The 55,574-nt window shown below is 70.8% G+C and carries 53 protein-coding genes and 2 pseudogenes (1 of these 55 only partly in view); 27 read left to right on the top strand and 28 right to left on the bottom strand.

Features of this window, described 5'->3' with window-relative positions; all coding sequences use genetic code 11:
• Positions 1-67 carry the 3' end of a CU044_5270 family protein gene (locus tag ACFY01_RS21865; protein WP_390737375.1) on the top strand. Its footprint begins 1,010 nt before the window's first position, so only the last 67 of its 1,077 coding nucleotides appear in the window; its start codon lies beyond the left edge, outside the window; its stop codon occupies positions 65-67.
• Positions 68-151: 84 nt separating this feature from the next.
• Entirely contained in the window at positions 152-1,684 is a 1,533-nt protein-coding gene (locus tag ACFY01_RS21860) for a PH domain-containing protein (protein WP_390737374.1), read from the top strand.
• A 32-nt stretch (positions 1,685-1,716) separates the two neighbouring features.
• Here the strand turns inward: ACFY01_RS21860 and ACFY01_RS21855 are convergent, their stop codons facing one another.
• From ACFY01_RS21855 to ACFY01_RS21840, 4 genes are all read right to left on the bottom strand, one after another.
• Positions 1,717-2,238: a hypothetical protein gene (locus tag ACFY01_RS21855; protein ID WP_390737373.1), complete on the bottom strand. Its 522-nt coding sequence runs from the start codon at positions 2,236-2,238 to the stop codon at positions 1,717-1,719.
• Positions 2,239-2,392: 154 nt separating this feature from the next.
• Positions 2,393-4,348, bottom strand: a complete 1,956-nt coding sequence (locus ACFY01_RS21850; RefSeq protein ID WP_390737372.1) for an amino acid transporter — start codon at positions 4,346-4,348, stop codon at positions 2,393-2,395.
• A 105-nt stretch (positions 4,349-4,453) separates the two neighbouring features.
• Entirely contained in the window at positions 4,454-5,173 is a 720-nt protein-coding gene (locus ACFY01_RS21845) for a hypothetical protein (RefSeq protein WP_390737371.1), read from the bottom strand.
• A gap of 112 nt (positions 5,174-5,285) precedes the next feature.
• On the bottom strand, positions 5,286-5,918 hold the full coding sequence (locus ACFY01_RS21840) for an RNA polymerase sigma factor (protein WP_390737370.1): 633 nt from the start codon (positions 5,916-5,918) through the stop codon (positions 5,286-5,288).
• 433 nt (positions 5,919-6,351) lie between these two features.
• Here ACFY01_RS21840 and ACFY01_RS21835 point away from each other — a divergent pair, with 433 nt between their 5' ends.
• The 4 genes from ACFY01_RS21835 to ACFY01_RS21820 all read left to right on the top strand — a co-directional run bounded on the left by ACFY01_RS21835 (position 6,352) and on the right by ACFY01_RS21820 (position 8,792).
• Positions 6,352-6,807 carry a DUF1877 family protein gene (locus ACFY01_RS21835; RefSeq protein WP_390737369.1) on the top strand — a complete coding sequence of 152 codons (456 nt, stop codon included), beginning with the start codon at positions 6,352-6,354 and terminating at the stop codon, positions 6,805-6,807.
• A gap of 81 nt (positions 6,808-6,888) precedes the next feature.
• On the top strand, positions 6,889-7,362 hold the full coding sequence (locus tag ACFY01_RS21830) for a carboxymuconolactone decarboxylase family protein (protein WP_390737368.1): 474 nt from the start codon (positions 6,889-6,891) through the stop codon (positions 7,360-7,362).
• Between the two features lie 25 nt (positions 7,363-7,387).
• Positions 7,388-8,308, top strand: coding sequence for an RNA polymerase sigma-70 factor (locus ACFY01_RS21825; RefSeq protein WP_390737367.1), 921 nt, complete (start codon positions 7,388-7,390; stop codon positions 8,306-8,308).
• Between the two features lie 82 nt (positions 8,309-8,390).
• Complete coding sequence (locus tag ACFY01_RS21820) at positions 8,391-8,792, top strand: hypothetical protein (protein ID WP_390737366.1); 402 nt, start codon at positions 8,391-8,393, stop codon at positions 8,790-8,792.
• A gap of 176 nt (positions 8,793-8,968) precedes the next feature.
• On the opposite strand, the pseudogene ACFY01_RS21815 reads toward ACFY01_RS21820, so the two are convergent.
• Positions 8,969-9,168 (bottom strand): annotated as a pseudogene (locus ACFY01_RS21815) (hypothetical protein); the annotation flags it as partial.
• Between the two features lie 149 nt (positions 9,169-9,317).
• Here ACFY01_RS21815 and ACFY01_RS21810 point away from each other — a divergent pair.
• The 3 genes from ACFY01_RS21810 to ACFY01_RS21800 all read left to right on the top strand — a co-directional run bounded on the left by ACFY01_RS21810 (position 9,318) and on the right by ACFY01_RS21800 (position 12,318).
• Positions 9,318-10,001, top strand: a complete 684-nt coding sequence (locus tag ACFY01_RS21810) for a DUF899 family protein (RefSeq protein WP_390737365.1) — start codon at positions 9,318-9,320, stop codon at positions 9,999-10,001.
• A gap of 34 nt (positions 10,002-10,035) precedes the next feature.
• The gene (locus ACFY01_RS21805) at positions 10,036-10,980 is read left to right on the top strand and encodes an RNA polymerase sigma-70 factor (RefSeq protein ID WP_390737364.1); all 945 of its coding nucleotides are present in this window, start codon (positions 10,036-10,038) and stop codon (positions 10,978-10,980) included.
• A 111-nt stretch (positions 10,981-11,091) separates the two neighbouring features.
• Positions 11,092-12,318 carry an NAD(P)/FAD-dependent oxidoreductase gene (locus ACFY01_RS21800; RefSeq protein WP_390737363.1) on the top strand — a complete coding sequence of 409 codons (1,227 nt, stop codon included), beginning with the start codon at positions 11,092-11,094 and terminating at the stop codon, positions 12,316-12,318.
• Here the strand turns inward: ACFY01_RS21800 and ACFY01_RS21795 are convergent.
• Positions 12,307-12,960, bottom strand: coding sequence for a TetR/AcrR family transcriptional regulator (locus tag ACFY01_RS21795; RefSeq protein WP_390737362.1), 654 nt, complete (start codon positions 12,958-12,960; stop codon positions 12,307-12,309). The genes ACFY01_RS21800 and ACFY01_RS21795 overlap by 12 nt on opposite strands.
• A gap of 148 nt (positions 12,961-13,108) precedes the next feature.
• Here ACFY01_RS21795 and ACFY01_RS21790 point away from each other — a divergent pair, with 148 nt between their 5' ends.
• Both ACFY01_RS21790 and ACFY01_RS21785 read left to right on the top strand, forming a co-directional pair.
• Positions 13,109-14,140, top strand: a complete 1,032-nt coding sequence (locus ACFY01_RS21790; protein ID WP_390737361.1) for a medium chain dehydrogenase/reductase family protein — start codon at positions 13,109-13,111, stop codon at positions 14,138-14,140.
• A 99-nt stretch (positions 14,141-14,239) separates the two neighbouring features.
• Complete coding sequence (locus tag ACFY01_RS21785) at positions 14,240-15,409, top strand: M23 family metallopeptidase (RefSeq protein ID WP_390737360.1); 1,170 nt, start codon at positions 14,240-14,242, stop codon at positions 15,407-15,409.
• Between the two features lie 57 nt (positions 15,410-15,466).
• On the opposite strand, the gene ACFY01_RS21780 is transcribed toward ACFY01_RS21785, so the two are convergent.
• The gene (locus tag ACFY01_RS21780; RefSeq protein WP_390737359.1) at positions 15,467-16,057 is read right to left on the bottom strand and encodes a TetR/AcrR family transcriptional regulator; all 591 of its coding nucleotides are present in this window, start codon (positions 16,055-16,057) and stop codon (positions 15,467-15,469) included.
• 116 nt (positions 16,058-16,173) lie between these two features.
• Between ACFY01_RS21780 and ACFY01_RS21775 the strand changes: the two genes are divergently transcribed.
• Positions 16,174-16,827: a peroxiredoxin-like family protein gene (locus ACFY01_RS21775; RefSeq protein ID WP_390737358.1), complete on the top strand. Its 654-nt coding sequence runs from the start codon at positions 16,174-16,176 to the stop codon at positions 16,825-16,827.
• A 79-nt stretch (positions 16,828-16,906) separates the two neighbouring features.
• Positions 16,907-17,083, top strand: coding sequence for a hypothetical protein (locus tag ACFY01_RS21770; RefSeq protein ID WP_390737357.1), 177 nt, complete (start codon positions 16,907-16,909; stop codon positions 17,081-17,083).
• A gap of 79 nt (positions 17,084-17,162) precedes the next feature.
• Here the strand turns inward: ACFY01_RS21770 and ACFY01_RS21765 are convergent, their stop codons facing one another.
• Both ACFY01_RS21765 and ACFY01_RS21760 read right to left on the bottom strand, forming a co-directional pair.
• A complete protein-coding gene (locus ACFY01_RS21765) occupies positions 17,163-17,600 on the bottom strand; it encodes a nuclear transport factor 2 family protein (RefSeq protein WP_390737356.1) in 438 nt (145 codons plus the stop codon).
• A 53-nt stretch (positions 17,601-17,653) separates the two neighbouring features.
• Positions 17,654-18,583, bottom strand: a complete 930-nt coding sequence (locus tag ACFY01_RS21760) for a zinc-binding dehydrogenase (protein ID WP_390737355.1) — start codon at positions 18,581-18,583, stop codon at positions 17,654-17,656.
• A 127-nt stretch (positions 18,584-18,710) separates the two neighbouring features.
• On the opposite strand from ACFY01_RS21760, the gene ACFY01_RS21755 reads away from it, so the two are divergent.
• Positions 18,711-19,667: a LysR family transcriptional regulator gene (locus ACFY01_RS21755; protein ID WP_390737354.1), complete on the top strand. Its 957-nt coding sequence runs from the start codon at positions 18,711-18,713 to the stop codon at positions 19,665-19,667.
• On the opposite strand, the gene ACFY01_RS21750 is transcribed toward ACFY01_RS21755, so the two are convergent.
• From ACFY01_RS21750 to ACFY01_RS21740, 3 genes are all read right to left on the bottom strand, one after another.
• The gene (locus ACFY01_RS21750; RefSeq protein WP_390737353.1) at positions 19,648-20,331 is read right to left on the bottom strand and encodes a hypothetical protein; all 684 of its coding nucleotides are present in this window, start codon (positions 20,329-20,331) and stop codon (positions 19,648-19,650) included. The two genes, ACFY01_RS21755 and ACFY01_RS21750, sit on opposite strands and share 20 nt — an antisense overlap.
• Before the next feature lie 138 nt (positions 20,332-20,469).
• Positions 20,470-21,216: a hypothetical protein gene (locus tag ACFY01_RS21745; RefSeq protein WP_390737352.1), complete on the bottom strand. Its 747-nt coding sequence runs from the start codon at positions 21,214-21,216 to the stop codon at positions 20,470-20,472.
• Positions 21,217-21,242: 26 nt separating this feature from the next.
• Positions 21,243-21,788, bottom strand: coding sequence for an RNA polymerase sigma factor (locus ACFY01_RS21740; protein WP_390737351.1), 546 nt, complete (start codon positions 21,786-21,788; stop codon positions 21,243-21,245).
• A gap of 74 nt (positions 21,789-21,862) precedes the next feature.
• Between ACFY01_RS21740 and ACFY01_RS21735 the strand changes: the two genes are divergently transcribed.
• On the top strand, positions 21,863-22,789 hold the full coding sequence (locus ACFY01_RS21735) for a serine/threonine-protein kinase (protein WP_390737350.1): 927 nt from the start codon (positions 21,863-21,865) through the stop codon (positions 22,787-22,789).
• Between the two features lie 166 nt (positions 22,790-22,955).
• Entirely contained in the window at positions 22,956-23,672 is a 717-nt protein-coding gene (locus tag ACFY01_RS21730; protein WP_390737349.1) for a DUF4232 domain-containing protein, read from the top strand.
• 86 nt (positions 23,673-23,758) lie between these two features.
• Here ACFY01_RS21730 and ACFY01_RS21725 read toward each other — a convergent pair whose 3' ends face one another.
• On the bottom strand, positions 23,759-24,298 hold the full coding sequence (locus tag ACFY01_RS21725; RefSeq protein ID WP_390737348.1) for a DUF4232 domain-containing protein: 540 nt from the start codon (positions 24,296-24,298) through the stop codon (positions 23,759-23,761).
• 273 nt (positions 24,299-24,571) lie between these two features.
• Here ACFY01_RS21725 and ACFY01_RS21720 point away from each other — a divergent pair.
• The 3 genes and pseudogenes from ACFY01_RS21720 to ACFY01_RS21710 form a co-directional block, all read left to right on the top strand.
• Positions 24,572-24,727 (top strand): annotated as a pseudogene (locus ACFY01_RS21720) (helix-turn-helix domain-containing protein); the annotation flags it as partial.
• 477 nt (positions 24,728-25,204) lie between these two features.
• Positions 25,205-26,146 carry a hypothetical protein gene (locus ACFY01_RS21715; RefSeq protein WP_390737515.1) on the top strand — a complete coding sequence of 314 codons (942 nt, stop codon included), beginning with the start codon at positions 25,205-25,207 and terminating at the stop codon, positions 26,144-26,146.
• 70 nt (positions 26,147-26,216) lie between these two features.
• Positions 26,217-26,804 carry a hypothetical protein gene (locus ACFY01_RS21710; protein ID WP_390737347.1) on the top strand — a complete coding sequence of 196 codons (588 nt, stop codon included), beginning with the start codon at positions 26,217-26,219 and terminating at the stop codon, positions 26,802-26,804.
• A gap of 4 nt (positions 26,805-26,808) precedes the next feature.
• Here the strand turns inward: ACFY01_RS21710 and ACFY01_RS21705 are convergent, their stop codons facing one another.
• Positions 26,809-27,735, bottom strand: a complete 927-nt coding sequence (locus tag ACFY01_RS21705) for a TolB family protein (protein ID WP_390737346.1) — start codon at positions 27,733-27,735, stop codon at positions 26,809-26,811.
• A 205-nt stretch (positions 27,736-27,940) separates the two neighbouring features.
• Positions 27,941-30,160, bottom strand: coding sequence for a PQQ-binding-like beta-propeller repeat protein (locus ACFY01_RS21700; protein ID WP_390737345.1), 2,220 nt, complete (start codon positions 30,158-30,160; stop codon positions 27,941-27,943).
• A 133-nt stretch (positions 30,161-30,293) separates the two neighbouring features.
• On the opposite strand from ACFY01_RS21700, the gene ACFY01_RS21695 reads away from it, so the two are divergent.
• Entirely contained in the window at positions 30,294-30,896 is a 603-nt protein-coding gene (locus ACFY01_RS21695; RefSeq protein WP_390737344.1) for a hypothetical protein, read from the top strand.
• A gap of 318 nt (positions 30,897-31,214) precedes the next feature.
• Complete coding sequence (locus ACFY01_RS21690) at positions 31,215-31,886, top strand: hypothetical protein (RefSeq protein WP_390737343.1); 672 nt, start codon at positions 31,215-31,217, stop codon at positions 31,884-31,886.
• Between the two features lie 679 nt (positions 31,887-32,565).
• Here ACFY01_RS21690 and ACFY01_RS21685 read toward each other — a convergent pair.
• Positions 32,566-33,339, bottom strand: coding sequence for a calcium-binding protein (locus ACFY01_RS21685; protein ID WP_390737342.1), 774 nt, complete (start codon positions 33,337-33,339; stop codon positions 32,566-32,568).
• Positions 33,340-33,904: 565 nt separating this feature from the next.
• Here ACFY01_RS21685 and ACFY01_RS21680 point away from each other — a divergent pair.
• The 4 genes from ACFY01_RS21680 to ACFY01_RS21665 all read left to right on the top strand — a co-directional run bounded on the left by ACFY01_RS21680 (position 33,905) and on the right by ACFY01_RS21665 (position 38,081).
• Positions 33,905-34,582: an HNH endonuclease family protein gene (locus ACFY01_RS21680; RefSeq protein ID WP_390737341.1), complete on the top strand. Its 678-nt coding sequence runs from the start codon at positions 33,905-33,907 to the stop codon at positions 34,580-34,582.
• Positions 34,583-34,720: 138 nt separating this feature from the next.
• Positions 34,721-35,137: a hypothetical protein gene (locus ACFY01_RS21675; RefSeq protein ID WP_390737340.1), complete on the top strand. Its 417-nt coding sequence runs from the start codon at positions 34,721-34,723 to the stop codon at positions 35,135-35,137.
• Positions 35,138-35,568: 431 nt separating this feature from the next.
• Positions 35,569-37,497, top strand: coding sequence for an FG-GAP-like repeat-containing protein (locus ACFY01_RS21670; RefSeq protein WP_390737339.1), 1,929 nt, complete (start codon positions 35,569-35,571; stop codon positions 37,495-37,497).
• 29 nt (positions 37,498-37,526) lie between these two features.
• Positions 37,527-38,081, top strand: coding sequence for a hypothetical protein (locus tag ACFY01_RS21665; protein ID WP_390737338.1), 555 nt, complete (start codon positions 37,527-37,529; stop codon positions 38,079-38,081).
• 75 nt (positions 38,082-38,156) lie between these two features.
• Here the strand turns inward: ACFY01_RS21665 and ACFY01_RS21660 are convergent, their stop codons facing one another.
• The 8 genes from ACFY01_RS21660 to ACFY01_RS21625 form a co-directional block, all read right to left on the bottom strand.
• A complete protein-coding gene (locus ACFY01_RS21660) occupies positions 38,157-38,924 on the bottom strand; it encodes an SDR family NAD(P)-dependent oxidoreductase (protein WP_390737337.1) in 768 nt (255 codons plus the stop codon).
• Positions 38,925-39,012: 88 nt separating this feature from the next.
• Positions 39,013-40,284 carry an RNA polymerase subunit sigma-70 gene (locus tag ACFY01_RS21655; protein ID WP_390737336.1) on the bottom strand — a complete coding sequence of 424 codons (1,272 nt, stop codon included), beginning with the start codon at positions 40,282-40,284 and terminating at the stop codon, positions 39,013-39,015.
• Positions 40,281-42,395 (bottom strand): glycosyltransferase family 39 protein, encoded by a 2,115-nt coding sequence (locus tag ACFY01_RS21650; RefSeq protein WP_390737335.1) that lies wholly within the window; start codon positions 42,393-42,395, stop codon positions 40,281-40,283. Before ACFY01_RS21650 ends, ACFY01_RS21655 begins: the two co-directional genes overlap by 4 nt.
• 86 nt (positions 42,396-42,481) lie before the next feature.
• Complete coding sequence (locus ACFY01_RS21645; RefSeq protein WP_390737334.1) at positions 42,482-43,567, bottom strand: NlpC/P60 family protein; 1,086 nt, start codon at positions 43,565-43,567, stop codon at positions 42,482-42,484.
• A 44-nt stretch (positions 43,568-43,611) separates the two neighbouring features.
• Positions 43,612-44,094 carry a poly-gamma-glutamate biosynthesis protein PgsC/CapC gene (locus tag ACFY01_RS21640; RefSeq protein ID WP_189981874.1) on the bottom strand — a complete coding sequence of 161 codons (483 nt, stop codon included), beginning with the start codon at positions 44,092-44,094 and terminating at the stop codon, positions 43,612-43,614.
• A complete protein-coding gene (gene pgsB / locus ACFY01_RS21635) occupies positions 44,091-45,554 on the bottom strand; it encodes a poly-gamma-glutamate synthase PgsB (protein WP_390737333.1) in 1,464 nt (487 codons plus the stop codon). The genes ACFY01_RS21640 and pgsB overlap by 4 nt, the downstream gene beginning before the upstream one ends.
• Positions 45,555-45,569: 15 nt before the next feature.
• Positions 45,570-47,819, bottom strand: a complete 2,250-nt coding sequence (locus tag ACFY01_RS21630; protein ID WP_390737332.1) for a HAMP domain-containing protein — start codon at positions 47,817-47,819, stop codon at positions 45,570-45,572.
• A 290-nt stretch (positions 47,820-48,109) separates the two neighbouring features.
• Positions 48,110-49,453, bottom strand: a complete 1,344-nt coding sequence (locus ACFY01_RS21625) for an alpha/beta hydrolase family protein (RefSeq protein ID WP_390737331.1) — start codon at positions 49,451-49,453, stop codon at positions 48,110-48,112.
• A 351-nt stretch (positions 49,454-49,804) separates the two neighbouring features.
• On the opposite strand from ACFY01_RS21625, the gene ACFY01_RS21620 reads away from it, so the two are divergent.
• Together ACFY01_RS21620 and dacB are read left to right on the top strand one after the other, a co-directional pair.
• Entirely contained in the window at positions 49,805-50,593 is a 789-nt protein-coding gene (locus ACFY01_RS21620; RefSeq protein WP_390737330.1) for a calcium-binding protein, read from the top strand.
• A gap of 184 nt (positions 50,594-50,777) precedes the next feature.
• On the top strand, positions 50,778-52,106 hold the full coding sequence (gene dacB / locus ACFY01_RS21615) for a D-alanyl-D-alanine carboxypeptidase/D-alanyl-D-alanine-endopeptidase (protein WP_390737329.1): 1,329 nt from the start codon (positions 50,778-50,780) through the stop codon (positions 52,104-52,106).
• Between the two features lie 42 nt (positions 52,107-52,148).
• Here the strand turns inward: dacB and ACFY01_RS21610 are convergent, their stop codons facing one another.
• From ACFY01_RS21610 to ACFY01_RS21595, 4 genes are all read right to left on the bottom strand, one after another.
• On the bottom strand, positions 52,149-53,027 hold the full coding sequence (locus ACFY01_RS21610) for a LysR family transcriptional regulator (protein WP_390737328.1): 879 nt from the start codon (positions 53,025-53,027) through the stop codon (positions 52,149-52,151).
• A gap of 413 nt (positions 53,028-53,440) precedes the next feature.
• Positions 53,441-53,677 carry a cytochrome C oxidase subunit IV family protein gene (locus ACFY01_RS21605; protein ID WP_390737327.1) on the bottom strand — a complete coding sequence of 79 codons (237 nt, stop codon included), beginning with the start codon at positions 53,675-53,677 and terminating at the stop codon, positions 53,441-53,443.
• A 3-nt stretch (positions 53,678-53,680) separates the two neighbouring features.
• Positions 53,681-54,271, bottom strand: a complete 591-nt coding sequence (locus ACFY01_RS21600; protein ID WP_390737326.1) for a cytochrome c oxidase subunit 3 — start codon at positions 54,269-54,271, stop codon at positions 53,681-53,683.
• Complete coding sequence (locus ACFY01_RS21595; protein ID WP_390737325.1) at positions 54,268-54,984, bottom strand: hypothetical protein; 717 nt, start codon at positions 54,982-54,984, stop codon at positions 54,268-54,270. Before ACFY01_RS21595 ends, ACFY01_RS21600 begins: the two co-directional genes overlap by 4 nt.
• Positions 54,985-55,574 lie beyond the last annotated feature (590 nt).

Raw genomic sequence — 55,574 nt, 5'->3', positions numbered from 1 at the left:
CACCGCCGTCATGGAACGCGCGGTCGTCGACCACCGGGACGGCGAACCGGCCAAGAAGGCGAGCTAGCCTGCCGTCGGCAACGTCGAGGGCCGGGACATTGCCGGACACGGCACAAGCGGGCGCGGCCCCGCCGGTGTCAGGCTCCCGTCCATGACCGATGTCCGGGAAGTGACCTGTCTTCCCCCGCGCCAGCGCACGCTGTGGTTCCTCGTCGTCCTTGGAGCGGCCGGGACGGTGCTGGCCGGAGTGTGCCTGGCGTACGCGGGCGGGCTCGTCGGTGTGTGGGTCGTCGGTCTGCTGCCGGCGCTGATGGGCGTCATGGCGCTCCACTGGGTCACCGCCCGGGTGAGCGCCGACGCGTACGGCGTGCGGATCCGCACGCTGTGGGGGACCCGGAGCGTGCCCTGGGGGGATGTCGCCGGCCTGTGGGTGTGTCTGAAGTACGGGAGGAACCCGAGGGTCCCCGTCTCCCGGCGCGTCGGCCTGGCAATGCGCGACGGCCGCAAGCGGCTCCTGCCGCTGCCGTGGAGCGGGCCGTCCGATCCGGAGTTCGACGCGACGCTGGAAGCCCTCCGCACGCTGCACCGCCGCCACGGAACCCCGGAGTCCGGTCACGTCCCCGTCGTCTCGTACCGCACGGCCGGGCGCGGCTGGGCCGGCTCGCTGAGCCTGTGCGCGCTGCTGCTGGTGTGCGCCGGGGTGGCCGCGTGGTTCGTGCCGAACGCCGCGTCGACGGAACGCGCGTGGCGGTCGGCCCGCCCGTGCACGTCGGCGACGCCCGCCTCCGCGCGCGCCGACTGTCTGACCACCCTGCCGGCCGTGATCGCCCGCACCGACGCCAACAGGCCGAAGAAGAGCAGCTGGCTGTACTTCGCCGGCGGCAGTCCGATGGCGCGGGTCGAGGTCTCCCGGGAGGCCGCGGAGGGGTTCCGTCGCGGCGACCGTGTCGAACTGACCGTCTGGCGCGGTGAGGTGAGGGAGGTCAGCGGACCTCACTACGTGTGGCACGAGCACGTCACGGGCGCCGGGGACGTGGCCGCCGTGGCCGCCGCGCTCGCCCTCGCCGCCGGCTACCCCGCCGCCCAGGTGCTGCTGCGGCTGCGCGGGCGCAGGCTGCCCGACGACGAGGTCCTCCCGTCGGTGCTGCCCTTCGCGGGCGTGCTCGTCGGCACCGCCCTGTGGCTGCTGCCGCTCTGCTACCTCCACCCCACCACTCTGCTCACCTCTCCCGTCGCGCTCGCCTGGGCCGCCTCGGGCTCCCTCGCCACACTGGCCCTCCTCACCTGGGCCTGGCGGACCACACGTGTGCGTACGCCCCAACAGACCGCGGCCCGCGAGGAGTCCGGTGCCCGGGAGGCGCACGAGGTCTTCCTGGCCGCCCGTTTCCTGGAGCACACCGACTACAACCCGCACGGCTTCGGTACCCACATCGCCCTCGGAGACGGCGCTCCGGCGGTCGCTCCCGGCCCGGGCAGGTTCGCCGCGAAACGCATCCCGGTGGAGCGGCTCGCCCTGAGGAGCGTGCGCCGCGCCCGGGGCAGCGACGGCGACACCGTGCCCAGGAGCTGGCACATCGCCGAACTCGACGACGCGGGCCGGACGGTCCGCCTCGCCGCCGCCCCGGCCGACCTCGACCGCGTCCTTAGCGAGCTGAACCTGGTGAGGGCCACCGCGAACACCTGAGGCACGGCGCGGCACGCCTCAGGACGGCCGGCCTACGACAGCCCGGACGCGCGGAGGACCGCTCGCGCCGTCTCGGTGTCGATCCGCTCGCCCAGCCGCCGGAACGCGTCCTCTCCGTGCAGCAGGGTGCCCCGGTGCGCGGAGCGGCGCAGGCCGGTGTCGAGTTCGTGCCACAGGAAGGGGTTGGCGGCCAGCACCCGGGTGTCGAGTTCGAGGCGCCCGCCCTGGGCGTCCCGCAGGACGAGGCGGGCGGTGACGCCGTCGGACTGCCGTACGGACACCAGCGCGTACGTCCGTACCGCCCGCCGGCCGAGCGGGCCGCGCACCATCAGCCAGCCGGGGCCCGCGGTGACCCGCTGCGGCAGCAGGACGGCGAGGACGGCGGCGGACAGGGCGAGCCACAGTGCGGCGCGGGCGGCGGTGAGGGTGCCCGCGTCCCAGTCGACGAGGAAGGTCAGCGCGCAGAAGGTGAGGGCGCAGCTCGCCGCGAGCCGCGCGCCGCTCTGCCAATGGCGGTCGGTGACCGGACTGCCGCCCGTTCCGCTTCCTCGCATGCCGTCGACGCTAGGCCGCGTGGTGCCCCTGGGCGAAGGGCGCTGACGGTGTCCTGACGCGATGAGGTCGGCTTTTGACGGGGTCCTGACGCCGACGTTGATTTCCAGCCCGGATCTCAGTCGGGATTCCAGTCCGGTTTTCCGGCCGGGACTCTCAGCCGGTGTGCACGCGCGGCCGCCGCTCGCGGTTCGGTTCCGCTTCGCGCAGCACCTCGCGGGTGACGGGGGCGACCTCGCCCTGGCCGAAGAGGAAGAAGCGCAGGAAGTTGGCGAGGGGGGCGCCCTCGGTCCACTCGAAGTAGATGTGCGGGATGCAGCCCGTGGTGTCGCGGACGTGCAGGAGCAGGGCGGCGAGGGCGTTCGGGACGGAGGAGGACTCCAGGGTCAGGACGCGGTAGCGGCCGTGCAGCACCTCGCCGCGCACGCTCAGCTCGGCCTCGAACTCGGACGGGTCGGTGACGGTGACCTCGGCGAAGATGAAGTCCTCCTGCTCCGGCAGGTCGTTGTCGGCCCGGATCTGATTGATCTTGTCCCGGTACTCGGCCTTGTCCCGCTCGCCGGGCTCGTTGGCGAGGAAGCGGATGCGCCGGTGGGCCATGTCGCGGACGAACCGCTGCGCCATGTCGTCCAGCGTCACCTCGGTCACGCGCAGCTCGAAGGCGCGGGCCAGCCGGGACAGCAGCGAGACCAGGATGATGCCGACGATGAAGCAGGCGCCGATCTTCACACCGTCGGGGCGTTCGATGACGTTGGCGACGGTGACGTAGAGCAGGACCGCGGACACGACCGCGAAGCCGGTGGTCCAGCCGTGCTGCTGGGCCTTGCGCGCGGCGATGGTCACCGCGATCGCCGCGGAGGACATCAGGACCAGCACACCGGTGGCGTAGGCGCCGCCCTGCTTGTCCACGCTGGCGTCGAAGATCCAGGTGACGAGGAAGGCGATGAGGATGAAGACGATGACCATCGGGCGGACGGCGCGCGCCCAGTGCGGGGCCATGCCGTAGCGGGGCAGGTAGCGCGGCATCAGGTTGAGCAGGCCGGCCATCGCGGAGGCGCCCGCGAACCACAGGATGGCGATGGTGGAGATGTCGTAGACCGTGCCGAACGCGCTGCCGAGGTACTCGTGGGCGAGGTAGGCGAGCGCGCGGCCGTTGGCCTGGCCGCCCGGCTCGAACTCCTTCGCCGGGATCAGCACCGTGGTGATGAAACTGGTGGTGATCAGGAAGACGCTCATGATCAGCGCGGCGGTCGTGAGCAGCTTCTTCGTGTCCCGGATCCGGCCCTTCGGGTTCTCCTCCGTGTCGCCCGGGTCGCCCTCGACGTGCGGCATCACCGCGACGCCCGTCTCGAAGCCGGACAGGCCCAGCGCCAGCTTCGGGAAGACCAGCAGGGACAAGCCGATCATGACGAAGGCGCTGCCGTGCTCCGCGGTGAGGGCACTGGTCCAGTCGGTGATCACGTGTTCGGCGGTGAACACGTGCCAGAGGCCGGCGACCACGACCACGGCGTTCAGCCCGAGGTAGACGGCCACCAGCGCGTACGCGACGCCGATCGCCTCCAGGAAGCCCTTGAGGAACACCGCGCCGAGCAGAGCCACCAGCAGCAGGGTGAACAGCATCTGCTTGCCGTGCAGGGCGCTGGTCAGATGAGGGTTCTCGACGAGGTGCGTGGCGGCGTCGGCGGCCGACAGGGTGATGGTGATCAGGAAGTCGGTGGCCGCGAAGCCCAGCAGGGTGAGGACGAACAGCTTGCCCTGCCAGAAGGACAGCAGCCGCTCCAGCATGGCGATGGACCCCTGCCCGTGCGGGCTCTCCTCGGCCACCCGGCGGTACACCGGAAGCGCGCCCGCGAGGGTGACCACCACGAGCACGAGCGTGGCGATCGGCGACAGCAGGCCCGCGGCGAGGGCCGCGATGCCGGGCTGGTAGCCGAGGGTGGAGAAGTAGTCCACGCCGGTCAGGCACATCACCCGGTACCAGCGCTGACCCTTGTGCGGGGGCTCCGGCTTGGCGTACGGGCCGGTGTGGCCGCCGGGCTTGCCCATGTCGGACAGGCCCTCCAGCATCCACGCCCGCAGCCGGCTCTGCGGGGGGTGTTCGGTGGCGGCCATCGACGTGCTCTCTTCTGCCGTGCGGCTCAGCGTGTGCGGTTTTCGGCCGACACGCGGAGAACGGCACCAGCGTAAGCAGAGAGTGACGCGAGGGCGCGCTGAGCGCTACTTGTGCTTTCCGCCGCCCTTGTCCCCGTCCGACCGGCCTTTTCCGGAGGTGCCGCTTCCCGAGGCGCCGGTGTTGCCGGACGTGCCGTTGCCGTTGCCGTTGCCGGGGTTCGCGGAGCCCGCTCCCGGGTTGTTCCCGCCGCCCGGCGTGGCCTTCGCCCCGGCCAGTTGGGCGGAGCAGTACGCGGCGACCTTGTCCTTTCCGCCGGCGGCCGCGACGAGCCGCTGCCAGGCCGTCGAGTCGAGCGCCTTGCCGCGGTTTCGGACCTGCTCGTAGGCGCGGCAGTGCGCCTCGGTGTCCTTGGCGGTGGCCGGGCGGTCCGTCGGCCCGTGCCCGCCGGCGGACGTGGGCGGGGCTGTACCGCCCGGCCGGTCCGGGGCGACCGACGACGGGTGGGCGGTCGCCCGGCCGGCGTCGGCTCCGTCCGCGGACGAGCCGACCGAACCGATGGCCGCCACCGCGACACCGCCCAGGGTGAGGCCGGCGAACACCAGGCCGAACGTCGTCTTCACCGAGCGCCCGGTACGCCGCTCGGCGGGCAGCCGCCAGTCGTCCCGGCGCCGGGTACGCGCCTTGTGCGCGCCCGTTCCGCGGGCGGCCCGGAACGCTGCCAGGGCCTCCCGCTCGGCCTCGGGGGCGAGACCGCCGTCGCGTATGGCGGTGGCGAGGGCCGTTTCCAGCGCGGCGGAGTCACCTACGTCCCGCGGGCCGGACACGGCACCACCGTGATGCGCACGTCGACGGCCACGGCCCGGAACCCCGCCACCGCTCAGCCGCTCACCCATGTCCGCATCCGTTCGTGTCCGACAGGTTCGATCCGTTCGTCGTTCATTTCGACTCACCCAGCGTCCGGGACGCCTCATCCGTCACACCCTGGTCCGCCTCACCGCCGAGACCCAGCTGATGGGCGAGGCGTTTCAGGCCCCGGTGGGCGGCGGTGCGTACCGCCCCCGGACGCTTGCCGAGGACGCGTGCGGCGGCGGGACCGTCCAGGCCGACGACCACGCGCAGGAGCACCGCCTCGGCCTGGTCCCGGGGCAGCCCGCGCACCAGTTCCAGGGCACGCTCCGTGGAGAGGGACTCCAGGGCCTGCTCATGGGTGCTGTGCGGGCCGGCCAGGTCCAGTACGTCCTGTTCGGTCCCGCCCGCCCGGGGCCGTACGCGCTGCCGGCGCAGATGGTCCAGGGCCCGGCGCCGGGCGATGGTCGCCGTCCAGCCGCGGAACCCGGCCCCGTCCCCCTTGAAACGCCCCAGGTCACGCGCGATCACCAGCCAGGCGTCGGACGCCACGTCCTCCGCGTCGTCGCCGACGAGGCCGCGCAGATAGCCGAGCAGGCCCGGCTGGACGATCCGGTAGGCGACCGCGAAAGCGGCCTCGTCGCCGTCCTGGGCCCGCGCGACCGCCGCGCCCAGTTCCCCGTCGCGCGTCTGTGCGCGCCGGGGTTGCCGTACCTGGCCCAAGACCGTCCTCGTTCGCACCGGTTCCGCAGCGAGTCCATGCCGTCCGCCGCGCTCCGGTCGCGTCGACGGCCCCCATGGTGACCAGCGTCCGCCCTCACGGAAGTGTCACAACATGTCGCGAGCCCTTCACGTGGCCGCCGACGCCGCCCATCCAACGACGCCCCGTTGCCGAGCCGTTGGTGCACGGGAGCCGGCACGGCGGTTCGAGACGGCCCGTCGCGCCCGCGGACCGGCGCCCGCGCCGGGTGACGTTTCGCGCCGGGCGCGCGCTGCATGATTCGCGAGCCCCCGCTCCCCAAACCTCTCTCCGTGCCGCTCCTCACTCCCCCCGTGGGGCGGCACGGAGAGAGCCGGAGTGAGAGCCGGAGTGAGAGCCGGAGTGAGCCGCGGCGGGCCGCGTAATGCTTCGGAGCCCCCGTGCGCTCCTTCTGGCATGAGTACGCACCTCCGCCTGCGAGCGGTGCCGCCCCCGGCGCTGCGCAACAGCGCGACCTGGCTCGACCGGATGTTCAAGGACGACTCGGAGACCGTCCGGCACCACCTGGACCAGGAACGCATCTACGCCGGCCCGCCCCCGCGCCGTGCCGAGGCCCCGCCCCGGACCCAGGTGGTGCTCGGCGGCCGGCCGGTGTTCCGCCCCGACCCGCACGAGCCGCCGCTCCTGGTCCTGACGGCGGCCCAGACCCGCCGGGTGGCCAGGTTCCTCACGACGGCCGACTTCGACGAGCTGTGGCAGTTCGCCCGCGACGAACTGCTGCCGCGCCACGGCGGTGTGACCGCGGAGCCCGAGACGTGGGGCGCCTTCGCCTCGACACACCGCGAGCTGACGGCGTTCTACGCCCGGACGGCCGAGTGCGGGGACGCGGTGGTGAAACGGCTGCCGGTCTGAGCCGGGCCGGCCGATGTCACAGGGGGCGAGGCCATCTCGTCTCGGGTGTGTAACCACTGACGACCTCAGAGGAGGCACACCATGGAAGCGCGACTGGACTACTTCGCCACCCCGACCGCCGGCAAGGCCCTCAAGTACTTCATGTCGGCGGGCAAGGAGGTCAAGGACTCACCGCTGCCTGCCTCCACGCGGGAGCTCGTGGCGCTGCGCGTGAGCCAGATCAACGGCTGCGCCGTCTGCATCGACATGCACACCAAGGACGCGGCCGCCGCCGGCGAGAGCCCGGTGCGGCTGAACCTGGTCGCGGCATGGCGGGAGGCCACCGTCTTCACCGAGGCCGAGCGTGCCGCGCTGGAGCTGGCCGAGGAGGGCACCCGGGTCGCGGACGCGGCCGGCGGGGTCGGTGACGAGGTGTGGGCGGCCGCCGCCAAGCACTACGACGAGGACCAGCTCGGCGCCCTGGTGATCCTGGTCTCCTTCATGAACGCGGTGAACCGGCTGAATGTCATCAGCCGTCAGCCGGCCGGTGACTACGTGCCCGGTACCTTCCACTGAACGGCATCGAGGGAGGGCGTCAGGCGTGAGCAAGGTCGAGGAGTTCGAGGAGCTGCGGCCGCTGCTGTTCTCGATCGCCTACCGGATCCTGGGCAGCGTGGCCGAGGCCGAGGACGCGGTGCAGGAGACCTGGCTGCGCTTCGACGGGTCCTCGACCCGGCCCACATCGGTCAAGGCCTTCCTGTCGGCCGCGGTGACGCGGATCTCGATCGATGTGCTGCGGTCGGCGCGGGTGCGGCGGGAGGAGTACGTGGGCCCGTGGCTCCCCGAGCCGCTGCTCAGTGATCCGTACCAGGATCCGGCCCGGTCGGCGGAGCTGGCCGACTCGGTGTCGATGGCGGCGCTGTTGCTGCTGGAGCGGCTCAGCCCGCTGGAGCGTGCGGTGTTCGTGCTGCGGGAGGTGTTCGGCTTCGGGTTCGACGAGGTCGCCGCCGCGGTGGGGCGGTCGGAGGCGGCGTGCCGGCAACTGCTGGTGCGGGCGCGACGGCACATGGAGGCCGGGCGGCCGCGTTTCGAGACGGTCCGTGAGGAGCGGGAGGAACTGGCGTCGCGGTTCTTCGCCGCCCTGAGCGGTGGCGACGTCGCCGGCCTGCGGGAACTGCTCGCCGCCGACGCGTCGATGGTCGGCGACGGCGGCGGCAGGGCCCCGCAGCTGGCCAGGGCCGTCATGGGCGCCGAGAACGTGGCCCGGCTGCTCGCCGCCGTCTTCCCCCGCATGGCCCGGGTCGGCGTGACGTTCGAGCCGCACGAGATCAACGGCCGGCCGGGCGCGGTCTTCCGCGACCGGGACGGCAGGGTCCTCAACACCCTGGCGCTCGATGTCCTCGACGGCAAGATCCACACGATCCGCTCGGTGATCAACCCCGACAAGCTCGGACACGTGGGCCCGGTGGCGGACGCCTGGGCGATCGACCGCGAAGTGAGACGGGCGGGCCGGTCCACGTGACGACCCCGTGGCTCATGTACTCGGGTGCGGCTGAGTACATGAGCTCTGGTCGGCGTCGGGGACGGGCCGGGACGCTTGGGCCATGCGCCAAGGACTCGTGAAGCCCCTGTCCCAACTGTCGTCGATCCTCGTACTGGCCGGGGTCGCGGCGGCGGTGTGGGCCGCCTGGCTGGGCTGGGACCAGCACCGTGACGAGCATGCCGACGGCACGACGACCGGCCCGTACGAGGCGTGGCAGGTCGTCGGGCTGGTACTGACCCTGCTGCTGCCGGTGTGCTGGGCGGCGTTCCGGCACCATGTCGCGGGCGCCGTGCTCGGCACCACGCTCGGCCTGTCCGCCGCCGCCTACTACGACTGGTCGGACGACTCCAGCGGCCTCTTCGTGGTCGGGGTGGGGCTGGTCATGATGGGGAGCCTCGCCGCGACCGGGGTCGTCTCCGCGGTGATCGCCTCCGCGACCGGCCGGTCAGCCGCCGGCCGGTGACGTCCGGGCCGTGGGACGGTCGGGGCGTACGGAGAAGGCCGTGTTGCCCGCCACTGCCACGATCGCGCGGCCGTGCGCCACCGCTCCGCTCCGGTCTTCCGGTCCAGCGCGAGCAGACGGCCGAAGTGGTTGGCGAAGTAGAGGTCGTCGTAGGCCGACGAGAACACCGGCGTGGGGACGTTGCCCGGCTTCAGGTCCCGGTGGACCGGACCTGCCTGGTGGATGTCCCGCAGCGCCTCGACGAGCCCAGCCCCAGTATGCGCAAGTCCCGCCCTTTGAGCGGGACTTCCTCGGCCACGACCTCCGACAGCGTGCGGCCCGGCACATACAGCGTCGACATCCACGGCTGCCCGGCCTCCGGATCGGCGTCCACCACACCTTCCCAAAGTCCGTGCTCAGCACGCGATTTCGGTCATCAGTCCAGAGGCTGCCCCGGCAACCCGTGCGCCGGTCGACGCGGTCGCCGGGCGGGAGCGGGCGCCATAGACTCGAAGGGCCGGGGGAAGCCCACCCCAGGAGGACGCGATGTCGCGGCAGACCAGACTGGCCGGGGAATCACCGGACTACCTCGCGGCCCGCGAAGAGCTGCGCCTCGCCGAGATCGACCTCATGCGCCACCGCGAGACGGTCGCGGCCCTGCGGCGGGCGCTCCCCCAGGGGCCGCCCGTGGACGACTACGTCTTCCTCGAAGGCCCCGCGGACCTCGACGCCGGCGACACACCGGTCCGCGAGGTGTCCCTGAGCGAACTGTTCACCGCCCCCGGACGTCCGCTGATCGTCTACCACTTCATGTACGGCAAGCTCCAGACCAGCCCCTGCCCGATGTGCACCCTGTGGATCGACGGCTTCGACGGCATCGCCCGCCACCTCGCGCGCAACACGGACTTCGCCGTCGCCGCGGCCGCCGACCCGCCCACCCTGCGGCAGTACGCCCGCGACCGCGGCTGGCGCCGGCTGCGCCTGCTGAGCTGCGGCGACAGCACGTTCAAGTACGACCTGGGCAGCGAGGACAAGGCCGGTGAACAGGATTCCACGGTGTCCGTCTTCACCCGCGACGACGACGGCACGATCCGCCACTTCTACTCCGCCCACCCCCGCATGGCCGACGACATCGACCAGCGCGGCATCGACCTCCTGGTCCCCGTCTGGCACCTCCTCGACCTGACACCGCGGGGCCGCGGCGAGTGGTACGCGGGCCTCGACTACTGATCCTCCGGTACGAGGCGGTACTAGGATCCGGTCCATGGCGCTGACCGTGCACGACGTGGACCGGTTCGAGGCGTTCAGGCCCCGCCTGGAGGCCGTCGCCTACCGTCTCCTCGGCTCGGCGAGCGAGGCCGAGGACGCCGTGCAGGAGACGTTCCTGCGCTGGCAGGCCGCCGACGTCGACCACATCGAGGTGCCCGAGGCCTGGCTGACGAAGGTGCTCACCAACCTGTGCCTCAACCAGCTCACCTCGGCCCGCGCACGGCGCGAGACCTATGTGGGGCAGTGGCTGCCCGAGCCGCTGCTCGCCGGGGACCCGATGCTCGGTCCGGCCGACACCGCCGAACAGCGCGAGTCGGTCTCGTACGCGGTCCTCGTCCTGCTGGAGCGCCTCACTCCCAATGAGCGGGCGGTGTACGTGCTGCGGGAGGCCTTCGACTACCCGCACCGGGAGATCGCCGAGATCCTCGACCTCACCGAGGCCGCCAGCCAGCAGATCTTCCACCGTGCCAAGAAGCACGTCGCGGCCGGCAAGGCCCGCAGCGGGATCGACGAGGCCGCCGCCCGGCGCGTCGTCGAGGAGTTCCTCACGGCCGCCACGAGCGGCCGGACCGAGCCGCTCGTGCGGCTGCTCACCTCGGACGCCATCTCGGTCGGCGACGGCGGCGGGAAGGTCCCGGCCCGCGCCAAGGCGTTCGAGGGCGCGCTGGCGGTCGCGAAGTTCCTGCGGGGCCTGTTCAAGCCCAGCGAGGCCAAGCGCGCCCTGGTCGGCGGCTCACCCGAGGTGTATGTCGCGACCGCCAACGGCGCCCCCGCCGTCGTGGCGGTCGTCGACGGCCGGGTCGTCGGTGTCATGTGCCTGGAGATCACGGCCGAGGGCATCGCCGCGTTCCGCAACCAGGTCAACCCCGACAAGCTCGAACGCGCGACCCAGCGGTGGGCGGCCACCGACCACGGCGAACCCCTGCTCAACGCCTTCTGACGTCCATGTGACCTGCTTCACACCCCGGTCCTGTCAGGGAACGGCGGCCCGCCCGGTTCAAGGGGCGACCCGCTGAAGACGGGACCGGACAGGTCCAGACAGGAGCAGGACATGCAGCAGCACCGCATCGTCGTCCTCGGAGCCGGATACACCGGAGCCATCGCCGCCGGCCGCCTCGCCAGGCGACTGCGCCGCGAAGACGTCGCCATCACCCTCGTCAACGCCGAGCCCGACTTCGTCGAGCGCGTCCGGATGCACCAGCTGGCGACCGGGCAGGAGCTGACCCCGAGGCCCTTCGGCGAGATGTTCGCGGGCACCGGCGTCGCACTGAGGCTCGCGCAGGTCACGGGCGTGGACGTCGAGCGCAGGACGGTCTCCGTCACCGATGCGAACGGCGCCGAGGAGCTGGCGTACGACACCCTCCTCTACGCCCTCGGCAGCGGCTGGAACAGCCAGGGCGTCCCCGGCACCGCCGAGCACGCCCACGAGATCGCCGGCCGCCCCGGAGCGCTGCGGCTGCGCGAGCGCCTGGCCCGTCTGGAGGCCGGGCAGCCCGTGGTCGTGGTCGGCGGCGGCCTCACCGGGCTGGAGGCCGCGACCGAGATCGCCGAGGCCCGCCCGGACCTCGACGTCGCCCTCGCCGCCCGCGGCGGCCTCGGCGACTGGCTCTCCGCCAAGGGCCGCCGGCACCTGCGGAAGGTCTTCGGCGAGCTCGGCATCACCGCGTACGAGCACGCCGCCGTCACCGCCGTCGAGGCCGACCACGTGACCACCGCCGACAGTACGGTCATCCCGGCCGCGGTCACCGTGTGGACCACCGGCTTCGCCGTGCACCCGATCGCGAAGGCCACCACCCTGGAGGTCACCGGTACGGGCCAGATCGTGGTCGACCGGACCATGCGCTCGGTCTCGCACCCGGACGTGTACGCCATCGGCGACGCGGCCATGGTGACGGGCCCCGGCGACAAGCCGCTCAGGATGTCGTGCGCCTCGGGCGTCCCCACCGCGTGGCAGGCCGCCGACGCCGTCGCGGCACGCCTGACCGGCGGCAAGGTCCCGAACGTGCCCGTGCGTTACTTCAACCAGTGCATCTCGCTGGGCCGCAGGCAAGGCCTGATCCAGTACGTCACCGCCGACGACCGCGCGGTCCGGGCGGCCCTGACGGGACGGCTCGCCGCCGTCTACAAGGAGCTGGTCTGCAAGGGCGCGGCCTGGAGCGTCGCCAACCCCACGCTCGGGCTGCCGGTGCGGCCCCGCCGCGTCGTACGGCAGCCCGCCCGGGCCGCCCGGGCCGCCCGGCCCGCCCAAGCGGTCTCGGCGGTGAAGTCACAGGCCTGACGCGCCGGCCAGGTCGTCCAGCTCGGCGGTGAAGAGCTGTTCGGGGTCGAAGCCCATCCCGGTGAAGTGGCCGGCGAGTTCCAGGGACAGGACACCGTGCAGCCGGGTCCAGAAGGTCAGGGCCCGGTGGAGGACCGCGGGCGGCGCGGGATGCCCGCCCGCCCAGTCCCGGTGGCCTTCGAGGTGCGCGTCGAAGGTGTTCACCGGGCCGTTCGGCGGCAGCGCGGCGAAGGCGTCCAGGAGGATCGCCATGATCTCGGACGCGATCGCGGTGATGTCGTCGGGCGCGTGGTAACCGGGGACGGGCGTGCCGTAGATGAGGAAGTAACGGTGGGGGTCCGCCAGGGCCCAGCCGCGCAGGGCGTGCGCCAGCGTGGGCACGTCGGTGCCGATCTCCGAGGCCGCGCGGAAGGTGTCGGCGAGGCTGCGGTACGCGTCCCGGACGAGCTCGGTCATCAGCTCGTCGCGGCTGCCGAAGTACCGGTACAGCGCGGGCCCGCTCATGCCCATCCGCTTGGCGATCGCGTTGAGGGAGAGCGCGGACGCGCCCGCCGCGGCGATCTGCTCCCACGCGCGTTCCTTGATCTCCGCACGCACCTGGGCGCGGTAGCGCTCGCGCGGGGTCTTCGTGCCCTTTTCCATCACCGGCCTGCCACCTTTCCACGCCGCTGCGACTGTACCCACAAGCTTTAGTTAGAGGCTATCACGGAAGCTATTGACTCTCCTTGCGTCAATGAGTTACAACATCTAACGAACGCGAAAATACGTAACCACCGCAGTGGAGGTCACCATGAGCGCCGAAGGACTCGTCGAGGTCGTCCTGCCGGGCAAGGTCGAGCCCGAAGGACTTCAGATCCGGCACGGAGCCGTCCCCACCGCGGGCCCGGGCCAGGTCGTGATCCGGATGGAGGCGACCGGCGTCTCCTTCGCCGAGCAGCAGATGCGGCGCGGCCGCTACTACGACCAGCCGCCGTTCCCGTTCGTACCCGGCTACGACCTCGTCGGTACGGTGCTCTCGACCGGCGAGGGCGTCGAGCCCAGGCTGGCCGGCACCCGGGTCGCCGCGCTGGTCAAGGTCGGCGGCTGGGCCAGCCACGTGCTCGTCGACGCGGCGGACGTGGTGCCGGTGCCCCACGGGATCGGCGCGGCGGAGGCGGAGACCCTCGTCGTCAACGGCATCACCGCCTGGCAGATGCTGCACCGCAAGGCCCGCGTCCGCGCCGGGCACACCGTCGTGGTGCACGGCGCCAACGGTGGCGTCGGCTCGGTCCTGGTCCAACTCGCCCAGGCCGCCGGGGCCCGCGTGATCGGCACGGCGTCCGCGCGCCACCACGACGCCCTGCGGAAAGGGGGAGTGACCCCCGTCGACTACCGCGACGCCGACGTCGCCGCACGGATCCGCGAACTCGCCCCCCGCGGGGTGGACGCCGTCTTCGACCACGTCGGCGGGCGCGGCATCGTCGACTCCTGGCGTCTCCTCGCCCCCGGCGGCACGCTCGTCTCGTACGGCAGCGCCTCCACCCGTGACGACGAGGGCTCCAAGCAGTGGCCCGTCCTCAAGCTGCTCGGCCGGGTGTGGCTGTGGAACGCCCTGCCCAACCGCCGCCGCGCGTACTTCTTCAACGTCTGGGCCGGCCGGGCCCTGGCCAAGAACCGCTTCCGGGCCCGTCTCCGCACCGACCTCACCGAGGTCTTCACCGCCCTCCAGCGCGGCGAGGTCACCGCCCGGATCGCCGCCCGACTCCCGCTCGACCGCGCCGCCGACGCCCTGCGGCTGGCCGAGTCCGGCACCGTCGCGGGGAAGGTCGTCCTGAACCCGTGACGGACCCGGACCGGCGTGGAACTCCAGCGCCACGACTGCGTCTTGTGGAGTGGACCCGTTGTCGGTGACGGGCTGTGTATCGAGGAAGGGTGGCCACCTGTGGACCTTCAGCTACCGCCGGAAGCGCGAGCCCTGTCACGGTTCCTCACCGCGGACCCGGACGACTGGCCCCGTCTCGCACCCCGTGTGGCGGAAGCGGTCGGCGCGGACACCCTGGAGCGGATCGTCCGCGCCACGAACGCCCGCGTCGGAGAGCTCGGCACCGTCACGGACAGCCCTGACGGGCTGATCGTGTCCGGCAGCAAGGGCCGGGTACGGGCCTGGGCCCAGGTGGCCCCCGGCGGCGAAATCACGGGCCTGCTCATCGAAGGCGGCAACTACACGCCGTCACGGCGCCGCCGACGCCGGCTGATGCCCCTGATCTCGGCGGTGTGCCTGACCCTGGTCACGCTCTGGAACGTGCTGACCATGTGGACGGCAGCCGACCGCACCGCCTGGCTCGGCGACATCGCCACCCTCGCCGCCTTCTACGTGATCGTCCAGGGGTGGGGCGCCCCGGCGATGCACCCCCGCCCGCTGCGCCGCACGGTCGAAGCGGGCGCCGTCGCCGCCGTCGCCTCCGCGTGGCGGCTGCCCGGTCTGCCGACGGGACACGGCACCCTCGGCCTCGCAGGCGGCGTCGCACTCCTGACCGCGGCCGTGTGGCTGGTGACGGCCGCACGGCTGCACCGCTGGAAGGCACCGCTGTCCCGGCCGCTGCTGTTCCCGCTGGAGGGCACCTGGTACGTCGTACAGGGCGGTGGCCGTGCGCTCAACCACCACGCGAGGGTTCCGGAACAGCGCGGCGCGCTCGACCTGGTCGCGCTGGGCCCGTACGGCACCCGTACCGGATCCGGCCACGCCCTGACCGCGTACGCCGCCTACGGACGTCCCGTCCGCTCTCCCTGCGACGGCGTGGTGATCTCCGCCGCCGACACGTTCCACGACCAGAAGCCGGGCGAGATCCGCTACCAACCGCCCTCCGGCAACCACGTGTTCCTCGACACCGGCCGGGAGATCGTCAAACTGGCCCACCTTCGCCCCGGCTCGGTGACGGTCACCAAGGGCGACACCGTCCACCGGGGCCAGCTCCTCGGCGAGGTCGGCAACACCGGCAACACCACCGAACCGCACCTCCACATCCACGCCGAACGCGAAGGCATCGGCCTGGACCTGGAGTTCACCGACGTACCCGGCCGACTCCACCGTGGCCGCAGGATCCGCGCCTGAGGGGCACGCAGGCGCAGGCGCAGAGCCGGTCGGTCCGGTGGCAGGAGCCGTGGTGGATCAGGTCCCGGTCAGGGAGGCGAGGGCCGTTGACACGGTCCGGTGCAGGGTGGGGGCGTCGGCCCCGGTGCGGGAGCGCAGGTTGACGCCGTAGGCGAGCGTGGCCAGCAACTCGGCGGCTTCGGTGAGGTCGGTGCCCGGGGCCAGCTGCCCCCGCGCCCGGGCGGTGCGGAGGGCGGCGAACAGGGCATCCCGCAAGCGGTGATGGTGCCGGTCGAGGACGCGGAGGACCTCCGTGTCGCCGTTCTCCGCGCCGGCGTGCGCATTGACCACCATGCAGCCCCACCGCGCGTACGGTCCCGAGCAGCGGACCTCGATCAGCCCGGTGAAGAACCCGGCGACGGCCGGCAGTCCGCGGTCGTCCTCCGCGAGGCGGCGGAACGCCGGCTCGGAGTGGGTCTCGACGTAGCGCCGGAGCGCGGCGAGGTACAGCTCCTGCTTTCCGCCGAAGGTGGCGTAGAGGCTGGAGCGGTTGAGCCCGGTCGCGGTCACGACGTCCTGTACGCCGGTCGAGGCGACGCCCTGCCGCCAGAACAGCCGGACCACCGTGTCCAGGGCCGCCTCGGGGTCGAAGTGCTTGATGTCCGGCATGCGTCCCTCACCATCCTGAAACGATAGTTCCAAGATAGCCCGTCACCCGCTATCCTCGGATCATCTTGGAACGTTCGTTCCGAGTTGAGCCGTCGTCAGCAGGGGGAACAGCAACGATGAGCCTTGATGCCGAACTGCGCGCCTTCTACACGTCCCGCTTCCCGCAGATCCCGGCCGCACAGCGGGACGTCATGGAGCGCGCGGCCCAGGAACTCGCCGCCTCCGGCGCGTCCGGGCGCGCACTGTCCGCGGGCGCCCACGCACCCCGCTTCAGCCTGCCCTCCGCCGCTGGACGCACCGTCGTCCTGGACGAGCTGCTGGCCCGGGGCCCGGTCGTGCTGACCTTCTACCGCGGCGCCTGGTGTCCGTACTGCAACCTCGCGCTGCGCGCCCTCCAGCAGCACCACGACGCCATCGTCGCGCAAGGCGCCCGTCTGGTGGCCGTCTCCCCGCAGATCCCCGACGAGTCCCTGACCGTGGCCGAGAAGCACGAACTGGCCTTCGACGTGCTCAGCGACGTCGGCTCGGACACCGCCAAGCAGTACGGCCTTGCCTTCGACCTGCCCGACGACCTGACCGCCGTCTACGACGAGTTCGGCTTCGACCTCCAGCGCGTCAACGGCGGTCACGCCCGCACCCTGCCGCTGCCGGCCACGTACGTCATCGACCGTGACGGCATCATCCGCTGGGCGTTCGTGGACACCGACTACACCAAGCGGGCTGAACCCGCCGACATCCTCGCCGCCCTCGACTCCCTCGGATGCCACTGAGCGGTGAGAACGGCCCCTGACTCGGGTGGATGGCCGGGGCCGGTTCTGTGCCCGGCATCCGTGGCTGCCGAGGGGGAGCATGTCAGGCGACGTGGCGGTCGCGGTGATCACTGCCGGGTCCGCGTCGACGGCCGGCGTGATCACCGGCGGCATGGCCTGGCTGGTGACGCCGGCCCAGGCCCAGGAAGCCGCGAAGGTGGAGAAGACCATGGCGGACTTCGTCAGCAGGGCCGGCCACGACCTGAGGCCCCTCTGACCGACACGACGCCGATCCTTCCGACCAGGCAGGCCTGTTGGTCGTGGACCGCCGCCGCCCTCACCGCCGAACGCCGCACTCACTCGGCGTCGGCGGGCCGGTGGGTGTCATGGGCGGGGAGGAGGGTCGCGGCCACGTGGTGGGTGTCGGCGTACTCCACGACGGAGACGATCCTGCCGTCGCGCACCGTGTAGATGCCGAGGCAGCGGTTGTCGTAGGTGCCGCCGTACACGGTCTCGCCCTTGGCGGTCCATTCGGCCACCACACGGTCGCCCTCGGCGATCGTGCCGACCAGTTCGATCTCCAGGGTGCCGGGGACGAAGACCGTTCCCATGTTGCCGAGGAACTCGTCGATGATCTGGTCGCGGCCGCGCCACACCCTGGACATGGGCAGGCTGCCCGGGTAGTGCCAGGTCGCGTCCGCGGCGAAGCTGTCGTGGATGACGTCGGCGGCGCCGTCGCGTACGGCCTCGACGTAGCGGATGACGACGGCCCTGGGATCGGTGGTGCTCGGCATGGTGCTTGCTCCTTCGGTCGTTCCGGCGTGGTTCAGGAGAGGTCGGGACCGGGTCAGGACAGGGTCAGGACGGCCTTGCCGCGGATGCGGCGGTCGCGCAGGTCGGTGAGGGCGGTCGCGGTGTCGGCCCAGTCCGCGACCCGGCCGATCTCGGGACGCAGGCGGCCTTCGGCGGTCAGCCGGACGAGTGCCGCCAGGTCGTCGTCGAGGCGGGTGTCGGCGTCCAGGTAGTGGAAATGGCGGATGACAGCCGATTCGGGCCCGGCGAAGAAGTCGAAGAAGTCGAGCGTCACCGGTGTGCGACTGGCCTGCCCGAACCAGATGAGCGTGCCGCGCCCGGCGAGCCGGGCCAGCGCGAGGGGGAGGGCCTGGCCGCCGGTCGACTCCAGCACGATGTCGAACGGTCCCCGGGCGTCGGCGACGTCGTGGACGATCTCGGCGGCACCGAGTCCGGCGAGCCGGGCGCCGCGTTCGGCGTCCCTGGTCACGGCGGTGACCTGGGCCCCGGCGGCGGCCGCGAGTTCGGTGACGAAGTGGCCCACGCCTCCGGAGGCACCGGTCAGCAGCACCCGCCGGCCCAGCACCGGCCCTGCGGCGCGCAGCAGCCGCAGCGCGGTGAGACCGGCCAGCGGCAGCGCCGCGCCCTGGATCACGGAAACGCTGTCCGGCAGCTCGGCGAGCGCGGTGGCCGGCACCGCGACGTACTCCGCCCAGCCCCCTGACATGGGGTGCCCGACGACCCGCGCGATACCGGACGGCCCGCTGCCGTCGGCGGCCGGCTGCACCACCAGGCCCGCGACGTCCTTGCCGGGGCGCTCACCGGCGGCGGGCTTCTCCAGCCTGAACGTCTCGCCCCGGTTGACCGAGAACGCCTCGACCCTCACCAGCGCCTCGTCGCGGCGCGGCGTCGGCTCGGCGACGTCGGCGAGCACGACCGGCTCGGCGGGATCCCCGGTCGGTACGAAGGCTTTCAACGTGGTCATCTCCTCGTCGGCCTCGGGCCGCCCCTCGACGCGGCCTCCGGGACCATCCGACCGCGTGGTGCGGCACCCCGGCCAACAACCGGGCCGCCCGGCCGACAACGGGCGGTTGTCGCATAGGGTCAGCGCCATGGACCTCGACCTCGCCCTGGTCCGCGCCTTCGTCGCGACCGCCGGGACACTGCACTTCGGGCGGGCCGCGGAGGACCTGAACACCAGTCAGCAGGCCCTGTCCAAACGCATCGCGCGACTGGAGGAGTCGCTGGGTGTGCGGCTCTTCGAGCGCCAGGGCGGCATCCGGCTGAGCGAGGCGGGGGAGCGGTTCCTGCCGGCCGCGCGCGAGGCGCTCGCGGCGGGCGAGCGGGCGATCGCCGCGGTGACCGGCGCCGGGCCGGTCGTACGGATCGACACGTGGGGCCATCTGTACGCGCCGATGCGCACGGTCGCCGAGGCCGTACAGGCGCTCGGCGCGGTGCGGTGGGAACCGGGCCCGGGACGTGACTGGCCGTCGGTCGCGCAGGCCCTGCTGCGCGGTGACACGGACCTGGGATTCGGCCGGGTTCACCCGCTGCCCGACGGCCGGGACGCGGGACTCACCCAGCGCCTGGTGCGTCTGGAACCCGTCGACGCGGTGGTCGGCCCGTCCCACCCGTCGGCCGGCGCCGACAGCCTGCGTCCGGCCGACCTGCGTGACAGCGTCCTGTGGTGCCCGGCCGAACTGGACCGCCTGGACTTCCTGCGCCGCTTCGCCGACGAGTTCCGGATCACGCGGCGGCACGACGGCCCCAATCTGGGCCTGGACCACCTCCTGCGACACCTCCGCGCCGACCCGGAGGGCTTCACCGTCTTCCCCGCCGACGCGCCGCTGCCCGACCACATGGGCCTGCGCTCCGTCCCGCTCGTCGAGCCGACACCGCTGTACGCCTGGTCGCTGGCCTGGCGGGAGTCGTCCCGCCACCCGCTGCTCGACACCCTGCTGCGCGGCTTCGCCGAAGCCGGCCGTACCCGGCGCTGGCTGGAGTACGCACCACACCGCGACTGGCTACCGGACACCGACCACCCGAAACTCAGTCGGCCAGGCGGTTGATGGCGGCGGCGGCGATGCCTTCCACGTAGCCGGGGTCGTCGCTGGGCTGGCCGGAGAGTTCCACGATGCCGAACCTGTGGCCACTGCGGATCACCGCGACACCGCCGGCGACCTTGCCGTCGCCGTTGAAGGCCGGGTACCAACTGCCCATGCCGCCCCTGACGGTGAGCGCGTGCCCCTTGCCGTAGTACCAGTGACCGTCCGGCTCCTGCTGGCAACCGCGCACCAGCTTGTTCAGCTGCTTCACGAACGAGGCCGCCGACGCGTCGGCGGAGGTGTCCGCGACGGATTCGGTCAGCAGGGTGTCCTTGGTGTCGAAGGTCCAGGTCACGTCGGCGTAGGCGCCGGCCTTCCCCTTGGTGAACGCTCGCATCGTCTCCTCGCCGGAGCAGGCCGAGAGAGCCTGCTTGCCGGTCAGGTCCACCTTCGCGCTGACCGGGGCCAGGCCCTGCTGGAAGAAGTCCTCACGCTGCATCAGGTTGCCGGCGCCGAAGCCCTGCGCGGCGGCGGGCTGCGTGCCGAGGACGAGCGCGGTCAAGGCGGCACCGACGACGGCAGCCACTCCCGCGGTACGACCGCGACGCGAGAACTTCCTGCCGGCTGTCCGGTTGGCGAGCTTGTTGCCGAACTGGTTGCCGAGCTGGTTGATCTGGTTGTCGAACATCTCGTCTCCTGTCTGGGCGCGACGCGGTTCGCGTCGTCGTACACCGGGGGAGATGCCGGGGGCACCGGAGATGTTGGATGGCGATTTACCGAGATCGGCGTGATCCAGCTCACTCCTGTCAGCGGCGGCGGGGTGGTCTCAGAGCCGTGTCACGGCCGCGCGGACGATCCGCGTCATCGCGGCCGTGTCCAGGCAGGCATCGACCTCCAGGACCCCGTAGTGAGAACCGTTCCGGAGTACGGCGATGCCTCCGCACGGCTCCTTGCCCCGTGGGGCGGTCCCTGTGGTGTTCAGGTCGCCGTCGTAGTAACCCATCCAGCTCGCGGTGATCCTCGGAGCGACATCGATCGTGTGCGTCGGCCCGTAGACCCAGTGGGTGGCCGGTTCCTCCTGGCACGGGACTTCCTCCAGCAGCAGGCGCTCGGCGAAGTTCTGAGCCAGTGCCGGGCTCCTGGCGTCGGCGGCGACCTCCCGCGCGACCTGGTCGTCGATGCTCCTGGCCATGGTGGGGTCGCTGCCGTCCGCGTCCTTGGTCGTCATCAACCCGCGGAAGTGCGCGTCAGACCCTCCCAAGGTCTCGCCGAGGGTCTTCTCCCCGGTGCAGGCGGCGTTGGCGTAGTTGCCGTCTCCGACACGGTCCCGCACGTAGACGTGCTTGGAGAACCCGACCTTCCCGAACTCGGCCGCCGCCAGCAGGTGCCGGTCCGTCATGGGCCCGCCGGCGGGCTTCGGCGTCGGGGAGCCGTTGCCCGGCGAGGACGCCGCCGCACCCGGCGTCGCTTCCGGGCCGGCCGGAGCGGAGCGAGCGGGGAGGACGAACCGGCCGGTCAGCAGGCCGAGTCCGACGGCTGCCGCCAGGATGACGACGATGGTCCGGGTTCGCACGGCAGGCGCCTTTGGAGAGGGATGTCTCAGAAGCCACCGCCGAGGCGGTCCCGCATGAAGCGACGGGCCTGGTGGATGCGGTCCTTGACCGTGCCCAGGGGAGCGTCGGTGATCTCGGCCACCTGAAGATAGGTCAGGTCCCCGAGATCGCGGAGCACGAAGGACTCCAGCAGGGCCGGATGCCGCTCCTCGAGGGCGGCCAGCGCCTCCATCAGGTCCAGGCGGGTGCCCGCGATGACGCTGGTCGTACGGGGGTCGGCACCCTCGGGGAGGACAGCGTGACTGTCCTCCGCGCGCCGGCGCATCGAACGGTACGTGGACCTAGCGGCGTTCGAGGCGATCACTGTCACCCACCCGAGGAACGAGCCCCGCCCGCTGTACTCGTGCAGATGTGTGCTGATGGACAGCAGAGCGTCCTGCGCGGCCTCTTCGGCGTCGGCGTGGTGCGGAAGGAACCTGGAGCAGCGGCGCATGACCGTGGGCCGAAGCCTGACGAGGAGGCGGTCCATGGACGCCCGGTCACCCGCCCGGGCGGACGCCACGAGCCGTGTCAGCTCATCCTCTTCGATCACCCTGCTGTCCCCCGATCACCTTGCCGTCCCCCATTGCGGCCCGACCCGGACACCACCCGGCAAAATGCTTCCACATGCAGAAGCTAGGTCGTTATCTCCTCGAGGAGAGACTGGGAGCCGGTTCGTTCGCCACCGTCTGGAGAGCATACGATCCCGAGTTCGACACGGACGTCGCGGTCAAGGTGCTGGCCGACAACTGGGCTTCGAACGCCGATGTACGCCAACGCTTCCTGGCGGAGGCGAGGCTGCTCCGCAGGATCTCCAGCCCGCGTGTCGTGCGGGTGCACGACGTCGGTGTCCAGGACGACCGGCCCTACTTCGTCATGGACTACGTGCGGGGCGGCACGCTGGCCGAGAGGATCGGGCACTGCCGGCCCGCGGAGGCACTGCACCTGGCGGCCGAGGCCGGGTACGCCGTCCAGGTGCTCCATGACGCGGGCGTCGTCCACCGCGACATCAAGCCGTCGAACCTCCTGCTCGACGCGGGCCGCACCCCCACCGCCGTACTCGTCGCCGACCTCGGCAGCGCGAAGCAACTGGCCGACGCGTCCGGGCTGACCGTGACCACCGGCACGCCCGCGTACATGGCGCCCGAGCAGGCCTTCCAGACCGGCGGGTTCGACGGCCGGGCCGACGTGTACGCCCTCGGTGTCGTGACGTTCGAACTCCTCACCGGATGCAAGCCGTTCGGTCCGGCCGGTCGCGCGATCCTCGTGACGGAGCGGGCATCGACGGCACCGTCGCCGACGCTTCCCAAGGAGCTGGGGCTGCCGAACGGCATCCACACACTTCTTCGCGCCGCGCTGTCCGCGGACCCCGAGGACCGGCCGCAGACCGCGCAGGCGTTCGCGGATGCGCTGCTGTCTCGGGAGGGTGAGGGGGAGAGGGAGCGGGAGGAGCGGACGCCGGCCCGGTCATCGGGGCCGACACGTCTTGTGGTCTGGCTCGCGGCGGTAGTCGTGTTCCTGGTGACGACGCTGCTGACCTGGTCGGTCCGCTGAACCCGAGGCTCATTCGCCGTAGCGGTGTCACAGGGGCGTGACAGCAGCGTCCTGGACGTGAGACGGCGCCAACCGGCGTTCAGGAGCCGCCGTCTTGGTGATCGTAAGCGCGCGGTAACCGCGCACCCGGCGTCCCGCAACTGTCACCCTGGAAGGGAAATCCCTGATGAACCGTCGTCTGCGCACCGCTTTCGTCGCCACCGCCCTGCTCGGCACGGGCCTGCTGATGACCGCTTGCGGCAACGGTGACACGTCGTCGGCGTCGGCTGACGTGGCCGCCACCCCGCACTCCTCGGCGGCATCCGGCAAGGGAGGCGCGACGACGACCAACGGCGGCGCGAACGGCAACAAGAGCGGCGCGAACGGCGGAAGCAGCGGTGCCGGCGCTTCGAAGACCTCCGGCGGTGGGACCACGGGAAGCGGCTCGTCGGGCAAGTCCGGTACGGGCGGCACCGGCACCTCCGGGGACAAGAGCGGCTACTGGCAGGTGTGCGGCACCAACGACATCTCCTGGAGCGTGAGTTCCGAGACCCAGGCCGGCGGCTACTTCCTGATCAAGGCCAAGGCCAAGCCCGGCATCACCTGTGTCCTCCGGGCCGCGCTGCCGGTCGTGGCCTTCGGATCGGACGGTACGGCCGCCTCGCCCGCGGAACAGTCCGCGGGCCAGGACATCACGCTCCGCGCCGGGGTCACCGCCTACGCCGGCGTGAACCCGAAGACCACCAAGGAGGACGGCGGCAAGGAGCTGGACAGCCTCATCGTCTCCGTCTCCGACGCCGACCCCAACCCGGTGTCCCTGAAGGTCGGTTCGTTCGTCGTGGACAAGCCGATCGTCAGCAGCTGGCACACGTCCGCCGCCGACGCGGTCCCCTTCTCGGACTGAGGCGGACCGCACGCGGCCGACAGCCACCTGACGGGGCACCCCTCGTGCGACAAGGCCCAGGTCACCGACCTGGGCCTTCTCCGTCACTACCAGGTGAGGGCGTCCGCCGCGTTGTCCTGCCAGTAGGTGACGGCGGCCGCGCTGTTGAAGAAGACTCCGCCGTTCGGCAGGTTCAGGGTCTTCTCCTTGTCGGTCGCGCCGCCGTTCCGGTCGGCGAAGATCACGCCGAGGGTCTTCTCGGTGCCGCCCCCTTCGCCGTCGGGGGAGGACGTCAGGACGCCCGCGTAGGCGGACTCACCGGGCTTGAGCGTCACCACGGCCTGCGGCGTGCTGTCCTCGTTCCACGCCACCGGGGCCTGGGCGTCGGCGCCGGCCCTCAGGAAGGGGGCGCTGTACGCGTAGCAGGGCTTGGTGCCGGTGTTGGTGGCCTTGAGAAGCAGGTGGTTGATCGGGCGGGACACCTCGGTGACGGTCAGCTTGGTGTTCGCCGCGGTGCAGGTGACGACCGAGGCGGCCGTCTTCGGGGCGGCGGAAGCGGTCTGCCCGGCGGCCTGGACGCCGACGAGCGCGAGGGCGGCGACGACCATGGAGGAGGCGGCCGTGCGGGAGACGGAACGAGTGGTCATACGCATGAATGGACTGCTTTCTCTGAACATCAGGAACGAACATCAGGAAGACGGGGCGCGGCCGGAGGCGCCGCAAGCACGCGCCACGAAGGCGGAGTTGAGCGGGCCCGATCACCGTGTCCGGCGAGGCGCCGTGCTTGGATGGCCCAAGCCTGTGCCATGCGGCGTCCCAACCGCCATTCCATCGGGAGTTTTGGGACGCCGGGATGCGCGAACCGGCTTTGACCTGGGGAAACGTAACCCTTCTGGGATGGCGAACGGAATGGAGGACTGGTGGGGGCGGCTGAGGAGATCGCTGATTTCGCGGCGCTGCTGCGCGAGTTGAAGCAGCGGTCCGGGCTGAGTTACGAGGCCCTGGCGAAACGCGCGCACATGAGCACCTCGACGCTGCACCGGTACTGCAAGGGGGAAGGAGTGCCGGCCGACAACGCGGCCGTCTCCCGCTTCGGCCGGGTGTGCAAGGCGACTCCCGAGGAGCTGGTCGAGTTACACCGGCGCTGGGTCCTGGCGGACGCCGCCCGGGAACGCGCCCGGCGGGCCGCGGCGGCGGCTTCGGAGCCGGACTCCCCGGACCGGGCCGAAGCGTCCACGTCCACGTCGGCGTCCACGCCTACGTCGGCGTCGGCGTCCACGTCCACGTCGGCGTCCGCGTCGGCGTCCACGGCCACGTCGGCGTCCACGCCTACGTCGGCGTCGGCGTCCACGTCCGCGTCGCCGTCCACGGCCACGTCCGCGTCGGCGTCCGCATCCGCGTCCGGCTCAGGCTCGGGCCCGGAGCCACGCTCCGCGCAGGCACCCACGGACCACCCCCAGCCGGAGGCCGTGCCGGACACCCCGTTGCCGCCCCCGCCCCGGCCCGCACCCGTCTCCGAAGCGTCGCCGGAGGCGACCGCCCCCGCCCGCCGCATGCCGGGGCTCATAGGGACCGCCCGCAGGCGGTGGGCCCTGATCGCGGCGGGCACCGCCGTGGTCGTCGCCGTGTCCACCGCGTTCGCGTTCGACCTGAAGGTCGTCAGGCCGGACGCGGCGAACAATGGCCGGCCGGAGGCCACCGTGATCTCCTCCGGACAGCGCGCCCCGGCCGCCCCCACGCCGCACCCGTCGGCGTCCACGTCCCCCTCCGCGCGTCCGGGCCACACCCGGGCCCCGGTCCCGGCCCCCGGAACGCCCGACGCCGAGCCGTCGCCCCACAGCACCGACACCTCGGCGCACGGCACCGACACGGGCCGCGCCCAGGGAAGCGACGCGGTCCCGCTCACGGTGAGCACCCGCACCTATGCCTGGGACGACCCGCAGTGCGAGGCGAAGTACCTGATCGACCGGCCGCCCAGCCAAGTCTCACCGCCGGTCATGGGGCAGGACGTCCCGGGCTGGGTGAAGGCGCACGGCGCCGTCGCCGCCGACGCGCAACGGGTGGCGCTGACCGTGCAGGGCGCCGGGGACGAGACCGTCGTCATCGAGTCCCTGCACGTCCGTGTGGTCGACTCGGGCGCGCCCCCGGCCTGGAACGCGTACGAGGGGTCGTCGGGCTGCGGCGGAGGCGTCGAGACGAGGTCGTTCGACACGGACCTCGACGCCGCTCACCCCGTCATCGTGCCGAAGGCCGGCCAGCGCGGTGTCCCCTACAAGGTCAGCCAGTCCGACCCCGAGGTCCTGTACGTCACCGCGCATGCCAGTGCCCACGACGTGCGCTGGTACGTGGAGCTCCAGTGGTCCAGCGGCGGCCGGCAGGGCACGATCCGGATCGACGACCACGGAAGGCCCTTCCGCACCAGCGGCAGCCGGGGCCGTCCCGTCTACGAGTACCCGGTCGGCGGCCCCGACTGGTTCCGCGTGACGGAGAACTGACACCGGTACCGGTACGGACAGGCCGGGGCCGTCCGGTCCACCATGGGGTGTGCGATTCGACTCCGTGCCCATGCCGGCGACCGTCGAGGCCAGGCCTCGTGACAGCCGCGGCTACCCCGTGCCCGCGATCACCCCGTGGGAGGACGGCCAACCCCAGTTCGCGCTGACCGACTACGCACGCAGCGCCGAGTGCGCGCGACAACGGCTGTGCTCGGTCTGCAACACCCTGATGCCCAGGGGGCCGGTGTGGCGGGTGGTCGGTGCCGCGGAGAGTGCCGCGATCCGCGAGGCGCTCGCCGCCGGGCGGCCGTACCGCAACATGGCGGCGACCCTGGAGGGTCCGGGCCACCGCGCGTGCATGCTCTACGCCTCGATGGTCTGCCCGTATCTGGCACGCCCCAACGCGCGCCGGGGGCTGACGGCACAGAACCCGGACGACATGACCGCGCATGTCGTCCGGGGCGCTGTTCGCGGGCAGATGGGTGCCGTGGTGGGGTACGGCGACTACGAGTTCGCCGTCACCAAGGCCCAGGTGCTGTTCCGTTTCCTGGATGTGGTCGAGTACCTGCCGCATGACACGGCCGACCAGCACCTGCCGGAGCTCCAGGCTGAACTCGCCCGCTCCGGCGGCCGGTTGGGCGGCGGACAGCCCCGGTAGGCGGTCAACCCCGGTAGGCGGGCAGGCCGGTGTGCTTGGAGACCTTGACGGGCCTGCCGAAGCCGTGGGCGGACTTCGTGATGGTGTACGTACCGGTGGGGGCGCGGAAGGCGATGGTCTTGCCGCTCGGCGACCAGGTGGGCTCGGTGTAGTCGGTGGTGGCGGCGGGGGTGACGTCCTTGACGACGTTGTGGGAGCCGCCGAAGTCCTCGACGAAGAGGTGGTCGTGCCCGTGGACGGAGCGGACGAAGACGACCTCGTCGTTGTCGGGGGACAGAGCGGGCTCGGAACCCTTGGTCAGCGCGCCGCCCTGCTGCCGCAGGTAGTCGTCGCGGATGTAGACCTCGCCGGTGTGGGTGTTCTCGTAGACGGCCGTGCCGTAGTCGCCGCCGACGTTCGGCCAGGTGTTGTCGGTCTGGGGGATGGCGCCGTCTCCCGGGTCGCCGTTCAGGCTGATCCTGGCCGGCTTGCCGTGGTTGCTGGTGGCCTTGACGCCCTCCAGGACGGTGTGGCCGTGGATCTTGGCCGAGAAGATGAGGTTGTTCTTCGCGGGGATGTGGTTCGCCCGGTCCGCGGCGGTCACCTGCCAGGTGGGGTGGGACCAGGTCTGGCCGCCCGGGTTGGCGGCGACGGTGACGCGGTGGCTGCCGTCGGGGTCGGAGACGACGAGGTCGCCGTGCCCGTCGACGAAGGCGGCCTTGCTGCCGCTGGGGTTCCAGGCCAGGTCGCGGACGACGGTGCCGAAGTCGATGGACCTGCCGTTGACCACGACATGGCGGGTGCCGTCGCTGATGGTGAGTCCTCTGGGCACGGTGACCCGCTGGGCGGACGAAGCGGCCGTAGCGGTGGCGGCCGTGCCGCACAGGGTGAGCAGTGCGGTGGCACTCGCGGCGACGACGGCTGCGGTGCTCCGGCGGTTACGAGCGGGCATCGAGGTTCCCCCAGGGATGTGAATCACGCTGCGACGAGAGTTTCCCGGTGAGAGAAGTCTTCCAACGAAGGGTGACGGGGCTGTGCGCTCGCTGTCACAGCTGTGCAATAACGGGTCAAATGAGAGTAAGAAGTATCAGGACCGGACATCGCACGGTGCGCGGCAATTGCCCCGCCCGGTCAGGTGGGCTCGGTCAGGTGCCCGGTCAGGTGGGCCCGTCCGGGCTCCGGGAGAAGGCCGTGTCGCCGGCCATCGCCACGATCGCGTCCCTGACGAGCAGCACCCGCGGCGGGTAGCCCTGCGCCTTGTCCCCTGGGTCGTCCAGCGCGGAGGTGCGCCAGACCTCCGCACCGGTGCGGCTGTCCAGGGCCAGCAGACGGCCGAAGCGGTTGGAGAAGTAGACCCGCTTGTATGTCGCGGACACCGCGGGCGCGGACAGGCTCTCCACGTCCGTCACCTTCTGCCAGAGCTGTCTGCCGCTGTCCGCCGACACGGCGGTGACCATGCCGTCGGACCGGACGAAGTAGACGACGCGGTCCACCAGGGTGGCCGCGCCGGTCAGCGGATGCGCCAGCGGAATCCGTCTGACCCGCCCGGTTTCCGGGGCCACCCGCAGCAGCGCGTTGTACGGCCGTTCGTACCCGGATTCGTACACGTCCTTCGCGGTCTGAGGCGCGAGGAACAGGGGCTGCCCGCCGACAGCGCCGAGCGCTTCCGCCTTCTTGGGCAGTGTGGCGGCTTCGTTCAGACTGCCGGGTCCGAGCCTCATCAGTTCGACCGGGGCCTGGCCGGGCTCGGTGCCCTTCGAGCACAGGGCGTAGGGAACACCTCCCAGCGCCGACGGGGTGCAGTACTCGTCCAGCGAGGGCGCCCGCCACAGTTCCTTGCCGGCAGGCCCGTAGGCCACGAACTCCGAGTAGTCGGGAGACAGGGTCAGCAGTCCGCCGTCGTACAGGACCGCGTCCTCGGACGGGTTGGTGTCGCGTTGCCACCGCCGCTTCCCGGTACCGGCGTCGAGGGCCACCACGCGCCTGGTCCTGGCGTCCGGTTCCTCGTACATGTAGACCACGCCGTCGCGCACACCGATCGGCTGCGCCTCCTGGGGTCGGGTGCCGGCCCGCCACAGGGTGCGACCGGAGGCCGCGTCGATCCTGGCGGCGGTGAAGCCCGTACCGCCACAGAACAGGGCGCTGCCCTCCGTCACGCACCCGGGGCTGTCGTATGTGAGGGGGACGCCCTTCACGTCGTACCGCAGCCGCGTCTGCCACGGCCGCCAGCCGTCGGGCAGTGACGCGGTACGGGCGGTGGCGCGGGAGCCGGCGGTCTCGCGGGCAGTGGTGGTGCCCGCATCGGACACGAAGGCCCCCACGCCCATACCCAGCCCCGTGACGGCCAGCACCGCACCGAGGCCGGTGAGCAGCACCCGCGCTAGGCGTCGCTTACCGCTGCCGCTGTCGGTCGAGGCGCCCGCGGAAGTGGCGGCCTCGGAGGTGGCGGCCTCGGAGGTGGCGGCCTCGGAGGTGGCGGCCTCGGAGGTGGCTTCCGCACTCGGAGAAGCGGGACGGCGCCGGGGCTTCGCGGCCGGCCCGGCCTCCGGGGACCCGGAGTCGTCGGATTCCGGCAGCGCCTGGAGCATGCGGTGCAGTTCCGTCAGTCCCGGCCGTGCGGCCGGGTCCTTGTCCAGGCAGCGCTCGACGATGCCCAGGAGCGCTTCGGGCACCCCGCCGAGGTCCGGGGTCCCGAACACGACCTGATAGCCGGTTATGTACGGGCTCTGGGCGTCGAACGGCCCCGTGCCCACGGCTGCGAACACCAGCAGTGACCCCAGCGAGAACACGTCCGAGGCCGGGGTGACGTCTCGCGGAGAGGCCAGTTGTTCCGGCGACATGAAGGGCGGAGTGCCGATCATCCGCCCGGTCGTGGTGCGGCTCTGGTGGTCGGAAGCGCGCGAGATGCCGAAGTCGATGACGCGTGGCCCGTCCTCGGTCATCAGGACGTTGCCCGGTTTGAGGTCCCGGTGCACCAGGCCCGCCCGGTGGATGTCTCGCAGCGCCTCGGTGAGTCCCAGCCCCAGCGCGCGCAGTTCCCGCCGGCCCAGCGGGCCGTCCTTCTCCACGACTTCGGCAAGGGTGGGCCCCGGCACGTAGAGCGTCGCCATCCACGGCCGGTCGGCGTCCGGGTCGGCGTCCACGACCGGCGCGGTGAAGGCGCCGCTCACCCTGCGCGCCGCCGCGATCTCCTGCCGGAAGCGCGTCCGGAACTCCTCCTCCTGGGCATACGGCCCGTGCACGAGCTTGACCGCGACCTGCCGTCCCGAGGCGGAGACCCCCAGATAGACGGCCCCCATACCGCCCGCCCCCAGTCGGCCGAGAAGGGCGTACCCGCCTATGGACTCCGGATCCCCGCTGCTCAGGGGCGTCGCCATCGCCGATCGTCCTTCCCAGCGCCTGCCTGCCTCACGGGGATCACAGTAGGGCCTGCCGCCCCGGAGACGGAGCCGCACCTGTCGCGCACAACTCGGGTGACTGCGAGCTTCGTTTGGCTCTAGCGTTGCTGCGGTGATCAGCAGTGAGGGAGTACGCCTGGGTGCGGAAGCCGCACGCCGTCTGGCAGAAACGGGCCTCTATGAGTTCGAGCCGGGTCTGACGGACGCCGAGTTCGCCCGTATCGAGCGCGAGTACGGCTTCGAGTTCGCAGACGATCACCGAGCGTTCCTCGCAGTCGGCCTACCGGTCAACGTCCCTCCCGAGGACGGGCAGACCTGGTCCAGGCCCTGGCCGGAGTGGAGGGGCGGCGACCTGACCAGCTTGCGTCGGCAGCTCGACTGGCCGGTCGAGGGTGTCCTCCTCGACGTCGAGCACAACGCGTTCTGGTACGACGGCTGGGGCGAGCGTCCCTCCGACGGGGCGGCGGCACTGGAGACAGCGAGGCGTCATCTGCGGGCGGCACCGGTGCTGGTGCCCGTGTACGCCCACCGATACCTGCCGGCCGGCCGGGGAAGCTTCGGACATCCAGTGTTCTCGATGTGGCAGACCGACGTCATCCACTACGGGCTGGACCTGGCCGACTACATGCACCAGGAGTTCGACGAGGCACGCGGCGACGTCGACGAAAACTGGAACCCGACGGCAACGGTCCCTTTTTGGCGAGACCTCGTCTGAACTTCCTCCTGGGCCGACGCCATGAGCTTGGGAAGCTGCGATCGTTTGGGGGCGGCTTGGGTGCTGACCTGGTCGAACGGTCAAGTGGGACCTCGTCGGGCCTGGCTGCTTTCACCGTGGTTCCCCGTCGCTCCCTGCTTGATCTGGTGCGCTTGTGGTGCGGCGGCGGGTGAGGAGTTCGGGCGTTTTCGCTCTCCAGCGTTGTTTGGGCCCAATCTTCGACGGTGGGGGGTGATCAGACGCACGAGCTGGCGGGTGATCGGTCACGAGTTGGCCACGCCGTTGGCGAACGACGGGTTGCACTGCCACGCTTCTGCGGTGGACCTTTCGACTGCTCAGACGATCGGGCTGATCATTGTTCTTTCGGCGGGTGCCGTTCAAATCGTGGTCAGAGCCGTGTCGCCCTTGTGGGCCAAGAGGCTTCAGGCAGACGTCGATAAGGAGCTTGCCCGCATCAAGTCGGGCCTTCCGCCTGGTCAATCAGGTCAGGAGGAGAAGTTCACCGAAATCTTGACCCAGTATTACGCCTTCGGCGTAGTGCAGGCGAAGCGCAGTTTCGCTGTGAGCCTGTCATTCTCTGCGATCGGTGGAACCGTACTCGTCAGTGGCGTCGGCATGGCCGTCTTTCGGGCACAAACAACCGGTGAGCAGTACGCCAATGCGGTGACCAGTGTGGCGGGCCTCTTGACTGGTCTTATCGGTACCCTCTTCCACCGTCGGGCAGACATGGCTCTCAAGCACATGTCAGAGCAGGCCAAGGGGCTTCGACAGGACATGCGAGCTGAGCGTGATGCCGGTCAGTCCATTCGACTGCTCGATGACGTTGATGATCCCGCCCTCAAGGCGCACCTTCAGGCGGCGTTGATCTTGAAGTTCTCGGGGGCGAAGCTGCCCGAACTGGACGGTGTCCTGAAGACGACCGACTCGCTGCCGCAGGCAAACGCAAACGGTATCGTCCCGCACCAGCAGTCGGAGATCTCAGCATCATGACAAGCACCTCGCCAGAGCAGAGTTGTACCCATCGGGCGGAGTGAACCATGAGGCGCTGGGTGTAGGGACGTGACGGGTGGGACGGTCTGACACGGTACTTCGAGGATCACGACCGAGGGCCCTAAGAAGGGCCCTCGGCGGTGCTCTCGGCACCAGCATCCCGCTACGACCTCTCGCGCACCAACATGAAGATGACGGCGATCAGCAGAAGCGAAAACGGATCCATCGTTTGGTCTCCCTACAATCGAGCCCCTCGGGGCGTTGGGTTGAAGGAGAACCGCACTTGGCGCTTCGAGCGCATCCCAGTCTGTCAGAACATCCCTTTGCCGGTGCTCGGTTCGAGACAGGCAGGTCGTAGTTGGCCGCCGTTGGCAGTGGATTGAGAGCGGGACTTGGGTCAACGAAGGTCGGCGGAGTCTTAATGACCGAGTCAAGCTGCTGTAGCGGCCTGTGTCCTGGCTGGGGGTCTGATGGTGAAGGGGCGGTCGTCTACCGGGCGCTGCCGTATGCCGCCGCCCGGGCTCGTTGATGTCAGCGTTGGATGCCAGCGGAACAGCTGCGGCTGCCGGGTTCCCCCCGGTCAAGTAGCTGACGGCCCCGAGACAGCCCCAGCACGCATCAAGCCCCCTCCGACGGAGAACCCGTTGATGGGAGCTTGATCAGTGCGTGATGTCTCTGTCTACCGCACGTCTACGTAGTCCCCGGCGGTCTTGACCGTCGCGGTCGTGCTGGTGCCGGAGAAGTAGTAGCGCCAGTAGCCGTCGCTGGCAGCTGTCGCGGTGGTCTTCAGGTTGCCGGTGCTGTTGGTGTACACGGTTTTGACCGTCGTGTAGGTGTCTGTTCCCGCTTTGCGGAACTGCAGCTTGACCGGCTGATTGGTGTAGCCACGGTAGTCGTGGGTCTCCCAGTTGGCGCGGGTCAGTTTGCCAGTGACGGTGATGGTCTTGCCCTTGGCGACCGGCTCCGGCGAAGCGTTGACGCTGAGCTTCGAGTAGCGCTGGATGTTCGTGTACTTGTAGGCATCCAGGGAGATGCCGCCGTTGCCCTTGTCGAAGGCGTCGACGCCGACCTTCCACTGCCCGGCCCAAGCGTTCTTCTGCAGGTCGCGGGGGTCGAGGGTGAAGGGGACGACGCAGGTCTTCGTCGCTGCGTCGACGGCTGTGCAGGTAGGACGGCCGAACGGCACCGTCATGTCCGTGTCTTCTTCCTTGGGGCCGCCGTGCCACACGAACACGCGGGCCGTTTCGATGCCGTCCGGATCGGTGGCGGTCACCGAAGCCGAGAAGGTGACCGTGTTGGAGGTGCCGACCACGATGGGCTTGCCGCCGTTGACCGTGACGCTGGTGATCGTTGTGTCGCCGCCCCACGACTCGTCGGCCTGAGCCGTTGGAGCGCTTGCGACGGCGAGTGCCAGGGCGCCGGACAGAGCGGCACCTATGGCGATTGAGCGCATGTAGTCCCCAGGGAAATCAGGCCTGCCGGTCGAGCCCCCGCCGCAGGCACCACGATAGATAGCGCGAGCGTACTGTGTTCACGCCAACGTGGCTGATTTCCACCTGCACGTCAGTCACCACACCCAGCGCGACCAACATCGCGGAGGCACCCCGGGTCTTGCGGGGGATCTTGGTGACCTGCGTTTTCCCTGTTCAGGGGCAGTGGGCGCGTACACCTGGTGGTCATCGACGACCTGCACCCCCACTGGCCTCAGCCACGCTGCCGGTGCCGTCGACCAGGGCAAGCCGCGACGGCCGGCCCCGTGGCAATGGTGCCGGAGCCCTCAGCTTGGCAAGCTGCGGCCGTTTGCGGCTGGTTTGGGCGCTGACTTGCTTTGACGGCTGGGCGGCGGCCACATCGGCTCCGCTTGCTCTCACCGTGATGCCCTGCTGCTCCCAGCTCTATCTGGTGCAGTGAACACGGGTGCCTCATGGCACATCCGGTGGTGAATCCAGACGTCCATATGGCTCATTCGTTCGAGTTGAACCAGTCATATTAGATACACGCAGTTGAGTCTGCGATGTGTGATCAAGAACCTCAGACGTGCCGCGATCGCGGCTGCACTCCTTGTCGTGCCCTTCGCGGCACCCGCTCCGGCGCATGCGCAGGATCGTTCCTTCGAGACGTACACCCTTCCGATGGCGGCCGCGGTCGACGACCTCCCGCTCGCGGCGGAGGTGAGGGACGGTTACCAGCGCACGAGCTTCAAGCACTGGAACGCGGGCGCGAACCCGACCGACGGCTGCAACACCCGAGCGGAGGTGCTCATCGCCGAGGCGGTCGTCCCGCCCGAGGTCCTCCCGGGCTGCAAGCTGTCGGGAGGGCTCTGGTGGTCGTACTACGACGCCAAGTGGATGACCCCCGCGTCCGCCCTGGACATCGACCACATGGTGCCGCTCGCCGAGGCCTGGGACTCCGGGGCGTCGCAGTGGACCGCGGAGCGACGTGAGGCGTACGCGAACGACCTGGGCGCCCAGGCATCCCTCGTCGCCGTCTCCGCGGCCTCCAACCGCAGCAAGGCCGACCAGGACCCGGCCCAGTGGCTGCCGCCGGCCGTCGACGCCACGTGTCGCTACGCCTCGGAGTGGATCGCCACGAAGCTCCGCTGGGGCCTCACCGTCGACGCCGTCGAACTCGAAGCACTCACCCAACTCGCGGAAGCGTGCCCGGGCACCACCGTGACCTACGAACCCGCTCCATAGAGGGGGAGGGGAGACGGCCGGGGCCTGAGTACGCGTACTCAGGCCCCGGCCGTCACGACCGGCGAGAATTTCGTCATGCGCGCTACTTCGGTACAGCGGCAAAGTGAGCTCGCGGCGCCATCCGGTGGGGCTCTGGCCATGCGCGTCACGGGCGCTGCCGCAACGGCCGCCGCTCTCACCTACCTGTCGATCCGTCTCGTACAGGGGGCGTACGCCTACGACGCCCGCGTGTGCGCCGATGACACCAGTGTGTGCCTGACGCCGTGGCCGGTCCTCTCGTTCCCCGCCTCGTTCGCCATCGCACTCGTCGGGCTGATCGTGGCGTACAGGCTGTTGGGCATCCGCCCCGGGCTGACGGTCATCCCGCCGACGCTCCTGCTGGCACCGTTCCCGCTCGATGCCACGCTGAGCACGGTCGGCAAGTGGCCGGCCGTCGTGGTGGGAGCCGTATGGGCCGCCGGCGTGGCACTGACGGCATGGCGGCCCTACCGAATCCTGGGGCTGTCCATCGCGGCTGCACTGCTCCTGGCCTCGCTCGTCATTCTCTGGCGCTGACCTCTCGCCCTCGATACCGGGCGGGGTAGGTTTGGATCGAGCTCGGCAGTGATCTGCCGAAGACATGCATGCCGGGCCGGAGCACGGGGAGTCCGACCAACTCACCCGTCCGGCCACGGCTCGCGGAACGGGGGACTCATGACCAGGTACCAGCGCATGCCCGCTGCCGCGGGCACGACTGCCGTCGGCGCCGCGCTTCGATCGCAACGGGTCGGATGACCGGGGAAGCAAGCTCTCCCTGAGGTAACAGCCGCCGCTGTCGCGGACCGAGGTACCACCGTGCCCGCAGCCGGGCTCCACGGCGTCGAGCCGACGTGCGTCGAGCCGGCGTGCGTCGAGCCGGCCGGGCCGCCCCTCAGGGACCGCCAGCATGCCAAGAGCTCCATACATGTTGAGGAAACGTGCGCATAACTCGAATACACAAGCTACTGATGTCAGCCGGTGCGCTGGTCCTGGCGACCGCCACGCCCGCCCTCGCCGACACCCCTCCCCCGATCACACCTTCCACCAGCCCCGCGGCCGCCACGCCGTCGGATCTCTCCGCGCCCTCCGCGCCCTCTGCACCCTCCGCCTCCGCAACACCCACACCCTCTACGCCCGCGCCCTTCGCCCACGCCCACGACGGCGATGACGACGCGGTCGCAGACGCCCGGTGGACGAGCGAAGCGGCCGAAAGGTTCTGGACGTCCGAGCGGATGGCCGCGGCCACACCGGACTCTCCCCGCCCCGAGGCGCCCGCTGGCTGGAAGCCCGACGCACGCCGGTCGGCAGGGGCAGGGGCGGAGGCAGCGGCAGCGGCGGCCGCCAAGGACGGGCACTACTTCGCAGGTGTCCCCACCGTCGGCACCTTCTTCCACTACACGAGGAACCCCGCCACCGACAGACTGGAGGGGCGCTTCTGCTCGGCCAGTGTCATCGACAGCCCGCAGGGCAACGTCGTCCTGACCGCCGCACACTGCTCGGGCGGCAGCAAGGGCATGTTCGTGCCCCGCTACGACGGCGCGGCGAGGAACCCCGCCCCCTACGGCCGGTTCCCGGTGCAGAAGTGGATCCGCGACTCCCGCTGGTACAAGGTGGGCGGCAAGCCCACCCGTGACGCCTACTCCGACCTGGACTACGCCTTCGCCCGGGTAGGCACCAACAGCAGCAACCAGAGCGTGCAGAAGGCTGTCGGCGCCGCCCTCAAGCTCGGCCAGGTGAACGGCGACTACAGCCAGACCGTGACCGTGGTCGGCTACCCGGGCAGCCACAACCCGAAGAACCGGCCGATCATCTGCCCCGGCGTCACGACCCGGCAGCTCCCCGGCTACCGGCAGATGCGCATGGAGTGCGGCGGTTTCTACGGAGGCACCTCCGGGAGCCCCTGGATCACCGGCCTGAACACCACGACCGGCAGCGGAACCGTGATCGGCAACCTCGGCGGCTACTACGGCGGCGGCCTGGAGAACGACAGCGACCGCATCTCCTTCGCCGCCACCTACGACAAGCGCGCCCTGGAGATCTACGCCGCCGCGAAGAACAACACCGAACCGCAGAACTACCCGCGCGGCTACAGCATGTACCCCACCGGCGGCGGCCTGTGGACCAAGGCCAGGAAGATGGCCTCCGGTGACTACAACGGCGACGGCAGGACCGACATGATCGTGGTCTGGGTGGACGGCGAGGTCACCCTCTACGCCGGCGACGGCAAGGGCGGCTTCTCCGGCGAGAAGAGGATCACGAAGTCCGACACCTGGAAGGACGCCAAGGTCATCGCCGGGGGCGACTTCACCGGCAGCGACTCCTCCGACCTCGTCGTGGTCTGGGTGGACGGCGAGGTCACCCTCTACACCGGCGACGGCAGGGGAGGATTCGCCAAGGAGACGCAGCTCCAGAAGCCCAACGACACCTGGCGGAACGCCACCCAGATCACGGCCGGACGCTACAGCGACAACAAGTGGACCGACGACCTCATGGTCCGCTGGGTCGACGGGGAACTCTCCCTCTACACCGACGTCGACGGCCGGGGCCTCCTCCACGAGCACAAGCTCAAGGACCCCAACGACACCTGGAAGCACGCCACGATCCTCACCGCCGGCAACTTCACCGGCGGCCCCAACTGGGACGTGGTGGTGCGCTGGTCGGACGGTGAGCTGTCGCTCTACCGCGACGCGAGCCCCTCCGGTGTGGGAACGGAAGTCCGGATGCTGTCCTCTAACAAGCTGTGGACCCACGCCTCCGTCATGACCGCGGGCGCCTACACGCAGGGCGAACCCGACGACCTGCTGGTGCGTTGGTCGGACGGTGAGACCACCCTCTACACCGACACCTCCACCACCCTCGGCCGTGAACACATGCTCGTGCCGCCCAAGGCCGAGTGACTCCCTCTCAGGAAGGCGAGGTACGCGCGATGTACCTGCGCAGTGCGGCGACCGCTCTCGCCGCGACCGTCATCGGCCTCACGGGCTCTCACACGGCCTCGGCGGCGGACGGTCCGGGCCTGAGCATCAGCATCCGCGAGAACGACAGTGACAGCACCGGGGACGGCCCCCTGCGGCAGGGTGCGCCCGTCGTGGTCACGTCCGACGTCGACCTGACGTCCCTGGCCGTGGACGGCAACGGCAGCTTCACCGTGAAGTCTCCGGCGTTCACCAAGGACGTGGCCATGGAGATGCGGAAGAACAGCTTCGGGGAGGGCTACGGCACCATCAGCTGCGACATCAAGCCGGGAAGCTACCCGGTGGACATCGGCGGGCAGCACGCGAAGTCCGAGGCGATCGGCGACCGGGGTCACCTGACCATCACGGTCAAGGGCGACAACGACCAGTACTGCGCGCAGGCGGCCGGTTCCTCCGGCCACACCGGCACCGGCACCGTCGTCGCGGCCGCGGCCCTCGGCGCGACTGTCCTCGCCGCCGCCGCCGGCTACACCGTCGTACGCCGCCGCAGGACCAGGAACACCTGACCCATGCGGTACCGGGGGCCGCCGTCACTGAAACGGCGGCCCCCCCCGCCACAGGATCGCCGGCCGGAACCGTGGTCAGCTGGGAAACATTCCGGCGGTCGCGTTGACCCACGTGCCTGTGATGGCGGCACCGGCGTCGGAGGCGAGGAACGTCGCCAGCGCGGCGATGTCCGCGATCCGCGGCGAGCGCTTCGTCATCCGCAGACTGTCCAGGTGGGAGCGGATGCCTTGTACCGCGGCCTCGTCCATGCCGGGGGCACCGGCGGCGGCCAGCTTCTCGGGGGTGAGGCTGTCGGTGACACCGGCGGTCCAGATCCCGCAGACGCGTACGCCCGCCGGGCCGACCTCCTGGGCGAACTGGCGGATCAGCGCGTCGATCGCGCCGTCGGCCGCGGCGGTGCCGCCCATCATCGGGCTGCCGTTGCCGGACGCGCTGTCCAGGGAGAGGATCACACCCGAGCCCTGTGCGGTCATCCGGCGTGCCGCGGCCCGGGCGGTGATGAACTGGCAGGCGATGCCCCGCACGACCGGCCGTGTGTAGTCCTCGACCGACATCTCGGTCAGCGGTACGCCATGGAAGTCCCCTCGCGGCACCAGGTTGAGGGAGATGTCGATCCGGCCCGCCCGCTCGACGACCGACGCGGCGTGGGCCTCGACGGCGTCCTCGACACGAGCGTCGAGTACGTCGTACTCGGCACCGTGCTCGGCGGCGACCTTCCGCAGCGCGGTCTCCGTACGGCCGACGAGGAACACCCGTGCCCCCGCCCGCGTGTACGCCTTCGCGACTCCCGCACCGAGGGAACCCGCTCCACCGTAGATGATCGCGACCTTGTCCTTCAGCATGGCTCTTCGGCTCCTTGGGTCGGGGCGCCGTGTGCGCCCGTCACCCATAGGACGCGACCGCCGGGAAAACTCATCGCTCTCATCGCTCTCACAGCGTCATCGGCAACCCGAACGCGGGGAAGAGGTGGGGTTCGAAGGTGGTGATCTCGGCGATCCGGCCTTCCTCCACCCGAACCACGTCGATGAGCTGGGCCCTGAAGACGCTCGTCCCCGGTCGCTGGAGGTAGCCGGCGACCGCCAACTGGCCATTGGCCCGCACGGGCAGGTGCCGCCAGTGCCCGGCGAACATCGGTGACGCCGGATCGAGGTTCGGCCGTACGAACGCGAAGAGCGCGTCACGCGAGGTGAACCAGAACGGGTTCGGCGGCATGGTGAGCACCGCGTCCTCCCGTACGAGCTCGACCATGGCGTCCGTGTCGGCCCGGGCCGCCGCGTCCATATAGCGCTGGAGCAAGGCCAGGTCCTCGGCACTGGGCGGCGCGGCCGACCAGTCCTCGCGCCGCTCCGGCAGTGCCTGCCGGAGAGCCGATCTGCCGTGCTGGACCGCGCTGTTGGCCGAGGCCAGGCTGGAACCCAGCAGATCGGCGGTCTCCTTGGCCGACCATCCTGCGACGTCACGCAGGATCACCGCCGCTCGCTGGCGGGGCGGGAGCTGCTGGATGGCCGTCAGGAAGACCAGCTCCAGCGTCTCGCCTGCCACGGCCTGTTCATCGGGCTCGTGCCGAGGCGTCGGCCTGTCGGGCAACTGGTCGTCGGGAAACGGCTGGAGCCAGGGCAGACGCGGGGGCGCCGGCCCGTCTCCGGAGTCCATGCCCGGAACCGGTTCGTAGGGGGCCGGGCGCCGGTTGTGCTTGCGCAGGAAGTCGAGACACAGATTGGTGGCGATCTTGTAGAGCCAGGCGCGCGCGTTGTCCACGCCCTCCAACGTCTCCCGTGCCCGCCAGGCTCGCAGGAACGCCTCCTGGGTGAGGTCCTCGGCCTCGTCGTACGAGCCGAGCAGCCGATAGCAGTGCACCCGCAGCTCCCGCCGGTGCCCTTCGACGAGAGCGGTGAAGGCATTCTCACGGGAATTCGTCACACCGGCAGGCGTGACGAATTCCCGTGCCTCACGGGCGAGGCGCCGTAGCTGCGCGAAACGCGTCGAGAGGGCCTCGACATCGGCATGGAAGGCGAGCCCGGGTTCCAGCCGCAGCCGGCCCAGCCGGTCCCCGATGTCGTATATCAGCTCCCGGACGGGCACGTCGGCCGGCCGCCGCCGCTCCCGGTAGGCGCGCTGACGGCATGCCTGCGAGCAGTACGCCGCCGCCCGCCCCGGCCCGCCACCACTCTCGATCGGACTCCCGCAGGCTCGGCACCTCATTTGTGGGAGGCGCAGTCGTACAGGGTGAAGCTGCCGTCGGTGCCAAGGCCGTAGGCGGTGGGCCGGACGCGGGTGCAGTGGGACTTCACCCAGGTGGTGGCGGGAGTGGTGGGGCGCCGGGTGGTGAGCAGCGCGTAGCGCAACTGGTGGGCGGTGACCAGGCCGCCGAGCTGCCGGGCGGTCGGGAAGGGGGTGTTGCCGGTGAAGCCGCCCATGACGAGGATGGGCTCGGACTTCGCGCGCAGCAGGGGCTCGGCGGTGTAGGCGGCCTGGGTGGCGAGCAGGTACTTCTCGCCGTGGCGGTGCTTGGTGAGGTAGTCGAGCAGGGCGGTGTCGCGGGCGCTGGGCCGGTCGAGTCCCGTCCTTCGCGGAGCGTGATGGGGATGCTCGTTGTACGACTTGCCGACCGGACCGGTCATCGGCGAGGTGGTCGCGCCCGCGTAGAGCGGGTCGAGGGCGGAGACGGCCCAGCCGGCCGGTACGACCAGGGTGGCCGCGATCCCGGCGGCGAGGGCGGCCTGGACCATCCGCGGGGAGGTGCGCGGTCCGCGGCTCCACAGTCCCACCACGCCGCACAGCGCGAGCATCACGGCGACCGGCAGCAGCCAGGAGACGAATCGGGTCGGCCAGTCGAGCATCAGCGCCCACGCCGCCGTCAGCGCGATCGCCGCCGGCAGCACCAGGTGCCGCCGGCCGGCCGCCTCCTGCTCCGTCGCCGGCTCCGTCTCGTGCTCTGCCTGCCGCTCCGGCGTGTACGTCGTGTCCGGCTCCGGCGGGTACGTCGTCGGCAGCCTCAGCGCGTACGTCTTCTCCGGATCCGTCTCGTGCTCCCTCTCGTGCTGCGCCTCCCGCTCCCTCTCGTGCGCCGTCGCAGGCTCCGGCTTGTGCTCCGCCTCCCGCTCCGGCGCGTACTTCGCCTCGTACTCCGAGCGGAAGAGCGCGAGGCCGCCGCCGGCCAGTGCGGCGAGCGCCGGGGCGATGACGGCCGTGTAGTAGGCGTGGTTGCCGTTGGAGACGCTGAACACCAGGGCGTGCACGGCCAGCCAGCCACCCCACAGCAGGAATCCCGCGCGCGTCAGGTCGGTTCGCGGTCGCCCGGCGCGCCGGGCGACGCCCAGGACCGCGGCGAGCACGGCGAGCGGCAGGAACCAGGCGACCTGCGGGCCGACCGTTTGGTTGATCAGCATGTCCCAGCCGGTGTTGCCGGTGGTGCGGCTGGCGGCGGTGCCCGCGACGGCGCCGAACGCGGTGGGATCGCTGCTGAAGCGGCTCAGGCCGTTGTAGCCGAAGACCAGGGCGAACGGATCGTTGTCGGACGTTCCGTCGAGGTACGGGCGGTCGGCGGCCGGTGTCGCCGAGGCGATCAGCATCCAGGAGCAGGAGACGGCCAGCGCGACCGCCCCGCCCACCAGGACGCGCACAGCCCGGTGCAACGGCCTTCCGGGCGCGACGAGTTGGTACACGACGGCGAAGACCGGCAGTACCAGCCACGCCTGAAGCATCTTCGCCTGGAAGGCGAGTCCGACCCAGATCCCGCAGGTGATCATCGGCAGCAGCCGCTCGGTGCGCACCGCCTTCTGAAGCGCTCCGGCGGCCGCGACCAGGAGCAGCGTGAGCGCGGTGTCCGGGATGGTGGCCCGGGTGAGCACCACGGTGACCGGGGTGAGGGTGAGCGTAACCGCGGCGATCAGCGCCGCGAACGGACCGGCCCAGGCCCGTACGATCCGGTGCAACAGCCATACGGTGAGCACGCCCTCGACGACCTGCGGGAGCGCGGCCGCCCAGGTGTGCGGGCCGAAGAGCCAGACTGAGACGGCGTCGGGCCAGAAGGCGCCGGGCAGCTTGTCGATGCTGATCGAGCCGGCGGCGTCGAGCCCGCCGAAGAAGAACGCCCGCCAACTGCCGGCCATCGAGCGTATCGCCGCACCGTAGAAGGGGTGGAGCGCGGCGTGCCCGATGCCCCAGGAGTACAGCCCCGTGGCGACGGCCAGCACCGCGGCGAGCGCCGGGCGCTCCCAGCGCGGGGCGTCCTCCGGCCGGTCGGAGCGGCTGCTCGCCGCCGGACGGCTTTCCTGCGCTCCGGTGGGCTGGGCGGCGGGGATGGCGGTCATGGCAGTGGTCCTCGGATCAGCAGGTCAGGTGAGGCGGCGGTGCACACGCGGCGACATCACACGCGGAGACATCACACGCGGCGGGGTCACAGGCGGCGGGCCGCCCGGAAGCCGCGGGCGTAGAAGTCGGTGCCGTCCAGCAGCGCGTGGCCCGACAGGTCACCCAGGGTGGGGCCGTTGGCGGCGGAGCGGCTGGAGTAGAAGCGGTGCCGGCCCTGGTCGTCGAGGCCCATGTACATGCCGACGTGGTCGATGAAGTCCGGCTTGTCCTTGATGATGGCGAAGAAGACCAGATCGCCGGGTTGCAGGGCGTCGAGGTCGGTGGCCTGCTTCGTGCCGGTGTGCGGGATCACCATGTGGCCGGGACCGTAGGCGGCGATGGCGAAGGCGCGGCGCGGCAGACCGGGGCCCTTGGTGTTGGTGTTGTGCAGGGGGATGCCCATGCGGTAGCCCCACACCAGACGCTGGAAGCCGGAGCAGTCGACATCGCCGTAGCGGGCCTGCTCCGGCTGCGCGCGCGTGCCGTCCGGGAAGGTCCAGTCGATGCCCAGGTAGTCGTAGAAGTCGGACTGCTCGTCGTAGTAGGCGAAGTCCAGCGGATTCTTGACCGCGGAGTTGCGCGGGCCGAAGTGCGCGGTGCCCGCGTAGCGCACGCCCTTGGCGTTGTGCTTGTCGGGCGCCCCGGCGCTGCTGTACTGGAACGCCACGGCGAAGACGTCCGGGCTGCTGTCGACGAGCGCCTTCTTGAACCAGCTCTTGAACCAGGCGGACTTCTCCGTGCCCCGCTGCCACGCGTGCGGCAGCACCCGTACCCAGGCGTCCGTGGTCACCTTGGCCTCGGTGGTGCGCGGCTCGCTGAAGGTGCGGCTGGGCCCGGTGAGTACGGCCGTACGGGCGCCGTCGGTGAACGTGGCGAGCGTGCCGCCGTCGCCGGCCCGGACCACGGTGCGGTCGGGGGCGGACAGCCGCTCGAAGGTGTGGGGCCCGGTGGCCCGGGCGCTCGGGTCGGCGCCCGTGCCGCCGGCGGCCGTACCGCCGGAGTCGTCGCTGCCGTGCCCGAAGCGGTCCCAGGCGAAGCCGCCCGCGGCACCGGCGGCCGCCACGCCCGCGATCGTCCGGAACACGGCGCGGCGAGTCGGGCCGCTTCGCCTGCCGTCATGTGCGGAGTGCATGACCGATCCTCCTTGAACTGTGAGGGGTGCGGGTGGTGAGCGGGTCAGCCGGTGGGCAGGGCCCCGATCAGCAGACCGGCGACCAGCACCACGTACGTGGCCAGGGTCACCGCGGTGGTCGAGATGACCGTGGCCGCCAGGGGCTGGCGGGCCATCTGGTAGGAGACCAGGCCGGGGACGATGAAGCCAAGGGTCTGTGACGTGTACAGCAGCGGAAACTCGTGGCTGAGGGCGAGCATCACGGTGGTCTGCATCAGCACCGCGCACAGCACGACGGCGGCGAACAGCCGCTTGCCGTAGAGAATCACGGTGCGCTGCACCAGCTTCGTCAGGAAGTACGTCCCCGTCGCCACGGCGACCATCAGCCCGGCCATCCGCACGTCGGTGACGAGCGTGAGGGCGATCCAGCCGGGGGTGATCATCCCCCCGGGGGAGAGGTTGGTGGTCAGGTAGCAGACGAGCGAGAAGATCAGCCCGAGGGCGATCCCGAGCGCGGCGGTCTGTGCGTTGAGATTGGCGGGGATCACGGGTTCCTCGTGAACTGGGACGGGTCGTAGGAGTGGTGCTGGTCGTCCGCGGTGCTCCGGTCGTCGGACCGGCCCTGACGGGCGGCGGCCCGGCGGGCGAGGTCGCGCTGATCCGGGATGCGGATGGCTTGCGTCGGTGAATCCAGCGGTGCCACCCAGCTGTACGGCTCCGGCTCGGGCGGCCGGGCCACCGAGACCCGCTGGCGGGGCAGGGCGATCTGCATGGTCTCCTGGTCCAGGCCGTCGCCGTCGGGAACGAGGTCGAACGGGTCCTCGGAGTCGTCCACCGGCAGCTCGGCCAGGCATTCCAGGAACAACTCGCCCTGGCCGTGGATGTTGCCGATCGCCACCAGCGAGGAGTCCGGGCCGAGTTCCGAGAGGATCGCCGCGGTCAGCTCCTCGGGGTCCCGGCGGTCGCCGCCGAGATCCACCACCCGCCCGGTGAAGCCGGCCGGGATCGCGTCGGCGGCGCTCTTGGTCGGGTGGCCGATCAGGAACACCGTCTCGGCGGCGAGGTCGGGGACGATCGTGCCCATCTGGCCGTTGCGCTCCACCCGGTCCGGGCGGCAGTTGATGACCACGCCGATCGGCCGTCGGATCGCGCCCAGGTCCTCCAGCTGCTTGACGTTCATCAGCGTCGACTCGGGGTCGTTGGCCGCGAAGACGTTGGCGAACCGCAGCCGCTTGCCCTCGGGGGTGACATAGCGTTCCACGGACAGCACGCCCGGGTCGGGCGGCGCGTCCCACATGCCCTGCATCGCGGTCTGCCGCTCGATGCCGAGCAGTTCGGCGACGGCGAGCGCGATCGCCACGTTCTCCTTGAAGGTGAACCAGCTGAAGCCGCGCAGTTCGGCGTCGGTCACCGTCTCCGGATCGACCGCGATCAGCCGGCAGTTCCGCTTGTCGGCCTCCTCCTGGAGGATGTGCAGCCGGTCCTTCTCCGCCGTCACGCACACCCCGCCAACCGGCATCGAGCGGGAGAGCGAGCGGGCGACGTCGTCCAGTGTCGGCCCCATCTCCTCCAGATGGTCCTCGCGGACGTTGCACAGCACGCCGATCGTGGAACGGATCAGCTTCTCCTGGTTGATCTCCTGGAGCGCGGGCATCACCGCCATGCACTCGATCACCAGCGCGTCCGGCCGGTAGGTCGCCGCCCGCCGTACGATGCCGATCTGCTCGACGATGTTGGAGATGTTGAACTTGCGGTAGATCGGCTCCTCGGTGGCGTCCGGATGGACGAACCGGGCCGCGGTGCCGGTGGTCTTGGCCACCGTGACCAGGCCACCGCCGCGCAGCGCGCCCGCGCACAGCCGGGTGATGGAACTCTTGCCGCGGATGCCGTTGACCAGCACCCGCGTGGGTATCTGTTCCAGCGAGTCGAAGTGCCGCCGCTGCTCCAGGGCTCCGGCGATCCACAGTCCGGCGCAGCACAGCAGGACGATGACATAGAGGAAGAGCACGCCGATTCCGTCCTTCTACCGCTGGAGGGTGTTCTCACGCAGGGACCGCGGCGGCCCGGCGGCGTGGCCGGACCTGGCCGCCCGGTCGTGTTCCGCCAGGGTCTGGCGCACCAGCTCCAGGCCGCGGGTGACCGAACCGATCTCGTCGTGGTTGACCGGATGCAGCACGGTGCGGCGGTCTCCGCCCGCGAGCCGCTCGACGAGCACGGCGACCGCGCGCAGCGGCCGGATCACCACGACGTGCAGCCAGCCCAGGCAGGCCGCGCCCACGGCGAGGCCCAGGATGCCGGCGAGCATGGTGCGCTGCTCGGCCTGCACGGCGGGGATCTGGAGCGCCGCCGCGGGCTCCGCGGTGACCACGTGCCAGCCGAGGTGGGCCGTCGGGCCGCTCTGCGCCAGCGGCGCGGCGGCGTCGACCGATGGTCCGGAGGAGGTGCCGTGCACCGCCGAGGTGGCGGTGCCCGTGGTGCCCGGGGCGCCCTGGGTGGTGCGGACGAGACGGGTCAGGCCGGAGTCGGGCAGCGACTGGAAGGCGCGGTAGCCCACGCTCGCCGCCAGCACCCTGTCGTGGCCGTCCGTCACCCAGACGCTGCCCAGCTTCGGCCTGGCCAGAATGGAGTTGAGCGCCTTCACGTCGATCTCGCCGAACAGCACCACCCCGGCCGCCGGGGCCTTGCCCTTGACGGCCGGGACCTGGGCGTAGGCGGCGATCGCCGGGATCCGGCCCGAGGTGTTGACGGTGGTGATCCCGCCGCCGCGGGGCACGTGGACGAGGGTCCGCAGCGGTGTGCCGCCCACCCTCAGCGTGATGCCCCCCGAGCGGTCCAGGAGATACAGCGAGCGGTACTGCCTGTGGTCCGCGAGGGACTGCCGCAGGACCTCGGTCTGGGCCTCCCGGCTCCTGCCCGCCAGACTCGCGGCCGCCTCGCTCAGGTCGGTGTACGACTGGTCGAGGGACTGCCGGATCCGATGCGTCGCGATCTCGGTGCGCGCCTGCTGGTCGGCGAGGACCGGAGCCGGGACCGCGGTCGCGGTGTCCGCCCGGTTCAGCATGAAGATCATCGGAACCGACCAGCAGGCCACGACCACCAGGCAGACCACGGCCAGCGCCCGGTAGCCCGGCCCGCGCCGGTCCGGGAACTCCTGGGGGCCGCTCTCGCCGAGCAGTTGCCCGCGCAGTGAGTCCAGTGCCCGCCCGATCCGGGCCAGCTCCCCGAAGCCGTGCACCGGAACCGGCCTGGACAGCTCCTCCGACGCGGTCGGCCCGTCCCCGGTCGCGCCCCGGGCCAGGCGGCCGGCGGACAGGTACAGCCGCAGCAGTGGCTGCTGCACGGAGAAGTACAGCCCCAGCCCGAGCAGCAGCGCGACCACGGCCAGCGCCCCGGCTGCCGCGAGCGCGAAACGCGAGTAGTCGGCGGCGGTGGTCGTGACGGGCACCGTGCGGGAGGTGAGCACCACCAGGCCGAGGTCGTCGGTCACGCCCGGACCGGTCGTCGAGGCGACCTGGGCCCAGCCGGCCACGGTGCGCCGGCTGCCGGTGGCGGCGCCCAGCAGGCTTCCCGAGGCGTCGGTGTCACTCCCCGACTCGTTCGCCGCGCGGGTCGCCGCCGCGGACAGACCGCTGTGGGCGGCGGCCGGCGAGGCCTTGCCGCGGACCGCGGTGGCGAGCACCGTGCCGCTCGCGTCCAGCGCTTGTGCGGTGCGCCCGTCGCCGTACGCCGCGAGGGCGGGGAGCGCCTCGGAGACCACCAGCAGCCACTGCCGCTCGGTCCCGTTCTGCGCCTGGTACTGGTCCTGGTCGGGGTCGTCCTGCGCGGGCAGCGTGACCCTGGCGAAGTACAGCATTTCCCGCGTGCCGCCCGACGTCACCAGCCGGGGCCGGATCTCCCCGTGCTCGGACGCCGTCCTGGCGACGTCCACTCCGGCCAGTGGCACGGTCCTGCCGCCGGTCGCCAGCAGTTTGCCGGTGCGCGCGTCGAGCAGCGCACGGCCGAGGAACGCCTTCCTGCCGGAGGTCAGCGCTTTGAGCGTGGTCGTGGGGGTCGATGTGCTCGTCGCCGGGTACGCGTGGGCCTTACGCCGTACCGTGCCCGCCTCGGCTTCGATCGCGGTGCGCATCGACACCGCGGTGTCCGCGGCGATCTGCTGCTCCCCGTTCAGGACGGCCTGCGGGATGCCCGCGGTGTGGACGCCGTCGAGGCCGATCACGGTCAGGGCGGCGACCACCAGCAGGAGTACGACGAGTGAGGCTATCGGCGGGCGCACCCCGCCAAGCATCGGCATATCGGCGCGGCGACGAGTGCGGTGCCGGCGCGGGGCACGGGGTGCGGAGGACAGGGGAGCGGGTCCTTCCTCAACTGGCGCCGAGCGCCCAAATGTTCGACAAGACGAACATTTTAGCCCCCGGTGCTCGCAAAACCATCACACTTTCGCGCCGTGTGTCGTACTAGACAATGGGACTCCGCGCGGCGGCGGCACATGCGGGACCCCCACACGCGCCGAAGGGCGGACCCGCGAGCGGGCCCGGCCCTTCGGATGTCCGGTCAGCCGTCCCGTCAGGGGACGAACGAGATCTCCGGGTACTTGCTGGTGGGCCCGTCGAGCAGGGTGCTGTGCTTCTTGCGCAGCTCCTGGTCGAAGAACGCGGCGAGGTAGTCGCGCTGGACCTTCACCGCCCGGTTCGGGTCGATCGTGCCGTACTGCTGCTGGACCTGGGTCTGGGACATCCCGACCAGGCGCGCCCACTGCGGCACCAGGTACTCGTTGTCGCTGAACGACAGGTGCGCCGCGCCCTTCAGCTTGATGTCGACCTTGTACCCCTTCAGGTGCGACCACAGCGTCCGCCACGACGAGTCGTTGTTGCGGTTGTGGGAGCCGGAGCTGAAGAGCATGAAGGGCCGGTCGAGGTCCTTGCTCGGCGCCGTCCCGAAGAACTGGCCGTCCAGGTTGGCACCGGCCTTGATCCGCGTGTCGAGCTGCATGGCGGTGTCGACCGCCGCGCCGCCCAGCGACCAGCCGAACATCCCGATCCGGGACATGTCCACGTTCTTCGACAGCCCGGAGGGCAGCGTCGCGTGGCCGTAGTCCGGGTTGCTGCCACTGCTGATCTTGCCGAGCCCGTTGATGACGAACTTGATGTCGGCCGCGCGCACCTTGAGCGTGTCGGAGGAGTGGGCGCCCGAAGGCATCCTGTTGAGCTCGAGCCGGTTGGCGGGGAACTGAACCTCGTTGGCGTCGTGGGTGTGGTCCACGATGACGACCAGGTAGCCGCGGCTGGCGAGGTCCTGGGCGAGCGCGGTGCCCATCGCGCGGTCCGAGTGCAGCCCGGTCGAGTACAGCAGGACGGGCAGCTTGCCGAGCGAGGTCTTCACCGGGGCGAGGACATGGCCCGCGGTCTTCGGCAGCGTCACCTGCTGCGGCGACAGCCCGCGCGTGCCGAGGAAGTGGGCGCCGGAGATCGACGGCATCCACGGCGCCTGGTAGTGCCCGGACGTCGAGGTGGCCGGATAGAAGAGCGACACCATCAACTCGCGCTTGCCGCCCACGTACGGATCCGTACGGGACGAGTCGACGAGGTGCAGGCCGACCATGCCCACGCTGTTCGGCCCGGTCGGCGCGGGCATGGTGAGCTGGAGACCGGACCCGGCGGTGCGGGCGGACGTGAGCGCCTCGGGATGGACGGGCTTGTGGTGCAGCGGCAGCTCGTCGTTCTCAGGCGCCCAGGGTGTCTTCGGGGCGGGCGTGCCCGCCGGGGACCCGGTGTTCGCAGGCCTGTCGGACGTCTTCCCGGCGGCCATCACCGGTGTCGTCCCCACGCCCAGCGCGAGGGCCAGCACACCCGCCGAGCCGATCGCCCTGGCGATGACTCTACGAAGATGGCGCGGGCGGCGATGTTCCATGAAACCCCCTTGTTGGTCAGCGATCGTAGAACGCGCGATCGACTGCCGCATACGGTACCGCCACGGCGACGGGCGGACTCGCGCACCCCGGACACCGCCACGGCGACCTCACGCACCGGATGTCGAGCGCTGCCACGGCCGGGTGACGTTTGACCAGGCAGGTGCGCTGGACACTGCGGACAGTCCGTGTGCCGACTGTGCCTGAGCCATTTCGATGTGAACCGGGGGAGCAGAGTGGCATCGCGTGCAGCACGTCATCGGCGTTCGTCGAAGCGTCGTTTCCTTGCCGCACCAACTGCCCCGCCGTACTCGGCTCGGCGGTTCCCACTCATCGCTCCGTGAAGGAGATACATGCGCAAGCGCGCTGCCATTGCCGTACTCACCGCCGTCGCCGGACTGGCGGGCTTCGTCGTCCCCGGCGCCTACGCGGACGACAACGTGGGCGACATCCAGGTCGACAGCCTCGTCGTCAACGGCGGTAAGGACATCGTGGTCGACACGGCCGACAGGACGGTCACGGTCTCGGTGACCGCCACCGACCCGTCGGGCATCTGGGACGCGGACTTCTACCTGTGGCGGGGCCCGGACGGCACCGACCCCTACTTCAGCGCCGACAGCTTCGTCGAGACCAACGAGAACAACACCTCGGCGGACTGCGTCGTCTCCAGCAGTACGACGTCGACCTGCTCGAAGACCTTCACCTTCGAACCGGACTGGTGGCTGAAGAACGCCGACGCCGGCACCTGGAAGACCGAAGTCCAGGTGTCGGCCAACGACGGCAGCTACACCGACCGTTGGGCCTACTCCACCGTCCGCCTCCAGCGGCACTCCAAGCTGACCGCCAACGCCGGTCCCGAGCCGATCGCCAAGGGCAGGACGCTCACCGTCACCGGCAAGCTCACCCGGGCCAACTGGGACACCCTCGACTACCGGGGCTACGCCAACCAGCCGGTCAAGCTCCAGTTCCGCAAGGCCGGTACGTCGGCCTACACCACCGTCAAGACCGTGAACACCTCCAGCACCGGCAACCTGGCGACCACGGCCCCCGCGTCCGAAGACGGCTACTGGCGCTGGAACTTCGCAGGCACCACCACGACCCCGGCCGTCACGGCAGCCGGCGACTTCGTGGACGTGCAGTAACCGGAACGCAAGTGCCCTCGCTCCCGGCAGGGAAGCGAGGGCACTCTCGGCTGCCTGCGGCCCCCGAGGCCACCTGGTGATCTCTTTACCGAACAGCCATCCCGAGCTGAAACCTCATCGCTAATCTCGTCTCCAAGATCCACGGCAGACTTCCCGTCCCCGCACAGCGCACCGAGGTTCTCGCATGCTCAGATCCCTCTCCGTGGCCCATGCGCGTGGGCGGCACCGCAAGGCCAGAACTCCCAGTCCGTCGCTCCGCCGAGCGACCCTTGCCGCACTGACCGCCCCTGTCGCCGGCTCGGTCCTGGCCGCCCCGTCGGCGTTCGCCGCGGACAAGCCCGTGGCCAAGGTCGCCGCACTCGACTCCGCCGAGCAGAAGATCGCGAAGAACCTCGACGCACGCGCCCAGGACACCCGGCTGGGCAACACGCTCAGCGGTGTCGTCATCGACGCCGACTCCGGCAAAACCGTCTGGGGTCACAAGGCGACCACCGCTCTGATGCCCGCCTCCAACACCAAACTCGGCACGGCCACCGCCGCGTTGACGGTCCTCGGCCCCGGCCACCGGTTCACCACGAAGGTCGTCTACGGTGACGGCACCCTCACCCTGGTCGGGGGAGGAGACCGCACGCTGACCACCGGCGACCTCGCCGCGCTCGCCGAGACGGCGGCCGCGGGGCTGCGCAACGCGGGTCTCACCTCGGTGAAGGTCCGGGTCGACGACAGCCTCTTCCCCAAGCCCACGCTCGCCACGGGCTGGAACACCGGCTACTACCCGGACACCGTCGCCCCGGTGCGGGCCCTGGTGGTCGACGGCCGCATGGTCACGGACACCGCCCTGGACGCCGGACGATCCTTCGCGCAACTCCTCACCGACCAGGGCGTCACCGTCACCGGGCAGGTCACCCGTGGCACCGCCGGCACCGGAGACGTTCCTGTGGCCCGGCACCAGTCCGACCAGCTGTCCGTCATCGTGAAGCACATGCTCAAGGTGAGTGACAACGACATCGCCGAGACGCTGCTGAGGATGACCGCGCTCGCCTCCGGCCGCCCGGCCACCTTCGAGGGCGGCACGGCGGCCGTACGCACGGTGCTCACCCACTACGGCGTATCCCTGGACCACTTCGTGATCCACGACGGCAGCGGCCTCTCCCGCGCCAACCGCATCCCGGCGCGCACCCTCGCCGACATCCTCGACGTCGCCGCCGACCCGCGCCACAGCAGCACCCTGAAGTACGTCGTCGACGGACTGCCCGTGGCAGGTGAGGCGGGCAGCACCCTCGGGCCCGAATGGGGCCGCTTCGACACCGCGCACTCCCGGTGCGCCGTCGGCAAGGTCAAGGCCAAGACGGGCACCCTCACCGGCGCCCTCGGCCTCAGCGGGCTGACGAAGGCCAAGGACGGCCGCTGGAAGGTCTTCTCCTTCATGGAGAACGGCTCCACAGCCACCCCGGCCGCCACCAAGGACGCCCTGGACGGCCTGGCCGCCACGGTCAACGGCTGCTGGGCGTAGGCACGCGATCACCGATCACGGAGGGACGGCCCGCGCCGGGCGTCAGTCCGGGCCCGGGCCGAGCATGCGGCGCGAGAGCTCGGCGAACTGGAGCAGCTCGGGCATGGTCCGGTGCTTGGAGTAGGCCAGGGCGACCATGCGCGGTGCGACGCCCTCCAGCGTCAGGTAGACGACGTCGTCACGGCGGTAGAAGCCGGCCATGCCGGCCGGCATGACATAACATCCGGCCCCGAAGGCGACGGTCTCCAGGCATTCCTCGATCGTCACCGGGAACCGTCCGGCGTCTCCCGGCGCCGCCACCGGATCGCGCGGGACACGCCCACGCCATTCCGGCACGTCCTTCGGATCCTGGAGCAGGGTCATGTCACGCAGGTCGTCGACGTGCACCGCCTTGAGTTCCGCGAACGGATGCTCACTGGACAGCGCCACCACACGGGGCTCCGGGAACAGCGGAACCACCTCGAACATGCCCTCGGGCAGGGGCAGTCGGACGTAGCAGACGTCGACCCGCCCGTCGAGCAGGAAGTCGACCTGGTCGGTGATCGCGGTGTGCACGACATCGATGTCGAGTTGCGGCGCCATCCGCGCGAACTCCCGCACGATGGGGGTGACGATGACGCCCGGCATGAAGCCGATGGTGAACTGGTTCACCTCCCGGCTCGCCGTCCGCACCCGCTGCTGCACCGCCTGTGCCATCGCCAGCATCGGCCGGGCGTCCTCCAGCAACTGGTGCCCCGCCCGCGTCAGTACGGTGCCCTGCCGGTCACGCAGGAAGAGGACCACGCCCAGATCCTCCTCCAGTGCGCGGATCTGGCGACTGAGCGCCGGCTGGGTCATGTAGAGGCGGCTCGCCGCCCGCACGAAGCTGCACTCCTCGGCCACGGCCACGAAGTAACGCACCCGGCGTATGTCGAGGTCCATGCGGCTCATCGTAGCCACAGCCATCACGGCATATGCCGAAACGGCTTCACAATCGAACAGATTGGCATTGGCGCGGTCCCCCTCGACCGGTCCACCATGGTCAGACCGACGGGACGAGCCCCAACGTCAGCCGCTGCCACCACAGTTGCACGGGACGCTGAGCTCACGAGCGCCCGCCCGCGCCGCCTTCCGGCATCGGCCCCACATCCGGCCCGCGGCCGTGACGGCGGTGGCCGCGTCCACGCCGACCGCCGCTGGTACACCCGCCAGCTGGACCAGAAGTCCACCGATGGAAGGTCCGGCCAGGATCGCGGCGGTCTGGCCCGTGTAGGAGGCCGCCTGCCCGGCCATCGCCAATGCCGATGGTGTCGTCGCTCATGCCGAATGGGCATTTGCCATTGGCCATTGGCCTTTCAGAGGACCAGGTAGAGAGTGAGCAGAGTGGCGCCCGTGGCCACGACGTAGACCTCGAAAGCGCCGCGGAGGGCTGCCGGGGCGTCGCGCAACTCCATGAAGTGCAGGCCGACCAGGCGTACCTTGATCAGCGCGATCGCCACGACCGCGCAGCCGATCGGGGTCGACGTGCTGCCTTCGATGCCCAGCAGCCAGCTCGACAGCGTGGCCAGGACGAGTACCGGAAAGACCCACATGTGTCACGCCACCAGGTAGAAGAGCGGGAAGAGGACGAGCCAGAGCAGGTCCACCATGTGCCAGTACGCGGCCGCCCCCTCGGCGACCAGCACCTGGCCCCGGCTCAGGGCCGGCCGACGGGACAGGACGATGAGGACCGTCAGCGCGCCCAGCCCGATCGCCAGGTGGGCCAGGTGGATGCCGGTGAACACGAAGTAGTACATGAAGAAGTCGTTGCTGCTCGGTGTATGTCCGTCGTGGATCACGAGCGCGTATTCGGAGGCCTTGACGGCGGCGAACCCGAGCGCGCACAGGAGCGCCCATGGCAGTGTCCGCGCGGGTCCGCCGGAGCGCAGCTGCCGCAGCCCGCGGGCCACCAGCGCCGACGCGATCAGCAGGAGCAGTGTGTTCACCAGTCCCAGGTCTGGATGGAGGGCCTGCTGAGAAGCCCGGAACATCCTCGGGTACCGGCCGTGCAGTACCGCGATGAAGCCGAAGAACACCGAGAACATGATCATGTCGCCGAGGAGGAAGACCCAGAGACCGGGCTCGCCGGGGATGTGGCGGTGGCGCTCGGGTGCCGAGTGCTCGGTCCGGGCCGCGGTGGCGGTCATACCGCGGGTTCCAGGACGGCCGGGGCCCGGTCGTCGTCCACCCGGGCCGCTGCCCGCACCATCAGGGTCGTCATGAGAAGGAACCAGGCGCCGAAGGCGCCGGCCGCGACCCAGAACGAAAGGGTGCCGTTCCAGGCGAAGGGGCCGGCCTTGAAGAAGGTCAGCAGGATGCTCGGCAGGAAGAGGAAGGCCATCCAGAAGTTCAGGTACGCGGCCCAGCGGGGCAGGAGCGGCGTGGGGCGCTTGTCGGCCAGGATCGCCACTCCGACCACGGTGGCCTGCCCGATCGCCGGGAAGGCGTTCATGACCAGGGTGATCCAGGCCGTGTCGTTGAGCGCCATCGTGATGTCGGGCGAGCGGTCCGGCCGGTAGGCCGTCGCGGTGAAGATCAGGACCGGTACGAAGATCGCGGCCACGTTCGCGGCACCACAGACGAGTTGTGTGGCGGCCATCGGCGCCAGCCGGGAGTCGATGCGCCGGATCAGGCTCGACAGCGCCGCGACGAAAGGCGCGGTCACCACCGCGCCGACGAGCATGACCACGAGTCCGGCACGGATCGAGTTGGCGTGGTCCGTATAGAAGGCAGCCACCCGCTCCGCCGACCAGCTCGGCGCCATCGGCGGTATCCAGTGGGCGATCAACAGGGCGGCGAAGAACAGCGCGATGAACAGGTAACCGAAGCTCGCGCAGGCGATCAGGATTCGGCGGGACATGGTGGAATCTCCTGGTTCCGGAAAGGGACGGGTACGGAGCGGGCTTCGCTGCACGGACCCGAGGACGTGGGGGTGGGACTGCCGGCCCGGCCACCGTCGGCACGCATGCCGCATGAGCGCTCCGGCTCGACGATCGCCGCGCTCAGGTAATCAAGGCCGTCACCAGGCGGTGTGTCACCGCCGCCGCGCCGGGCACCCCGAGGTCGAAGCGGGTCACGTCGAACATCCTGGCCCGGCCCGGCTGTTCGTCGCCAATGCCTATCCGGTGGACCGGCATGCCGGTTCGGCATCAGCCCCCTCGGCGGCGGGGCAGCCTGCACGTGAGTGCGTAGATCACCGCTCCGACGAGCGTTTCATCCACCATGCGCCACAAGAACCTCACTGTTGCCGTTCCCTCGGCATCACCGAGGCTCCGCGACACGCAGACCGTCGACGCCGTGCACTTAGCAGTGCCCACACCGCTGCGTGGGTGAGACAGATACCGGCAAGCAAGCGCGGGCGGTTCTCCGCGCTTTAAGCACCAGGAATTCGACGCCGGAAATATCGAAGAACGCGGGGAGCGTCCGCCGGCTCATGCCGGATCGACATGG

The organism is Streptomyces sp. NPDC001480 (assembly GCF_042894725.1).
GTDB lineage: Bacteria > Actinomycetota > Actinomycetes > Streptomycetales > Streptomycetaceae > Streptomyces.
Note: the sequence above shows the minus strand (reverse complement) of the source record. Positions and strands in the feature narration are given on the sequence as shown.

Bases quoted from the DNA above. Each gene is read 5' to 3' on its own strand.
- ACFY01_RS21810 (WP_390737365.1), top strand. From the start codon at position 9,318: ATGTCGCGGCAGACCAGACTGGCCGGGGAATCACCGGACTACCTCGCG.
- ACFY01_RS21735 (WP_390737350.1), top strand. From the start codon at position 21,863: ATGCAGAAGCTAGGTCGTTATCTCCTCGAGGAGAGACTGGGAGCCGGT.
- ACFY01_RS21675 (WP_390737340.1), top strand. From the start codon at position 34,721: ATGCGCGTCACGGGCGCTGCCGCAACGGCCGCCGCTCTCACCTACCTG.
- ACFY01_RS21715 (WP_390737515.1), top strand. From the start codon at position 25,205: ATGCCGGGGCTCATAGGGACCGCCCGCAGGCGGTGGGCCCTGATCGCG.
- ACFY01_RS21610 (WP_390737328.1), bottom strand. From the start codon at position 53,027: ATGGACCTCGACATACGCCGGGTGCGTTACTTCGTGGCCGTGGCCGAG.
- ACFY01_RS21595 (WP_390737325.1), bottom strand. From the start codon at position 54,984: ATGTCCCGCCGAATCCTGATCGCCTGCGCGAGCTTCGGTTACCTGTTC.
- ACFY01_RS21805 (WP_390737364.1), top strand. From the start codon at position 10,036: ATGGCGCTGACCGTGCACGACGTGGACCGGTTCGAGGCGTTCAGGCCC.
- ACFY01_RS21655 (WP_390737336.1), bottom strand. From the start codon at position 40,284: ATGAGGTGCCGAGCCTGCGGGAGTCCGATCGAGAGTGGTGGCGGGCCG.
- ACFY01_RS21725 (WP_390737348.1), bottom strand. From the start codon at position 24,298: ATGACCACTCGTTCCGTCTCCCGCACGGCCGCCTCCTCCATGGTCGTC.
- ACFY01_RS21800 (WP_390737363.1), top strand. From the start codon at position 11,092: ATGCAGCAGCACCGCATCGTCGTCCTCGGAGCCGGATACACCGGAGCC.
- ACFY01_RS21660 (WP_390737337.1), bottom strand. From the start codon at position 38,924: ATGCTGAAGGACAAGGTCGCGATCATCTACGGTGGAGCGGGTTCCCTC.
- ACFY01_RS21820 (WP_390737366.1), top strand. From the start codon at position 8,391: ATGCGCCAAGGACTCGTGAAGCCCCTGTCCCAACTGTCGTCGATCCTC.
- ACFY01_RS21685 (WP_390737342.1), bottom strand. From the start codon at position 33,339: ATGCGCTCAATCGCCATAGGTGCCGCTCTGTCCGGCGCCCTGGCACTC.
- ACFY01_RS21795 (WP_390737362.1), bottom strand. From the start codon at position 12,960: ATGGAAAAGGGCACGAAGACCCCGCGCGAGCGCTACCGCGCCCAGGTG.
- ACFY01_RS21645 (WP_390737334.1), bottom strand. From the start codon at position 43,567: ATGCACTCCGCACATGACGGCAGGCGAAGCGGCCCGACTCGCCGCGCC.
- ACFY01_RS21755 (WP_390737354.1), top strand. From the start codon at position 18,711: ATGGACCTCGACCTCGCCCTGGTCCGCGCCTTCGTCGCGACCGCCGGG.
- ACFY01_RS21835 (WP_390737369.1), top strand. From the start codon at position 6,352: ATGAGTACGCACCTCCGCCTGCGAGCGGTGCCGCCCCCGGCGCTGCGC.
- ACFY01_RS21855 (WP_390737373.1), bottom strand. From the start codon at position 2,238: ATGCGAGGAAGCGGAACGGGCGGCAGTCCGGTCACCGACCGCCATTGG.
- ACFY01_RS21830 (WP_390737368.1), top strand. From the start codon at position 6,889: ATGGAAGCGCGACTGGACTACTTCGCCACCCCGACCGCCGGCAAGGCC.
- ACFY01_RS21625 (WP_390737331.1), bottom strand. From the start codon at position 49,453: ATGGAACATCGCCGCCCGCGCCATCTTCGTAGAGTCATCGCCAGGGCG.
- ACFY01_RS21790 (WP_390737361.1), top strand. From the start codon at position 13,109: ATGAGCGCCGAAGGACTCGTCGAGGTCGTCCTGCCGGGCAAGGTCGAG.
- ACFY01_RS21750 (WP_390737353.1), bottom strand. From the start codon at position 20,331: ATGTTCGACAACCAGATCAACCAGCTCGGCAACCAGTTCGGCAACAAG.
- ACFY01_RS21700 (WP_390737345.1), bottom strand. From the start codon at position 30,160: ATGGCGACGCCCCTGAGCAGCGGGGATCCGGAGTCCATAGGCGGGTAC.
- ACFY01_RS21650 (WP_390737335.1), bottom strand. From the start codon at position 42,395: ATGACCGCCATCCCCGCCGCCCAGCCCACCGGAGCGCAGGAAAGCCGT.
- ACFY01_RS21850 (WP_390737372.1), bottom strand. From the start codon at position 4,348: ATGGCCGCCACCGAACACCCCCCGCAGAGCCGGCTGCGGGCGTGGATG.
- ACFY01_RS21765 (WP_390737356.1), bottom strand. From the start codon at position 17,600: ATGCCGAGCACCACCGATCCCAGGGCCGTCGTCATCCGCTACGTCGAG.
- ACFY01_RS21770 (WP_390737357.1), top strand. From the start codon at position 16,907: ATGTCAGGCGACGTGGCGGTCGCGGTGATCACTGCCGGGTCCGCGTCG.
- ACFY01_RS21665 (WP_390737338.1), top strand. From the start codon at position 37,527: ATGTACCTGCGCAGTGCGGCGACCGCTCTCGCCGCGACCGTCATCGGC.
- ACFY01_RS21860 (WP_390737374.1), top strand. From the start codon at position 152: ATGACCGATGTCCGGGAAGTGACCTGTCTTCCCCCGCGCCAGCGCACG.
- ACFY01_RS21760 (WP_390737355.1), bottom strand. From the start codon at position 18,583: ATGACCACGTTGAAAGCCTTCGTACCGACCGGGGATCCCGCCGAGCCG.
- ACFY01_RS21775 (WP_390737358.1), top strand. From the start codon at position 16,174: ATGAGCCTTGATGCCGAACTGCGCGCCTTCTACACGTCCCGCTTCCCG.
- dacB (WP_390737329.1), top strand. From the start codon at position 50,778: ATGCTCAGATCCCTCTCCGTGGCCCATGCGCGTGGGCGGCACCGCAAG.
- ACFY01_RS21710 (WP_390737347.1), top strand. From the start codon at position 26,217: ATGCCGGCGACCGTCGAGGCCAGGCCTCGTGACAGCCGCGGCTACCCC.
- ACFY01_RS21600 (WP_390737326.1), bottom strand. From the start codon at position 54,271: ATGACCGCCACCGCGGCCCGGACCGAGCACTCGGCACCCGAGCGCCAC.
- ACFY01_RS21705 (WP_390737346.1), bottom strand. From the start codon at position 27,735: ATGCCCGCTCGTAACCGCCGGAGCACCGCAGCCGTCGTCGCCGCGAGT.
- ACFY01_RS21605 (WP_390737327.1), bottom strand. From the start codon at position 53,677: ATGTGGGTCTTTCCGGTACTCGTCCTGGCCACGCTGTCGAGCTGGCTG.
- ACFY01_RS21780 (WP_390737359.1), bottom strand. From the start codon at position 16,057: ATGCCGGACATCAAGCACTTCGACCCCGAGGCGGCCCTGGACACGGTG.
- ACFY01_RS21670 (WP_390737339.1), top strand. From the start codon at position 35,569: ATGTCAGCCGGTGCGCTGGTCCTGGCGACCGCCACGCCCGCCCTCGCC.
- ACFY01_RS21620 (WP_390737330.1), top strand. From the start codon at position 49,805: ATGCGCAAGCGCGCTGCCATTGCCGTACTCACCGCCGTCGCCGGACTG.
- ACFY01_RS21730 (WP_390737349.1), top strand. From the start codon at position 22,956: ATGAACCGTCGTCTGCGCACCGCTTTCGTCGCCACCGCCCTGCTCGGC.